This is a genomic window from Dyadobacter sp. 3J3, assembly GCF_009801115.1.
Taxonomy (GTDB): Bacteria; Bacteroidota; Bacteroidia; order Cytophagales; family Spirosomataceae; genus Dyadobacter.
This window is the reverse complement of sequence record NZ_VTOL01000002.1, coordinates 461,370-519,040: the sequence shown is the minus strand read 5'-3', so window position 1 is coordinate 519,040 and position 57,671 is coordinate 461,370. Positions and strand designations below refer to the sequence as shown.

Here is a 57,671-nt window from a genome sequence, read left to right as displayed (position 1 = left end):
GGTGGTTTGGTCTTATTTCATCAATACAAAAGTAATGCTAAACCTTGTCAATAAATTACTGAAAACAAACAGAAGATTGCGAAATTCAAACAATTTTTATTGGAAGACTTTAAATTCATCTGCATTGATTTTGTGATTGTTTACCTTTGCGGCATGGAATATTTTAAAAAGCTGCTTGATTTATTAAAAATAGAAAGAGAAGAAGATCGTCAGTCTTATCTTAAACTTACTGAATCAACTTCCGTTTCTGAACGCAGGGCAAACGGACTTGCATGGTATCCGATTGCAATCCGCGGACAGGAAATGAGCCGGGGAGATTATGTTACGGTTGAAGTGGAAAGGACCACGCATCAGGATATTTCCCATCAGTTGAGGTTTGGTATGCCTGCGGTTTTGTTTTCAAATCATGAACCAAAAAAGGATAGAGTTGAAGGGACGATAACGCACCAAAGTGGTAACCGTCTCAAAATCACCTTGCGAACGGACGAATTGCCGGATTGGTCGCGTGATGGAAAACTCGGTATTGATCTGCTTTTTGACGACAACAGTTATGACGAAATGCAAAATGCGCTTAAAACTGCATCTGCTGTCGACGAGAAAACGGATGAAGGGCGATTAGTGAAAATTCTTACCGGAGAAAAAGAGCCTACTTTTAAAACTGAAATTCCACCTTATATTTTTCCCAAATTAAATACATCGCAACAATTTGCGGTTAATAAAATTCTTGTTGCCAATGAACTTGCGGTGGTCCATGGGCCTCCGGGAACCGGTAAAACCACGACTTTGGTTGAAGCGATCAAAGCCTTAATTAAACAAGATAAGAAACAGATTCTCGTTGTTGCGCCCAGTAACACTGCGGTTGATTTGTTAAGTGAAAAACTTTCCGATCAGGGTTTGAATGTACTCCGTGTTGGAAATCCTGCACGCGTTTCAGAACGACTTATGTCTCTGACACTGGATAGCAAAATGTCTGCACACCCTGGAATGAAGGAAATGAAAACGCTTAAAAAACAAGCGAATGAGTATAAAAACATGGCTCATAAGTATAAACGTAGTTTTGGAAAAGCGGAGCGGGAGCAGCGGAAGGCACTTTTTGATGAAGCACACAGGATTATGAAAGATGTCGGGAAATCCGAGCAATATATTATTGATGACCTGGTTGCAAAAGCGCAGGTAATCACGGCTACGCTTGTTGGTTCAAATCATTACACGGTCCGTAATTTGAAATACAACACCGTTGTAATTGACGAAGCCGGACAAGCGCTTGAACCCGCATGCTGGGTCCCGATTTTAAAAGCGCAAAAAGTCATTTTGGCAGGAGATCATTGCCAACTTTCGCCAACTATTAAGTCAAATGAAGCAGCGAAAAAAGGTTTGGCAACTACGTTACTGGAAAAATGTGTAGCGATGCATCCGGAATCTGTGACGCTTTTGGAAGAACAATACCGGATGAATGAGCAAATTATGGGGTACTCTTCAAAAGTATTTTATGATGACAAACTGAAAGCCAATATTTCAGTTGCCCATCATGTATTATTTCCTGATGCAGTGCCACTTGAATTTATTGATACAGCTGGTTGTGGTTTTGATGAAAAACTGGAAGGAACAAGTTCAACAAACCCAGAAGAAGCAGCATTTGTATTCAAACATCTTGGGCAGTTGGTTGCGGAGCTTGCTGCTAAAACAGGAGCGAATGGAGCATTGTTGTACAGTAAAGAAACCTTTCCAAGTATTGCAATAATTTCTCCGTACAAACAACAAATTTATATTTTGAAAGACCAGTTGCTGCATAGTCCGGCGCTTCAAATATATGGTGATAAAATTTCTGTTAATACAATCGACAGTTTCCAGGGACAGGAGCGCGATGTTGTATATATCAGTATGACGCGAAGTAATCCGGAAGGTGAAATCGGATTTTTATCTGACATTCGAAGAATGAATGTGGCTATGACCCGTGCGAGAAAAAAGCTGGTAGTGATCGGGGACAGCGCGACATTATCTTCTTTGCCTTTTTATTCCGATTTTATCACCTATGCAGAAAAACTGGATGCTTATCATAGTGCCTGGGAATTTGCAGATTTATGATAAACTAATTCCTCGTTGGAAGAACTTAGTTGCTTTCTTAGTTTATCTCCCACAACACCCAGAAGATATGTTGCTAGTGAACCGGCCAGGAGACTGATTTCTTTGTTACTATCTTTTTGTTTTATTGCAATGCCGGTAAGGGCCGCAATGATTGTCGTCAGATAATATGGATCATTCAGTCTGTTTGAAATAACAACACCCAAACCGGTTGTTATGGGAAGTACACCAAGCGTCCATTTTTTTGCATCATCCGGTTTTTTCATGTAACCTGCTTCTTGTACAAGCGTGGTGGCACTAACGGCGGATGCGGCCGTAAGCCAGCCAGTGTATAGACTAATTGATTTTCTGATCACATTTTCAGGTCCGGTCACTTCCGTTTGTCCGATTTCCAGAGCCCGATGAAGTCCAATAGCGACTGGTAACATACTAATGGTGGTAATGGCAGCACCAATTCTGCTTTTTTTGTCAGATTTTGAAAAGAAATATCCAAAAACGCCTGTTAGTAGATAGCTTATTCTGAGCCAAGGTTGCGCTTTTTGATAGCGCTGATTTGAAATTTGCGACGGCAAAGTCTGATGTATTGCCAGAGCCAGTGTTCCAATATAAATCGTTGACCAAACAATTCCAAAAGTAGCGTTTGCCGGTGTAACAAGGTTTTTGTCTACTTTCTTCTGACGTTTTTCATCCAACGGAGTTTCGATTAGTTTTTTGCGTGGGCGGCTGAAAAAGTACGTGCCCACCATACCGCCAATTACGATTGCTGCTGTAATGTAACGTCCTGTTTTTAAATCTTTCATCTTGCGAAGTGTGTAAAATTATGGAACAATAATTATCCAGCCTTTTTAAGCCAGACTCGTTAAAAAATAAAATTATTATGCCAGAATTTTACCGAAGTGCAGACTAATGAATATAGGAAACCTGAGAAAGCCTTAATCCTGAATCGAATTCGTATAATCTTGGAACGCCGGTTGCCAGGTTAACATCTGCAATTTTGGTTTCGCTTATTTTTTCAAGATACATCATCAGCGCGCGAAGGCTATTTCCGTGTGCAACGATGATGATGTTTTTGTTGGCTCTCAGTTTTGGTTCAATTTCCTTGATATAATAAGGAACTACGCGGTCATAAGTATCTTTCAGACTTTCTCCGTTTGGCGGTACCACATCATAGCTTCTCCTCCATGTCAGAACCTGGGCCGGACCATATTTTTTGATCATTTCAAGTTTATCAAGTCCCTGTAAATCGCCGTAACTTCTTTCATTGAAAGCAGCCGTTTTCGTTACGGGAATCGTTGTTTTGCCAATCTCCGTAAGAATAATGTTAAGTGTATGACTGGCTCTCACCAATACCGACGTGTAGGCTTCGTCGAGGTCGTATTTTTTTATTAATCTTCCAGCATTTCTGGCTTCCATTTCACCGGTAGAAGTTAACTCTACATCAGTGCTGCCGGTAAATTTGTTTTGTAAATTCCATTCGGATTGGCCATGTCTTACGATTATTAAATTCGGCATACGTTACGATTAGGGTTGCAGAAATCATTTGTAAAGTCTTCACTTTAAAAGGTTTTCATGATAATGGAAAACGCTCTCTTGTAAATGTAACGCAAATGCCCGGCATACGGTGTCCTGATTTTATGGTTTACTTATTGTTTTGGAGGAAAATCAAAAATTACCAAAATGTCAGTTCGCCCGGAATATCCAGGCGAACTGACATTTTTATGCATCCGCTATTGTCATTACGACCCTACCATCAATTTTACCCGCTTTCATTTTGTCAAAAACTGAATTGATATCTTCTAGTTTTGCTGTGTGAACTGTCGCTTTTACTTTCCCATCAAGTGCAAATTCAACAGCTTCCTGAAGATCCTTTCTCGTACCAACAATGGAACCGCGAATGGTATATCGATTCAGAACAGTTTCAAAAATCGGCAGATCAAAACTTCCTGGCGGCAATCCGTTCAAAGCGATCGTTCCTTTTCTTCGTAACATAGAAATTCCCTGTTTGAACGCGATCGGGGAAACGGCTGTAACCAACACACCTTGCATACCACCAGTTTCCTTTTTTAGAATTTCACCTGGATCCTGTTCCATGGCATTTACAGTTATATCAGCCCCTAATTGTTTTGCTAAATCAAGTTTGTCTTTGCTTATATCAATTGCGGCCACATGCATTCCCATCGCTTTTGCATATTGCACAGCCAAATGTCCCAGACCACCAATTCCGGAGATCGCGACCCATTCACCCGCCTTGGTTTCTGTTTCTTTCAGACCTTTATAAACTGTCACACCTGCGCAAAGAATTGGGGCCATTTCAATCATGTTGGTATTGGATGGCAAGTGGGCTACATATCTGGCATCTGCGATAACATATTCGGCATAACTTCCATCGACACTGTAACCACCGTTTTGCTGGGTTTCGCATAGGGTTTCCCAGCCGGTTATACAAAATTCACAACAGCCACAAGCGCTGTAAAGCCAGGGAACACCTACAATATCTCCTTCTTTTACCTGATTGACATCCGGCCCGAGCGCTACCACGTATCCAATTCCTTCGTGTCCCGGAATAAGCGGCATCTTTGGTTTTACGGGCCAGTCGCCCTCTGTAGCATGTAAATCCGTGTGGCAAACACCGCTGGCAATTACTTTGACCAGAATTTGATTTCTTCCAGGTTCTTTCACCGGCATTTCTTCAATTTGAAGCGGTTTGCCAAACTCATGGACAACGGCGGCTTTCATTTTCTTTGGTAACATACGGAAGAATTTAAGGATTTCTTGATATCGAATTGTAAAGTTCGACTTCCCCACATCTCACTCTTATGACAGTCGTCATCCTTTAATATGACATATAACCTATCGATTCTGTACTCTATTTTAAGGCTGGAACAAAAGTTGTATAGATTGGGCCTAAAAGGATATTTCTGAAATGTGTGTTTTTAAGTTTGAAATCGATTTAGTTTATGGTCAAAGTATTTGCTGATAAGTCCGAACATCCTTTTGAATGGCTTGATGTAACCGATCCGAGTTCGGAAGAGTTGCATGAAATTGCCAGGAAATATAATTTGCATGAATCTTCTGTTAATGACTGTCTTCAGCCAGATCATCTTCCCAAATATGAAATTGTTGGCACTGAGGGTGATGTATTTATTATTTTGAGATTACATACCAGCGAAGTGGCAAATCAGGCAGATACTGTCAGGGAATTGACGGATAAAATTGCCATTTTTATGAAGGAAGAGCGCGTCATTACAATTCATAAAAAGCCATGGCCTGAGTCTGAAAAAATAAAAGAAGAATACATAAAATCGGATTACTGCAAATCGGCCCATCATATTCTCAACGAAATTATCAAAACCGGTCTTGCCACTTACGACAGCCACGCAGCACGGTTGAACAGGGAGATCGAATTTTTTGAGACGAATATGTTTTTGAAAAACAGAAAGCAGTCTCTTTTGGAAGGATTATATTATTTGAAAAGAAAAGTTGATGTGACTCGCCGCATCCTGATTTTGACTTATGAAATTGTAGATAAAATCGATAACCAGCCCGGTAATACTTATACCCGCGACACGCGCGATCTTTATGTCAAACTGCATAGTATTTATGATTCGCTTTTCGAAAACACGAATCATCTGATGAGTATTTATTTTTCCCTTTCTTCCCAACGCACCAATGAGATAATTCGCGTATTGACAATTTTTTCTGTCTTTTTTATGCCGCTTACTTTCATTGTTGGTATTTACGGTATGAACTTTGAGTTTATGCCGGAACTGAAAATGAGATTTGGATATCCTGGTGTGATGCTTTTGATGGGCGTCGTAACGGGTTGTATTTATTATTGGTTCAAAAAACGGGAATGGCTTTGAGAAAATAATACTGGATTAAAAATGTGGTACTTGTTTGAATGAATTTTCAATTTGTGATAATATTAGTAATTTGAAAGAAGCAGACAAACATTGTTAATTCCGGAAAGTTAAATCATATTTGATTTTTTACCGGGGAATGTTCCTGATGCTAAACCGCTAATTGATCCATATGTTTTTTCTATTAAAAAGGTCGAAAAAAATCATTTTATTTTGGGTGCTTTTTTTCTTCATCATTTCCCCTGTTTTTGCACAAAACAAAAAACCAAAATTTAAAGTAATCGCTTTTTATACGGGTAAAAATGATCAGGCGCATATCAGTTATATGCATGAGGCAAATAAGTTTTTCCCAAAAATCTCGGCTGAAAATAATTTCACCTATGACTCTACGACTGATTGGAGCAAACTAAATGCGGAATTTCTTGCGCACTATCAGGTCGTACTTTTTTTGGATACGCGTCCTGAAAAACCTGAACAACGTGCTGCTTTTCAGAAATATATGGAAAATGGCGGGGCCTGGATGGGTTTTCATTTTGCAGCCTTTGCTTTAACGCCTTCGGCGTTCAATCAGGACTGGGATTGGTATCATGAAAAGTTTTTGGGATCCGGCCAATATGCAAGCAATACCTGGAGACCGACTTTTGCTATTTTACGGGTTGAAAACAAAAATCATCCCGTCACAAAAAATCTTCCGGAAACAATTAAATCTTCTCCAAATGAATGGTACCGCTGGGAACATGATCTTCGAAAAAATCGGGATATCGAAATTCTGTTATCCATTGATTCGACCAGTTTTCCGTTGGGAACCGGACCGAAACCACATGAAATTTGGCGCAGTGGATATTATCCGGTGGTTTGGACCAATAAGAATTTTAAAATGCTTTACTTAAATATGGGGCATAACGATATTGATTATGAAAACAAAACCAATAAAACTTTGTCCTATACTTTTGCAAATAAAGCTCAAAATCAGCTGATTATTAATAGCCTTTTGTGGCTGGGCACTGGTAAAAAGTAATTTTGCTGACAGGTACAGAATTGCAACAAAATTGATGGTTTCATTTGTAGAAAATATAAGGGTATGAAACTATTACTCATAGAAGACGAAAAGGCGCTGGCGACTAGCATTCAGAATTATTTCCAGCGTGAAAATTTCATTTGCGAGTGGGCGGCTGATTATGAATCGGCGATAGAAAAAATAAATATATATAAATACGATTGCGTGCTGGTTGATATTATGCTCCCGGATGGAGATGGCTTGGATGCGGTCAAGGAATTGAAACGGAAAAATCCGGAAACCGGGATTATTATTATTTCGGCAAAAAATTCATTGGATGACAGAATTGAAGGTCTGAATTTGGGTTCTGATGATTATTTAACGAAACCCTTTCATCTTTCAGAGCTTAATGCAAGAGTGCAGGCAGTAATCCGCAGAAGGAGTTTCCAGGGAAATCAGCAGATCCGTTTTGGTAAAATTAACATTGAACCTCAGGAACATTTTGTCTCTGTGGACGGGCAGGAAATAATTTTGACCAGAAAAGAATACGATCTTCTAATTTATTTGATTGCTAATAAAAACCGCGTTCTAACCAAAGAATCTATCGCTGAACATTTGTGGGGAGATGATGCTGATTTGATGGATAACTTTGATTTTATCTACACGCATATAAAAAATCTCAGAAAAAAACTGATGGATAAAGGCTGTCCGGATTATTTGAGATCCATTTATGGCGTGGGTTATAAGTTTAGTGAGCAATGAGATTATTACTCCGGATACTTCGCTACCAACTGGTAACATCGATGATCGTTCTCTTTTTGGGAGCTGGACTTTTTTATGTTACAGTCAGGTATCTGATTGACAGGGAGGCTAATAAGGAATTGTTTCAAAGTCAGGTTAAGGTTCGTTGGCAGCTGAGGCATCTGGATACTTTGCCAGTTTATATTTTACAATTAGGAGATAGTTTACAGCTTCAGCCAGTACCGTATCCGGGAAGACCTTTTATGCGCGAGACTTCTATGCTAAATCTGGCAGAGAACGAGTATCAGCCTTATCGTCAACTGGTATTTTATGAAAGATCTTTGGGGCAATGGTATCGGATTACAATCAGCAAAATGCTTTTACAAAGGCAGCGATTGCTGGAAACGGTTGTAATGACGATTACATTTATTGTCGCCTTGCTGCTGATTTCTCTTTTGTTGTTAAATAGTTGGTTGTCAGAGCGTTTATGGAAACCATTTTATAAGACGCTAGGTAAACTGGATCACTATCAGATTCAGCAGCATGAAACTTTGGTGTTTAAGAAAGAGGAAACGCTGGAATTTGATCAGCTAAATCAAGCTGTGACGCAGCTCACGGAAAGGATTGCAGCAGCTTATCGAAATCTTAAAGAATTTACTGAAAACGCATCGCACGAAATACAAACACCTCTGGCTGTGATCCTTTCGAAAATTGAAGGATTGTTCCAGGATGAAACTTTAACGGAATCACAACTTGTTACATTGTCAAGTGTGAGTGAAGCGGCTAATCGGTTAGGACGTTTGAACCAGGCATTATTATTGCTGACAAAAATTGAGAACAGGCAATTTTTAGCAGGAACTGAACCAGTTAACCTGGTACCCATAATAAATGGTAAGTTGCAGGATCTGGAAGATTTGATTCTTAAAAGGAAAATAAATATTCAAACTGATCTGGAGCCGATAGGTTTGATAATACATCCGGCATTGGCAGAAATCCTGGTTAATAATTTATTAACAAATGCGATCCGCCATAACGTTGAAAACGGAAAGATTATTATTACCTTACGTGAAAGATTTTTTTCTGTTAAAAATACAGGTAAAACTTTAAATTTGAACCCGGAGCAGCTGTTTGAACGTTTTAGAAAAGAAAGTACATTATCTGCCTCGCTGGGACTTGGTCTAGCTCTTGTAAAAACCATTTGTGAGGTGAACGGGCAAAACTTAAAATATGATATAGACAACGAGTGGCATACATTGACTGTGAGTTGGTAATATAAAGATTTTTCATGGCTAATAAAAAGAGAAAGGGGGAGGTTTATGACCTTCCTTTTTTTATGTTTTAATCTGATTATGAATATTTTAATCAAATAAGTGGTAGGGTTTTTAAGTACGTAAAATATTTCGTAGGTTTTGGGATTATTTAATTTTAATGCGGGAAGTCATGAGTGAAAAACCAAAACAATTAAAGGAAAATGGAGTAGCTTACAGCCGGTCAGAATATGGCAAGAGGGAAATGAAGAACTTGAACCGGAGAATAGTACCTTCTAGTGACGGTGGGTTCCTTAATGATAAGGTGTCTCAAATGAATAATCAAAATGTTGAGGTTACCCAAGTCCGAAATGTCAACACAGGGCACTGGATAAAACGGAATGAAATAACAGGAGAATTTACTGCGGGTGAAAGTACCAAACCTTTTGTAGGGGTAAGTGTCCGAAGAAAATTCAGAGCGGCGGCTAATCCGTCAATTACCAGGGAAATGGCTGAACTTGCTGAAAAAGCTGTGCTGGCAGTTTTGAATCGCACTTCAAGAAAATAATTGTGACAGGAGGCGAGAGCGTAAACACTTCTCTTTTAACAGGAACGATAAAAGCACCGCTTTATGAAAAGAGTGTTTTTATCAATTGTCCTTTTGATTCAAAGTTCAGGGAAATTTTTCATGCGATAATATTTACAATCCACGCCTGCGATTTTACTCCCAGATGTGCTCTTGAATTTGATGGAGATCCGAACAGGCTCACTAAAATCACAAATTTGATTCGTGAATGTCAATTTGGAATTCACGACGTTTCTCTTCGGGACGGTCGGCTTAACATGCCTTTGGAGCTTGGTTTATTCATAGGTTGCCAGAAATACGGTACGGGAAAACAGAAACATAAAAGCTACCTTATTCTGGAAGGTTCGCCCTATTCGTCAAAGATTTACTTATCGGATTTGGCCGGGTTAGATCCCATGTCACATGATTTCCACACAGACTCGGTAATTGGTTGTGTCAGGGATTGGTTAACATCAAGATCCACATCACCTCACTTAATACCGCATCAGCCTTACTTTGTCCAGAAATATAGTCAGTTTTCAACCGAGCTTCCGGATATATGCAGATCAATAAAGTGGTCTCAGGAAAGACTTCTTTTTCCTGAGTTTTCCAGTCTTGCCTCATCTTTCATTTTTTCCAATTTTTAGATTCTTTTAAGTTTTCTTCAAACTTCAGAATCTCTTCAGTTTTCCCACAAGATTACAACAGGATCGTTTTGCAATTTTGAATTAACAAACGAGGCAAAGTAGCTGATAAGATTTTCAGCTGGTCTTAATTCTGGCACTTTTTATCGTCTGTAATCCATCATTCAACTTAATCATTCTGTATAGTCATGTTTCAAAAACAAAATATCAAAAAACTAGCTCCTGTTGCTTTGGCGTTTGCTTTTTTAGGAGGCACATCATTTGCGGCATACGAGCATTTTAGTAAGCCGGATACAATTTCGAACTGGGTAGAAAACAATATGCCTGTTGTAAAAGCTCGTTTGGATGAAAAAAATAATGGTGCAAATGTGGCCATGATTCCAGCAGATTTTTCCTATGCTTCACAAAAAGCAACTGCGTCAGTGGTCCATATCAAATCAACACTTAAACCAGAAAGAAATGTAAGTCAGCAAGTCCCTGATGAGCTGAGGGACTTTTTCGGAGGCCGTAGTCCGTTTGGACAGGAAGGTCCACAGGGAGAGGGAAGAGCCGAAAAAGCACAAGCATCGGGTTCAGGCGTTATCATAAATCCGGAAGGATATATCGTGACAAACAATCACGTGATCCAAGGTGCAGAATCTTTGGAAGTTACATTGGCTGACAAAAGAGTTTTCAAAGCAAAAGTTATTGGTTCTGATCCAAATACGGATATTGCCTTGATCCAGATTGATGCTAAAAACTTGCCAGCTCTTTCTTTTGGCAGTTCAGAAAATGTAAAAGTAGGGCAATGGGTGCTCGCGGTTGGTAATCCATTCAATCTGACTTCAACGGTGACAGCCGGTATTGTAAGTGCCAAAGGTCGTAGTATCAATATTTTAGGGGAAAACTCAAAAGCACCTGTTGAGTCATTTATTCAGACTGATGCAGCAGTAAATCCAGGAAATTCCGGTGGTGCACTTGTAGATTTAAATGGAAATTTGATCGGTATTAATACTGCAATTGCCAGCCAGACAGGACAATTCGCTGGTTATTCATTCGCAGTTCCTTCCAGTATAGCTCATAAAGTTGTAGAAGATATCTCTAAATTTGGTTCTGTACAACGTGGATATCTGGGCGTTGGAATCAGTGAAGTAGATGGTGCGAAAGTGAAATCCTATGATTTGAAAGTGAATGAAGGAGTTCGTGTTGAAAGTTTTTCTGAACAAAGTGCTGCTCGCGAAGCAGGTTTAAAAATCGGTGATATAATTACAAAAGTTGACGGACATTTAATTGAAAGTGTCCCTCAGTTACAAGAGTCAATTGCGCAGCATAAACCAAGTGATAAAGTGGTTGTAAATGTGAACCGCGCTGGTGTAGATAAAGAGCTGACAGTTACTCTAAAAAGTAACACAGGGACACTGGTTGCAGAAAAATCAGCTCAGACGCTAGATAATCTTGGAATTGAATTACAAGATCTTACCACTCAGCAGAAGAAAAACTGGGATGTTGAACAAGGTGTAATTGTGAGCCAGATTAATGCAGGAAAGGTTCGTCAGAATACGGATATGCAGGATGGTTTCGTTATTACTAAAATAGATAAAACACCTGTTGGAAATGTGCAGCAAGCGATGAAAGCATTAGAAAGTAAAAAGGGTGGAGTGATGATTGAAGGAGTATATCCTGGAAGTCAGGAAACACAGTATTATGCGATTGGTTTGTGAGGTTGGGTCGGGGCGGGCCTTGTGTCCGCCCAAACAAACGGCGTGGCTGCCCAAACAGATGAAAAGTTTATTTTTAATAAAAACCCAGTTTAAGTATTAAAAATTTAATCATCGTAAAAAATGAAAAAGAGCCTGATTCTATTAGGAGTGCTAAGTATTTTCAGCACAATGGTTTTTGCAAATAATTCAAAACCTAGAACAATGAGTGGCGTGACAGTGCATACGTATAACTGGATAGTACCGGACATGAAAAAAAATCAAAATCCGATGTACAGCAGTACTTATTCACGTCAAAGAATTCAACAAGCATTTGATGCAGCACTTAATGGAAAGGGGTTAGTCAGAGAAACCCAGCATCCTGATCTGTTGCTGCAATTTCATACCTACACGCAACGTGTTCGAAGAAATTATTATGGCGGGGGAGGATATCCTATGATGGGTTTTGGCAGGTTCGGATATGGAATGCCTTATTACGGAGGGTATGGATACGGAGGGGGATATGGAGGTTACGGGGGATATCCATCGTCAAGCAATAATACTGACGGGACATTGATATTGGATGTTGTTGATACAAAAACCGGAAATATCATTTGGCAAAAAGCAATTTCGGGTGATGTGACCAATCCAAATCATCTTGAAAAAAGAATCAATAAAGGAGTTAAAAAATTAATGAAAGATTTCCCGGTTCAGGGATAAGTTGTTGAATGAAATAAATAAAACAGGCATAAAAAAGATGCCTGTTTTATGCGTAAAAAAATAAATTATTTTTATGTTAATCTTGTTCTCTAACTACAATATTTCAACAGAATGTCATTGTAATTTTGAAATGTTAAAGGTTAAGAAACTATTCAAATTTAACACATCAGCTCATGAAATCGCATAGAAAAGGTAATTCCGATATTGTAACAAACGGGGTTAATACCTTTAAACCTCGTTTATCAACAACAGTCTTTGCAGCTGCCATTTTAGTAACTACATCGTTTACAGGTTATAGCCAAAATTATCAGAATAATTATGGCAATCAGCAAAACAGTAACCAGCAACAATATGCAAGTCCGCAGAAATATGATAACCAGCAACAGTCCTATAGCAACGGACAATCCGCTCAGAAACAACAAAGTCTTGAATCGATGGTTGCCCAATACAATGATGATGTCAGAAATGATATTTTGATTGCTACGCAGTATCCGGATATTTTAACAAAACTTGCACAGATCCGGGATAATACAACGCAGGCTTTTCAGTCTACCATTCAGAATTATCCTCAGAAAAAACAAAACTGGTTTTATGAGGTTTCCCGTTATCCGGATTTGATGCATCAGCTTGCTACTTTACCACGTAGACAGTCGAATGAACAGATTGAAGGAATGGTCGCAAATGTTCCTAATGCTTCGGCGGATTTAAAAGAAGCTGCATGGAAGCTTTATAACAATCATCACAGTGATCTGGTAACAGTGGATAATTTGAATCAACAAGCTATAAATTCTTTTGAAGATATGGTTAGCCCGCTAAACCGGGACGCCCAAAATGCATTCAGAAATTTGCAGGAAATGCCGGACGTGTTATCGATTTTGAATGATCATAGCGATCTTACAGCAAGTTTGGGACGCGAATTTAGAAATGACCCGGATGGAACTCGTCAGGATCTCGCTGATCTTCACAATAAACAAGAAGCGCAGAACAAACAGGATCTTGCTGATTATCAAAAAGATTTGTTGCAAGATCCACAAGCTCAACAAGAATATAATCAGGCTCAACAACAATATGCATCGGCAAATAATGGATATAGCTATCCTGCACCAACCGGTGATAAAGTTGTAAATGTTTATAACAATCCATATCCATACTGGTTTGGTTATCCTTCCTGGTACGGTTCGGCAATGTGGTACCCTGGCGCTTATGGCTTCGGTGGTGGTTTATATTACGGAATGGGTTTATACGGATTTCCTAGCTTTGGGTTTTCAAGTTGGTTCTTTGGTGGGGCTTACAGATATTACCCTCACTTATACCGTACTTACGGTAACTTTTATCGCAATAACTATTTGTCAAGAGGCCGTTTCATTTCCCCACGCAGCAACGGTTTCATAGGAGCAGCCGGAAGACATTATAGTCCAAATATGGGTAGTGCACGTTCAAATTGGTTGTCATCTCCAAATCGTGGTGGTGGATATAGCCAAGGCCGGACTTATTCGCAAGGATCCCGTTCATTGACACCAAGCCAAAGTTATGGCAACAGAAGCTACGGCGGAAACAGTTTTAGCAGACCATCCAATGGCGGAGGTTTTAGCAGAGGCGGTGGCGGATTCAGTGGTGGTGGTTTCCGCAGCGGCGGAGGCGGTGGTGGAATGAGAGGTGGCGGTGGCGGACGTCGTTAATAGTTGATGTGTTTATATAGTTTGAAAGCAGAATAGGCAGCCACCACGGCTGCCTATTTTTGTTATGTCGACGTAACTATACTTTCCTTCTTTTCATACGCCAGTTTTTCAAATCTTTGAAAATTGTTTCAGGATATAATGACAATCCGTAACTGTAATACATGCCACCGAAATGATGATCTATATTTCCACTTTTTATAGCATTACGGTAACCGGTTTGTACGTATAGGCCAGCCCAGGGTGTGAGTTTGTGCTCTGCATAAATACCAATCTGAAAAGGTTGAAAATACCGCTCTTTTCTACGCATCAAAATATCCTCAAAAAAGTCTTTATAATGTGAGGACTGTTTTCCGATACCAAATTCTACCGGAGCCAGCAAAGTCCATTTTTTTGTTTTTAACACTGGATACCAATAGGCAAGACTTAGAAACTGTACATCAGTCTGGGTAATTGAAGACATGTTGATTCTTGGCGACAGCATTTTATGCCAACGTAAAATGGATTTGGATGCATCATAACCCATCCAGTAGTATCCCAAAGTAATACGGTGTGATTTCTTTCCAAAGCTCAATCCCCCGCGTAAGCCCCAGATATTGACGTGTTTGTTTTTAATATAGGTATTGCGGGAGTCAAAGTTAAAAAGCAATCCTACCTTTGGAGTAGAGGAAGTATCAGTATCTATCTCCGCACGAAGTGTACATGATATCAAAACAAATAAAAAGCACAGACATACAGATTTAAATCCGAAAAGGTAACCAGCCTTGCACCTTTTAATTTTCATACTTGATACTTCCTCTATTTAATTATTTTAAAAGATTTTTTCTTTTTTCCCTGCTGCTATAAATATATTCATAAATAGTTGGCAGAATCAATAGTGATAATAGGGTGGCTGTGATCAGTCCCCCAATAACAACTATGGCCAATGGTTTTTGCGTTTCTGAGCCAATTCCTGTACTTAGCGCGGCGGGTAAAAGACCAAGTGACGCCATCAAAGCAGTCATAATTACGGGTCTCAATCGTGACCGTGCTCCGTCTTTTATCGCATCTACCAACGGCATTCCGGCTTGTAAGTTATGCCTAAACTTATTTACGAGGATTACACCATCCTGCGTTGCCACACCAAATAAAGCAATAAAACCAACGCCTGCCGAAATACTGAAATTGACGCCTGTTATTAGTAAAGCTGCAATTCCGCCTATTAACGCAAAAGGAACATTTAATAATACGAGCACAGAATCCAATGAATTACCGAATGATGCGAAAAGTATAAAAAATATCAATAAAATACTAATTGGAACGACAATCATTAATTGCTTTTCTGCACGTTCCTGATTTTCAAACTCTCCGTTCCATTTTATTTCGTAGCCTTTTTCCAGTTTGACATGATCCTTAACCTTTTGCCTCGCTTCATCCACAGCACTTCCAAGATCCCGGCCACGAACTGAAAATTTCACGGCAATAAAACGTGCGTTGTCTTCACGGTAAATAAACGCAGGGCCAGCCTGATTTTTTATAGCAGAAATTTCTTTAAGCGGAATTTTTCCACCATTTAATGTCGGTACCAATAAATTTCCAATTTGATCAAGCGAGGAGCGATAGGGAAGATCGTATCTTAAACGCAAATCAAATTTTCGTTCGCCTTCATAAACCTGGCTGACTGCTTTACCACCAATGGCCATTTCAATTACAGCATTGGCGTCTGCTGCATCCACTCCATACTGCGCCATTTTATCGGGATTCAAAGTAATCCGAAGTTCCGGCTGACCCAGATTCCGGAATATTCCCAGATCTTCAATTCCTGTCACAGTTTTAAGTTGAGCAAATACTTCATCGGATTTTTTATCAAGCAGATTTAAATCGTTTCCGGTAATTTTGACGGCAATAGAACCCTTAACACCCGAAACCGCTTCTTCGACGTTATCAGAAATAGGTTGAGAAAATCCAAAATCAATTCCTTTGTAAATAGCCAGTTTTGCCTGCATCTGGCCTATAAGTTCTTCTTTGGAAATATCCCGTTTCCATTCCTCTTTTGGAAATAAATCAACAAAAAATTCCTGGTTGAAAAAACCTGTCGCATCCGTTCCATCATTTGGTCTTCCTGTTTGAGAAATGACACCTCTTACTTCTGGAAATTGTTCAAAAATCTGACGAAATTTTCGGGTGTAATGGTAACTATCTTCCAGACTTACAGAAAGTGGCATACTCGCACGTACGTAAATGGAACCTTCATTCAAATGAGGAAGAAATTCTGAACCCACCCAACGGAAAGAAAATATAGCGATAGAAAGCGCTGCAACCGCTGTAATTACCGCTCTTTTAGGATGAAGCATCACGTGATTCAATAACGGGGAGTAATTTCTATTCAACCATTCAATAATCGGATTGTGACGTTCACGGACGTTTTTATTTAATAAAATGCTGCTCATCACCGGTACAAAAGTAAGCGCCAGTAAAAGTGCTCCTAAAAGCGCAAAACCCATGGTAAATGCCAGTGGACTGAAAAGCTTTCCTTCCACTTTCTGGAATGAAAAAATTGGGAGGAGTGCAGTAATAATAATCAGTTTGGAGACAAAAATGGATTTTCCCATTTCCACTGCCGTTTTAAGGATTTTTCCGAGTTTGGCGCGTTTGTTAAATTTCTCCATGCCTTCCGTTTCGGCCCAATGGGCCAGCATCACAAAGAGGCCTTCCACCATTACAACAGCCCCGTCAATAATAATCCCAAAATCGATTGCACCTATGGAAAGTAAGTTTGCACTCATTCCTTTTGCGCGCATCAAAATAAATGCGAACAACAGCGCCAATGGAATTACCAATGCTACGGTCACAGTTGTGCGCCAGTCAGCCAGGAAAATCAGAAGAATTACTGTAACCAGCGTAATGCCCATAGCCACATTTTCTCCGACAGTTCTTAATGTATGGCTATTCAGTTCGGTGCGGTCGTAGAATACTTTGATTTTTACGTCAGCAGGAAGAACGATACTATTCAGGTAATCAACTTTTGCTTTTAAGGCAGGTAAAACCTCGCCCGGATTTTCACCTTTTCTCATCAATACAATTCCCTCAACAGCATCGTCGTGACTATCCCGGCCAACAATCCCCAACTGCGGTAAAGCAGATTCATGAACGGTACCAATGTTGGTCATTCGCACCGGAACTCCGTTAAGATTTTTGACGATGATTTTTTCAATATCTGAAACACTGGTTACAATGCCGATTCCGCGAACTACAAATGCCTGCTGACCCTGACGCAGAACATCACCACCGACATTCACATTGGCTCTTTGCAAAGCGCTGTAAATATCAAGCGCAGTCAGATTGTATTTGGCGAGAAGGTTAGGATTTACACTGACCTCAAACGTTTTAATATGTCCGCCAAAACTTACCACATCGGCAATACCGGAAACTGCTTTCAAACTTTTTTCTACTACCCAGTCCTGAATCGTTTTTAATTCGGTATTTGTTTTCGTTTCCGATTCCAGCGTGTAGCGGTAAATTTCGCCGGTTGGTCCTGCGGGCGGTTGAATTTCTGCATCAACACCGTCTGGAAGATTTACGTTAGCCAGCTTTTGCGAAGCTTCCATTCGGGCATTGAATCCATCAATTCCATCTTCAAAAACAATTTTAATGAAGGATAAACCAAATAAATTAATCGATCGAAGCGCGGACTTATGGCTGATAGAATTCATCTCTGTTTCGATTGGAACGGAAATAAAACGTTCAACTTCTTCGGCACTTCGTCCCGGCCACTGCGTAATGATCACAACTTCCGTGTTGGTCACATCCGGATAAGCTTCAACCGGTGTGAAATAAAAACTCACCGCTCCGGCTACAACCACGAGCAGCGTTATGAAAAAGATAATCGCCTTATTTTTGAGCGAGAATCCGATTATACTTTTTATGAGCTTATCCATAGAATCAATTATTGGTTAATTCGCTGAATAACATTAATGCTCCTTCCGTAACTACTTTGTCTCCGTGCTGCAAAGCGCCTTTTACATACATGAATTTTGAAGTGTTTTTCAGAATTTCAACCGGGACCGTTTTGTATTCACCGGCTTTCACTTCTTTAATCACAAAATAACTATCCTTACTGAAAATGACGGAAATTGGATTTACTGCAAGTAATTTTTCCGGCTTTTCAATGTGTAATTTGACATTACAAAACATATCTGGTTTCAACAAGCCACCCGGATTTGGCAAAACAACTCTTGCCTGCAAAACTTTACTATCATTATCAATAACCTGACTGATGTTGGATATCGACCCGGTGAAAACTTTATCAGGATAGGCAAGGGTAGTAATATTAACCTGCGCACCTTGTTTTACAGCCTGAATATCCGGCTCGTAAATGTTAACCAAAACCCAAACGTCCGTCAAATCAGATATTGTAAATAGCGCATCCGAATTGTCTGAACGGATCTGCATATCTGCATTGACATTTTTTTCAACCACATAGCCATTTTCTGGTGCTTTAACTGTGAAAATCGGCTGTTTTCCTGAACCGGTTCCTCCATAAAGTTTTAATACCTGATTGGAACGCTCTAATTCGGAGCTGGCAATTTCCAGTTGTTTCCTGGCGTTTACGAGATCATTCTCAGATGAAAACTTGGTTTTATAAAGTTGTTCTACGTTATCTGCATTTCGTTTTGCAATATCAAAATTGGCTTTGGCGGTATTCTGATCTTTCAAGAAATCACTTATATCACCGCTTTGAAGTGTGGCCAAAACCTGTCCTTTTTTGACATAAGCCCCAAGATCAGCTTTTACTTCCAGCACATTTCCGCTAACGATTGGAAATACTTTATCCACTTTTTTCTGGTCAAAGGAAACCTGTCCTGTAAATTGAAGTTCCTCTTCAAAATTTCTTAATTGTACGGTATCAGTTCTGAATGTTGAGCCTGTATCTTTGGTTTCTGCTTCCTTCGGTTTTTCAGAACGGTTGCAGGATGCCAGCCATAAAAAAGCCAGTGGGACGAATCCTATAAATAATTTCATGAGGTGAGGTTTTAAAAGGTTTTTGTATTGGTGACAAAATTGAGTAGCTGCTGTGCCTGAAACAGATCATTTTGAAGATCAATCAGATTAACCTGTGCATCTCTGTACGCCCTGATTTTATCTATATAACTGACCAGATCAATGATCCTTTTTGCATAATCTTCGGTCGCATTTTTAGAAATTTCTTCTATGCTTTGCAGGTAAGCCTGCGAAACCCTCTGTTGCTGGATTAGTGCCTGCTGATATTGCTGTGACGCTGCGACAACATCCTGTTCTACCTGCAAATGCGTTAGGTCTGATGTAGTTTTTGATTGATCAATACCAACCTTCGCACTTTGAATATTGCCCTGATTTTTATTTCTGACCGGCAAATCAATAAGCGCCTGAATACCCACATAATGCGGAAATGCAGAACCAACGCGCTGGTAATCTGCTCCAATGGTCAGATTTGGAGTTGCCAGCGACCGCTGATAAGTGAGATTATTCTGATTGTATTGAATTTGTAACTGAGAAGCTTGTAAATCAGGCCTGTTGGCATAAGCAAGATCAAGAAGCTGCGTAAGAGCAGGTGTCACATTATTGGATGTTGGTGAAGTTGCAGGCACAATATACACCGTTCCGCTTTCGGACAATAAAACCCGCATGACCGATTCGTCCTGAGAGATTTGAACGTTTAAATTGGCAAGATCCCTCTCAAAATTCTTTTGTTCAAGTTCTAGTCGGGTCACTTCAAAAGGTGCAATAATCCCAAGTTTGAGCTGCGCCCGAAAAGCTTCCAGAAGATTTTCCAGACGCGTACGTTCTTCATTAAGCATTCGGAGTTTGGCTTGCTCATTGACAAGATTGCCAAAGGTTTGAGACAATGTGTAGCGTGCATTACGCATCACATCCTGAAAAGCAGACTGCTGTAAAGCAACATTGGACTGTGCCAGTTTAACTAGTTTGCTTCGACTGCCAGTCAAACTTAAAACCTGTTGAAGTTGCAAATTTATGACGCCTCCTGTTGGGTTAATCAAATCTTCCTGTTTACCATATGGTAAAAATTTGTGTGTGTACCCGTTGTAAAGATTTGTCTCGACAAAAAGGTTGGGATTGTACCACAATTTAGCTTGTTCAACACCGGCTTCCGCAATGTTAACATTGAATTTTTGGGCAATCAGCGCAAAGTTTTTTTGAACAAATTGTTCCTGCGCCTGTTCCAGTGTAAGCTTTAATGTATCCTGTCCGCGACTGGGAAGGATGGAAATCAGGTTTATACCTAATAATAGTAATGTATGCTTCATAGTAAGGTGAGATAGTTAATCTGAACCTAAAATAGAAAATTATTTAAAACTATAAGTTAACTTTATTTATTTGACCATCCGACAGAACAGCTTCTTTTATGAATCTCTTTCCAACAATTGTCAAACAAATAGGTTTTGATGTAGTTGTGATTTACTCTAATTTTCCCTGGGTTTAATAAAATCTATGACTGAGGTCCAATAGCCGGCTTTCTATCGATGTTAAATTAGAAAATACTGGAAGAATTTATTTATAAACTATATAGAATCATATTTAATTCATAAAGCCAGATTACCGTTTCTTCGCAGTTTGATTTTTAAAATTTGTCAAATGATGGAATTGAACTCATAATAAAATATTGTAAATATATCATGCTGGTAAAAATGCTTTATTAAACCGAGGTATTTTTCGTGCAATCTTTTAATTTTATTCCTATTTTGACTGATAAGCTAAAACAGTTAAATAATGCCGAAACTTAAATTGACATTAACTCCAAATGTTGCGCTAGGAATGTTGACTCAAATTCTATTAAATTTAATTAATTATGGTGTGAGCATTGTGGTCGGCTTAAAATATAAACTAAATTGTAAATAATATGAAAAAGTTAATTTTTGTAGCGTGCATTATGTTTTATGCCGCAACCAGTTTTGGCCAGGATATGAAGGAGACAGACGTGCCGTCGGTGGTGCTGAATACATTTAAACAGCAATATGCCAAAGCCGAAAAAGTGGAATGGAAGCAAAAAGCAGGAATGTACAAAGTGGAATTCAAAATCGTAAAAGATGATCACGAACTTTGGCTGGATAAAACCGGGAAAGTTGTAAAACATAAACAGGAAATTAAGGCAGATCAATTGCCAAAAGAAGTGACCGCTGCGATTACAAAAGATTACAAAGGTTATACCATACATGATCCGAAAAAAACTGATAATGCAGGTGTGGTAACGTATAAAGTTGAATTGAAAACCGCAGGATCGGAAATGCATTTAACTTTTGACAAAACAGGAAAAGTTATTAGTAAAAAGAAAGAAGATTAATTTAATGCAATCTTTTCTGTTTCAATGTTATAAGATGAAAAGGGATTGTGGTATTGTTCTTATGGTGTTTTAAGGATTTTTCAATGTTTTACCCCGTAAATGGAAATATTCAAAATTTTTTTTCGCAAAGTCCGTTTTCTATCTGTAAATGCCAAATGAATTCGAAATTCATCAGTAATTTGGAACGGGTTTTGTAGTTAGAAAGAATTTATCAAGCATCCAAAATTGATTAAAGTGACAATTTTTATTTCCAGCATATGAGGTATTCGGAAATTCTTGAAAATGTTCAGCATTATATCGGGCATTTTTTTGGTGCAAAAGAGGATACAACCCTTACATTCCACAACTTTGCTCATACGAGGGATGTGGTGATGCATGCTACAAAAATGGCCCGTCACTACGGACTTGACGATCAAGAAACGTTTATTCTTACAGCCGCATCCTGGTTTCATGATACGGGTTATTATACCGGCGAACCGTGTGGGCATGAGCAGCGAGGAGCAGATTTGGCAGGCAGTTTTCTTTTAAAAATGGGAGTTGAAGAATCGCTAATTCTGGAAGTGAAAAAATGTATTATGGCAACTGTAATGCCTCAGAAACCAGAAAATCTGTTGCAGCAGATCATGTGTGATGCGGATCTTTATCATTTCGGGACTGAACAATTTTCGGCCCGTGATATGCTTATGCATGAAGAAGTTGAAAGGAAAACAGGATGTAAAATTGATAGCAGTCATTGGAGAAAAGCCACAATTTGTCTTTTGGAATCACATTTCTTTAAAACAGATTACGGGCAAAAGCTGCTTGAATTTGGGAAAAAGAAAAATCTCGAAAGATTAAAACGAAAAGAATCGAGGGGCAGGATAGCAATTTCTCATCATCAAAACAGATGCGCTGAATAAGTGATTTATGTTATTTTCTTTTCAATCAATATAAAAATAGGGGAGAGCTGATTTCAGCTTTCCCCTATTTAATTTCAATGCGAAATTCTCTTATTTTTTGCTTTTGATAGGTAATGTAAACCAGTGGAATCCATCTCTTGCGATAAGTGCTTCCGCGATTTCAGGTCCCCATGAATCAGCTGAATAATTAGGAAAATTAAGACTTTTTCTTCCTTGCCAGGCATTCAAAATTGGCATGATCAGTTCCCAGGCTGTCTCTACCTGGTCACCGCGCATGAACAGTGTCTGGTCACCCAGCATAGTATCCAAAAGCAAAGTTTCGTAAGCTTCCGGTGCTTCTGTTGTGTACGTTCCCTTATAATCAAAAACCATATCAACGGCATTCAGGTACATATCCAACCCCGGACGTTTTGCCTGAACTTGTAAACGAATGCTCATTTCAGGCTGAATGCTGATAATGAGGCGGTTTTGCTGCCAGCTTTCGTTCGCCTCTTTTGGGAAAACCATGTGAGGAACGTCCTTAAACTGAATCGTAATAACAGAAGCAGACTGATGCAATCTTTTTCCGGTACGAACGTAAAAAGGAACACCCTGCCAGCGCCAGTTGTCAACATGAAACTTGATTGCTGCAAAAGTTTCAGTGTTTGATTCCTTGTCAACATTCGGTTCTTCGCGGTATCCAGGCACTTCCTTTCCTTTCATCCATCCGCTTCCATATTGTCCGCGAACAGCTGATAAACGCACATCTTCCGCTGTGAATTTCCGCATAGCTTTCAATACATCCACTTTCCTGTTACGGATTTCGTCTGCATCAAAACTTACCGGTGATTCCATGGCCACCAGACAAAGCAATTGCAGCAAGTGATTCTGGATCATATCACGCATAGCTCCTGAGCCATCGTAATAATCACCGCGTTCTTCAACGCCTAATTGTTCTGTCACAGAAATCTGTACGTGCTCAATATAATTCCGGTTCCAGATCGGTTCGAGAATCGCGTTTGCGAAACGGAAAGCCATGATATTCTGAACCGTTTGTTTTCCCAAATAATGGTCTATACGATAAATCTGCTTTTCATCAAAAATACCAGAAAGCAATTTGTTCAATGAAACCGCTGATTCAAGATCGTGGCCAAATGGTTTTTCAATTACAATTCTGGTTTTTTCAGGATCGTCGGCCAGTTTACTTTTAGAAATATTTTCAGCAATAATCGGGAAGAAATTTGGAGAAACAGCCAGGTAATAAATTACGTTCGCCTCGGTTCCCCATTCTTTATTATGTGCCGCAATTCTTGAACCAAATTCCTTATACGTTTCGTGATTGTTGATATCAGAAACCTGGTAATGAAGATGTTGGGAGAAATCTGCCCATTTATCATCTTTTACTTTTCCACTTCTTGAAAAAGAATTAATTCCTTCAAGCAATTTTCCTTTAAAATCTTCATCAGACAGCGGAGTACGGCCAGTCCCTATGATAGAGAATTGATCTGGTAACCAACCTTCCAGGTATAGATTATATAAAGCTGGGGCCAGTTTTCGTGAATTCAGGTCACCGGTACCGCCAAAAATAATAAAGATGGTCGGCTGTGATTTAATAGTTGAATACATGATGTCGTTGGTTTAACGGACTAATTTGAAATTTCCGGTTAGTTTTTTGGTACCCATTGTGTATGGAAAACACCTTCTTTTCCAATTAGTTCGTAGGTATGCGCGCCAAAGAAATCCCGCTGTGCCTGAATCAGGTTTGAAGGCATTCTCTTGCTGCGGAAAGCATCAAAATAACTCAGCGTAGCCGCAAAAGCGGGAACAGCAATGCCACTGGCTATCGCGGTGGAAATTACAGATCGTGCTCCGGAAGTTGTCTCATTGACCGTTTTTGCAACAGCGCTGTCAAGCAGCAAATGGGCTAATTCTTTATTTTCTTCGTAAGCATTGTAAATATCATTCAAAAAAGTAGAGCGGATGATACAACCACCGCGCCAGATTTTCGCAATTTCAGACAGATTCAGACCATAGTTATATTCCGCAGAAGCATTGGAAAGCATTTGCATTCCTTGTGCATACGTTACAATCATTGCAAAATAAAATGCCTCTTCCAGTTCGGCCAGAAATTTCTCCTGATCCACATCCAGTTTTTCAGTTTCAGAAGTGCTATATAAAGTTGCCGCTTGCTCACGAAGTGCTTTATATTTGGACAAATCACGCATTGCAACGGCTGTATCGATCGTCGGAATTGGTGATTGCAAATCCATTGCAGCTTGGGAAGTCCATTTTCCGGTTCCTTTTGCTCTGGCTTCGTCTTTTATATCATCCAGCAACAAATGATCCGTTCCGGGTGCTTTATATTTAAAGATGTCAGTTGTAATATCGATCAGAAAAGACTGCAATCTGCCTTCGTTCCATTTTACGAAAATGTTGCCAATCGCTTCATTATCCAACTTCAATCCCGTTTTAAGGATTTCGTAAGTTTCTGAAATCAATTGCATTAAACCGTATTCAATGCCATTGTGAACCATTTTCACAAAATGACCAGCTGAACCTTGTCCGATATACGTGACACAAGGTGCGCCATCAACTTTTGCTGCAATGGCTTCCAAAATTGGCTTCATTACATTGTAAGCGTCTTTGTCACCACCTGGCATCATACTTGGCCCACGACGCGCTCCTTCTTCTCCGCCTGAAACGCCCATACCGAAAAAGTGATAACCCTGATTTTCAAGATAGTCTACTCTGCGGTTTGTATCAATAAAATGAGAGTTTCCTCCGTCGATCAAAATATCTCCTTTATCAAGCAATGGAAGCAATTCTTCAATGACGCTGTCCACTATTTTTCCTGCCGGAACCAGCATCATAACGGCGCGTGGCGTGGTCAGGCTTGCTATGAATTCCTTGATATCACTGAATCCCTTTACTTTAATATCTTTCCCTTCTTCTTCAAGTAGGGCTCCCTTCGTTGCATCTTTATCATATCCTGCGCCGGCAAAGCCGTGGTCGCCGATATTAAGAAGTAGGTTACGGCCCATTGTACCAAGGCCAATCATACCAAAATTATATTTTTGCTGATCACTCATGATTGTGGAAATGTTTCTTTTTTAAGACCTTCAAGAATTGTTTTCGTGGATTCGAAACTAGTATGATGAAAGGCGCGTATTCCTAACTTCTGGGCCGTGGTGGTAAACATGACCCTGTCGTCGAAGTAGACGCATTGCTGTGGAGTTGCCTGGGCAATACCCATTGCAATATTAAAAATTCCAGGATCAGGTTTGCGGATTTTAACTTCGCAGGAAGAAATAAACGCATCAAAACACTGATGTAATTTAAATTTACGAACACGATAGTCGTTTAATTCTTTTCCTTCATTATTGATGGAGATAATACGGAAACCGCAGTCTTTTTTCCAATCTTTAAGCCATTGAAGCATCTCAGGCAATTCGACAGATTGCGCATAGATAAATGCTTTGAAATCTTCGCGGGCAAAATCGCGGGGATGATTGAAAATTACCGTGTCAAGATATTCGTCAAGGGCAATACTGCCAATTTCATATACATTGAAAATGAAATTATGCAGCACATTCACTTCGTCGTAATCCAACCCGAATTTTTCTGCTGCCATTTTGCGGGATTCGTGCCCCCAGCCATTGCTGAGGAGCACGCCACCGATATCAAAAAACAGTATTTTAAGATCAGTTCTTTCCATTGCTTACAATTTAGCTGAGTTTCGATTTTTCTTGTTCAATGGCTTCCAATAATTTTTGGAACGGCTTATTGAATTTATCAATTCCTTCTTCTTCCAGCTGTTTTGTAATGGCATCAATATCAATACCGGCAACTTTGATTTTTTCCATGATCTCAGTTGCGGTATCAAGGTCATCTTCAAGACGGCTTGCAGGATCGCCATGGTCGCGGTATGCTTCCAGTGTTTCCAATGGAATGGTATCAACAGTATCAGGACCAATAAGCGCTTCTACATATTTTGTATCCTTGAACGCAGGATTTTTGCTGCTTGTGCTAGCCCAAAGCAAACGCTGAGGAACAGCACCTAAATCAGCGAGTTTTTTCCAACGCTCTGTGCTGAATACTCTTTTGTAAATTTCGTATGCTTTTTTAGCGGAAGCAATGGCTACTTCACCTTTCAATTCACCAAGGCCTTTTTCATCCAAAAGAGGATCAACCAAAACATCGATACGGCTAAGGAAGAAACTTGCAACAGATGAAATATTTTTAACTGGCAATCCTTTGGCAGCTCTTTCTTCCAAACCAGAAATGTAAGCCTCCGTAACTGCTTCGTAACGGTCAAGTCCAAAAAGCAACGTTACATTGATATTCAATCCTTCACTGATTGTTTTTTTGATAGCTGCAAGACCTGGCTCAGTTCCTGGAATTTTGATCATTACATTCGCTTTATCAACTTTTTTCCAAAGTTCAAGCGCTTGTTTGATCGTTCCGTCTGTATCAAGGGCAAGGAATGGAGAAACTTCAAGACTAACATATCCGTCGGCACCAACTACTTCTTCGTCATAAACCGGTCTCAACAAATCGCAAGCCAGCTTAATATCTGCAACGGCAAGACCGAAGAAAATTTCTTCATTTGTTTTATCGCCTTTTGATAATTCACTGATATCTGCATCATAGTCAGAGCTGCTGCTAATGGCTTTTTCGAAAATTGCAGGATTGGAAGTAACACCCCTCACGCCATCTTCTTCAACCAGTTTTTTCAAATCACCTGAAAAAATAATCTTACGATCAATAAAATCCAGCCAGATGCTTTGACCGAAGTCGTGTATTTGTTTTACTTTATTAGTAGCCATAACCAACTTTTTTGTGAATTATTAAATTTACTGTTTAATTATAATCAAAAACAGCCAAATTTTGGCTGTTTTTGATGTTTTAGCCTATTTACCTAACAAAGCTTTCGCCTTATTAATTACATTATCAATCGTAAATCCGAAAACTTTATACAATTCTTCCGCAGGTGCCGATTCGCCAAAAGTATGCATGGCAATGATATCACCTTCGTCTGTAACGTATTTGTGCCAACCCAAAGGCGAGCCGGTTTCAACCGCGAGACGTTTTCTGATCGCCTTAGGGAAAACCTCTTCTTTGTACGCATCATCCTGTTTTTCAAATAATTCCCACGATGGCATACTCACTACACGCGCCGCAATTCCTTGTTCTTTAAGTTTTGCCTGCGCCGATATAATCAGTTCAACTTCGGAACCTGTTGCTATCAAAATCACTTCCGGAGTTGTGTCTGAATCAGAAAGGATGTATGCTCCTTTTTCTAACTGTGTAGCCTTGCCATATTTTGTCTGATCCAGAATTGTCAGTCCCTGACGAGTGAAAACGAGTACTACTGGTCCGTCTTTATGTTCCAGTGCAACTCTCCATGCCTCAGACGTTTCATTAGCATCCGCAGGGCGAATTACCGTAATATTTGGAATGGAACGCAGGGAAATTAATTGTTCAACCGGCTGGTGCGTCGTGCCATCTTCTCCAAGTCCGATACTATCATGCGTATAAACAAAAATCGGTCTGATCTTCATAATAGCAGCCAGACGGATTGGAGGGCGCATATATTCGGAGAACATAAGGAAAGTTGCACCGAAAGGAATAACACCTTTTGTCAAAGCCATTCCATTCAATGCTGAGCCCATTGCGTGCTCCCTGATGCCGAAATGGAAATTACGACCGTCTCTTTTTTCAGGGGTGAAAGAATCAAATTCTTTCAGATTAGTATCTGTTGACGGAGCCAAATCGGCTGCACCGCCAATAAAGTTTGGAAGACTTGCTGCGATAGCGTTCAACACTTTTCCGGAAGCCTGGCGGGTTGCCATTTTTTTGTCGGAAACTTCAAAAACCGGCAAATTATCTTTCCAGCCTTTTGGCAATTCTCCTGTTTTTGCCAATTCGTATTCAGCGGCAAGTTCGGGGAATTTCTCTTTGTATTCGCTGAAAAGGGTATCCCATTTCTTTTCCAGTTCAGTCCCTTTTTCACCAACTTCTTTGTAATAAGCAGCTACTTCGTCAGGAATTGCGAAGAATTGTGCAGGATCAAAACCGAAGAATTCTTTAACCAGTTTTACTTCATCTGGTCCAAGAGGCGACCCGTGGGAACCGGCAGTATTTACTTTATTAGGACTTCCGTAAGCAATTTGTGTACGGACTCTAATAAGTGACGGGCGATTTTTTTCTGCTTTTGCATTTCTGACTGCAATCACTAAGGCATCAACATCATTCCCGTCTTCAACAGATTGTACGTGCCAGTTATATGCTTCAAAACGTTTTCCTACATCTTCTGTAAAAGCAATATCGGTAGCTCCTTCAATAGAAATATGATTGTCATCATACAAATAGATCATATTTCCTAGTTCCAGGTGACCTGCCAGAGAAGCCGCTTCGGAAGTTACACCTTCCATCATATCACCATCACTGCAAATGGCGTAAACATTATAATCGAAAATTTCATAACCCGGTTTGTTGTAACGGGCAGCAAGATGTTTTTGCGCGATCGCAAATCCTACGCCGTTTGCAAAACCTTGTCCCAAGGGACCCGTGGTAACGTCAATTCCGGGAGCCAGTCCGTATTCAGGGTGGCCGGCGGTTTTACTATTAAGTTGTCTGAAATTTTTAAGATCGTCGAGCGAAAGATCGTAGCCCGTAAGATGTAAGTAGCTGTATTGTAGCATACAGCCGTGTCCTGCTGATAATATGAACCGGTCTCGATTTGCCCAGTCAGGGTTTTTGGGATTGTAATGCATGTAATGTGCCCATAATACGTGTGCCATTGGCGCTGCGCCCATCGGCATTCCAGGGTGACCTGAATTCGCTTTTTGTACTGCATCTACGGACAAAAGTCTAGCCGTATTAATGCCTAGCTGTTCAATTTCCTTTGTATCTGATCCCATTTTAAACTATTCTATTGGTTTGAATAAATTGATGAAATGGTTCTTGTCCGCTTATTGCCATAAGTGCTTCAATGTTCCGAATTCATCATTTTTTGGTTTATTTTTAGTTATGTTGTCAATAAAAAATCAATTTACCAGACTTGCTACGTAATTCCTATCATAAATTGCAAAGACTTTACAGGTAGCTCAGGAACGGGGTTGTTCTTCCTGTAATTCAGCTAAATAAGATTTTTTTCGATAACATTATATATTGATTAAAATCTGGCTTTAACATCAGATGGATGAAAAATAGTCAGTATTTAATTCTCAAAATTGATGTATTACCATGTTTACTCAAATAGCTGATTGGCGGAAAGTGATGTATAAATCCTCGAATCGCATAGATATTACATGTGGTTCCATTAGGTGAAGTTTACATTAATGGGATTTAATTTTTATGAAGCAATTAGAAAAATTCATAATTACTATTACTTAGTATGATTGAAAAAGAAATCTTATCGGAAGTGAACCAGTTGCCAAAAAATCTTCAGTTAGAGGTTCTTCACTTTATTTCTTTATTGAAAAAAGGATATATTGAAGATAATAGGGATAAAATTGTGCCTGACAGAATATTTGGAAGAGCGAAGGGAATATTTAGGATATCACATGATTTTGACGAACCCTTAGATGAATTTGAGGAATAATAGGTAATGAAATATTTAATTGACACACACACTTTTTTATGGTTTAACGCTGGATCTGAACAATTGAGTTCTAAGTCAAAAGATCTAATCGAAAATCCCAATAAAGCAATTTGTATTAGCCAGTTTATGGGAAATTTCAATTAAGACAGCTATGAAGAAACCTGAAATCTTCAGGCCTTATGAATTTCTTATACACGATATAATGGCGGCAGGTATGGAAATAATGCCTATTACCTTTGAACATACTGTCCAGCAAAACATTCTTCACTCACATCGCAGAGATCCTTTTGACCGAATTATTGTATCACAGGCGTTGGTTGAAAGAGCAAGGCTGATAAGCAAAGATGAAATTTTAGATCGTTATTTTTTGGAATACGATATTAATAGGGTTTGGTAATTTCGGGTTATGATTAACTTAAATAAAATAAAATCGCTAATTTACCCTCCGTCATCATAAAAAGCCATAATACAGAATCAGAATTTATGTCAAAAAAAGGCCCTGTAATTTCCATAGAAGATGATCCGGATGATCAGTTTTTGCTTAAAAGTGTATTGGAAGAAATGAATATCCCTAACCCGGTTTATTTTTTTGAAAACGGCCTCGAAGCGTTGAGTTTTTTGGAAGAAACCACGGAGCAGCCCTTTCTTATTTTATGTGATATCAACATGCCCGTCATGAACGGTATGGAGCTTCGGAAAAGAATCGATGAAAATACTTATTTAAAGAAAAAGGCAATTCCTTTTATTTTCCTAAGTACTTCCGGTAGTTTGCCTTTAATTGAAGAAGCTTATGAATCAACCATTCAGGGATTTTACAAAAAAGGAAATAGCTTTCAGGACTTTAAAAAACAAATAGAATTAATTGTAACTTACTGGGAAGCTTGCTTGCATCCAAATACAAAGTTTTAGCGCTATTTTTTTAAAATAGAAAAAAAGAAACCGCCAGGGTTAGCCAGCGGTTTCAGATTTTAATTCTTATTTTGAAAGTTCAGAGAATTCCTCGTCGCTTAATTCAATTTCTCCTGCTTTCAGGTTTTCATGCAAATGTTCTACCGATTTTGTTCCTGGAATAAGCAGGATATTAGGAGAACGTTTCAACAGCCAGGCCAGAGCAATTTGCGCAGTGGTTGCCTTATGATCAGCCGCAATTTTCTCTATCTTTTCCGCCAGCTTTTGTGGGCCTGACGCTAGGGGAAACCACGGAATAAATGCCTGCCCTTTTTTTGCAGTGTAATCTACAATTTCTTCCCATTGCCTGTTTCCAAGGTTATAAAGATTTTGAACGGAAACAATGGGTAATACCCTTTCGGCACGTTCAATTTGCTCAATATTAACTTCAGACAAACCTACATACTTTATTTTCCCTGCTTTTACTGCCTCGGCAACAGGTGCCAGTGTTTGCTCAACAGGTACGTTTGGATCAAAACGATGTAATTGCCAAAGATCAATCGTATCCACTTTTAATCTTTTTAAACTTCCCTCTATATTCTGGCGAATAAATTCCGGATCACCATTTGGAACCCATTGGTTTGGTCCAGGACGGTTAAATCCTCCTTTGGTAGCAATATTTAATCCTTCTTTATAGGGATACAAAGCATCTGATATCAGGCTTTCATTTAAATGAGGGCCGTAAGCATCAGCTGTATCAATAAAATTTACACCAGCAGCAACCGCTGCCTGTAAAACTTTGATAGCATTTTCCCTATCCGCAACTTCACCAAATACACCAAAACCAGACAATTGCATGGCTCCGTAACCTAAGCGATTAATTTCAATATCATTACCCAACTTAAAAGTCAGAGAAATTTTTGTGTTCGTTTCCATTCTAATCCTTATTTTATATCGTGATTAAAAGATTTGTAATCTTACATATTTAAGATTATCGGTTTCTGGGTTCTCTACCTATAATATAAACAATTAGTTCAATTTTTATTCCAGCACGCAAATGTTTTTCATTTGACTTTTTTAGAAAAATCGAGCTTTTTCAACCATTTCTAGACTTATTTTAGCGGTGAAAAATCCGTTGCTTTTAGATAAACAGATTCCTTATTTGCAAGAATGTCCCCATTAAGATTACTGGCGTCTCTGGCTGCTATCCATTCCGGATCATTCTGAAATTTTTCCCAGGATTCTTCCCGTGCTTCCGCACTTGGATATGAAAGCAGATAAACCAGTTTCTGTTCCTGATTCTCGACTGGGATCCAAAAGCCTTCGATTTTCATGCCGTGTTTTTCAAAGAGGTGGATGGTGTAGTTCTCAAAACGACTTAACAAGTCATCAAGCTTACCATCGAAGGCGGTATATGTTCTGAGTTCGAACAGACGGTTATTTAAATCCATAGTTTTGATTTAGCATTTAGATGTCATCCCTTAATTTAATCGATAATCCCGAAATTAATACTGCCAGAATATTGGATACAATATCTATTGTATTTACAAAATGGCAAAAAAAACTTAACGACAAAGTATCGTCAGGTTCATGAAGCATATTTCATCTACTTGATAATGGGACTGATACGATAACGATATTGTATCGTGTATAAAATTTCTCAAACTGTGTAAATTTCTTATTTACTAAATTTAATAAAGTGCTCTGTTTCACCAGAGCACCTTATTAAACATTATTTGATTTGTTTTACAAGAACTCTCACTCTATTGTCCAAATGAATTGTATCGCCAGACAACGCAACGTTTTCTCCCACTTTTAAAACTTTATAACCTGTTTGCATGCGTACCCTACTGATCACCGCATCAAAATCTTTCCCGTTTTTATCTTTCAAATACGCAGTATAACCGTCTTTTCCATATTCAATGTTTTGAACGGTCCCTTTTTGCGAAAAGATTTTACTTCCTGAACATGAATTCAAAAAGATAAGGCCAGATAATGTGAGGGCGGAGAAGCCTGTGATGATAAAAAACTTTTTACTTTTCATGTCAAATGTTTGATGAATAACTAACTTTCAAAGACTTAACGATTATCTGATTTATAATCTTCCTTCGTTAGCAAATAGCATATTTTGTGAACAGTAATTTGGGCTGTTTTAGTTACAAAACAGCAAATTTATTCAGGAAGAAATTTATTTAATTAACACGGCACAGGTTTTGAGAATACGTATAAGGTTTTCAAATTTTCAATTAAGCTGGAATTTTATGCGTGCAATATGGACAGGCGCCATCGGTTTTGGACTGGTCAACATACCGGTAAAGTTATTTAGTGCAACACAGCAAAGTGAACTGGATCTGGATATGCTGGACAAAAAAGATCACGCGAATATCAAGTTTCAGCGCGTAAATGCCAATACTGGAAAGGAAGTTGATTGGGAAAATATTGTAAAAGGGTACAAGGTCGACGACAATTATATAATCCTGGAAGATGAAGATTTTGAAAAAGCAAGCCCCGAACAAAGCAAAATTATAGAAATCGCGGAGTTTGTCGATGAATCTGAAATTGACAGTATTTATTACGAAACGCCTTATTATCTACAACCAGAAAAATCAGGTACACGCGCTTACGCCTTGCTTCGTGATGCTTTAAAAAAGACGGATAAAGTCGGTTTGGGAACCTACGTTCTAAGAAATAGGGAAAGTCTGGTGGTTATAAAACCTTTGGATGATATTCTTCTTTTGAATAAAATCCGTTTTCATGATGAAATCAGGGAAACGGATGACTTGGAAATTCCGGATATCAAAATAAAACCGGCAGAGTTAAAAATGGCCATTCATCTAATTGAACAACTGACCACTGATTTTGATATCACCCGTTTTAAAGATTCTTATACCGACAAATTACTTGAACTGATTAAAGCCAAGGCAAAGGGTAAAAAAAGTACCGCTGCACCAATGAAAATTGTCCATTCACGGAGCAATGATTTAATGGCTCAATTAAAAGCCAGCCTGGAATCAGGTAAGCAAAAAGCATCCTGACTTAGGAGTTTTTCCAACAGTTCAGTAACCGTCGAAGTACAAGAATTTCGCCGAGGTGATAGGAGGTGTGGTCAGCAATGAGAAGCGCCTCTCTGAAAATATTTTGACCGTCTCCATGTGGCAACGGAGAATATAGATCCGTTTCTTCATTTTTCAATAAATCAAAAAAGCGCTTTCTGTCGTCTTCTATTTGATCAAGAGTTTCCGCCCAATTTTTGTCATCAACCGAATCTGTTTGTGCTGGCCAGTATTCGTCTGGCCACCTCGGCGATTCATGATTGGGCGAAAGACAGAATTCCACAATATCCCATTGCGTGATACGTATATGTTCGACAAGCTGCCAAATGCTGTATGGTAAATTTTTAGGAATTACCGTTCTCAATTCGGTAGGTATATTGGCGATAGTTTCGTCCAGTGAGACATGTGCATTTCCTGTTTGTATTAATGTTATTAATTCAGAAACGATGATTTTTCTTGTGGAGGTTTGCATTGATCTGAGTTTTTAAATTTATTGGTTCTCTATTCGATCGTCAGGCAATTTTAAGGCCAGCAAATTTCCGGGAATTAATGGCCGATTGTTATTTGTGGAATTTAAAATACATTTTCACTTACAATATCCGCTATCAAATCATAATATCCTGTTGATTATTGCTTATTTTAGGGCATTCAATTTTTACTTTTTATTCCTGAGTTCTATGCATCCAACACGCCGGGATTTTATTAAAAGTGTCACAGCCGCCTCGGCGCTAATTGCCAGCGGAAGTGTTGCAAAACCTTTCAACATTATCCGCGATCTGAAAAAAATAAGCCCTAACGATAAGATACGTTTTGCCACGATCGGTATGGGAATTCAGGGGAATCAGGACACTAAAGCGGCCCTGAGAAGTACACCTTTGGCGGAATTTGTAGCGGCGGCGGATCTTTATGACGGGCGGCTGGCACATGTAAATGAAGCTTACGGGAAAGATATTTTTACAACCCGCGATTATCGTAAAATTCTTGAACGAAAGGATATCGACGCCGTTCTGATCGTCACTCCAGATCACTGGCATGACCACATCACAAAGGCCGCGTTCCAGGCAGGAAAGCATGTTTATTGTGAAAAGCCCATGGTCCAGCATATTGACGAAGGTGCTTCTGTTATTGAAGCCTGGAAAAAATCCGGTAAAACCATGCAAGTGGGAAGTCAGCGAATCAGTTCAGCGTCTTTCAGGGAAGCGAAAAGGTTATTTCTTGCAGGAGAAATTGGCGATATTAATTTTGTTGAATCCAATTATGACCGTTTTAATTCGCTGGGTGCATGGAATTACTCAATACCCGGAGATGCTTCTTTAACAACCCTGGATTGGGATACGTTTCTCGGAGATGCTCCAAAAGTACCTTTTGATGCGAAGCGTTTTTTCCGTTGGAGAAATTATAAAGATTATGGCACCGGTGTAGCCGGTGATTTATTTGTCCATTTGATAACTGGGGTTCATTTTGTTACCAATTCTCTAGGCCCGGAAAGGATTTATTCTTCTGGCGAACTGAGTTATTGGAATGATGGCCGCGATGTTCCGGATATGATGGTTTCAATACTTGACTACCCAAAAACAGATTTGCACGCCAAATTTCAAATGGTGTTACGTGTGAATTTTGCAAATGCGGGTGCGATCAACAACAACACCCGAATTGTGGGAACGGAAGGACAAATTGATTTCACGGATGACAATTTGATTTTGACCAAGAAAAAATTGGCCAAAGCTCCGGGATATGGAGGATATGACAGTTTTGGAACATTTTCGGCGAGCGAACAAAAAGATTTTGAAAAGAAATACGATGCACTATATCCGCCTGACACCAGAAAAGCGGATCCGGTTAAAGAAATAAGATTTGAGGCACCAAAAGATGACGATCCGCATGCACAGCATTTTCGCGACTTTTTTGAAAATGTAAACAAAGGAACTCTTGGAACGGTAGAAGATCCTGTCTTTGCTTTTCGTGCCGCTGCTCCTGTTTTGGCCTGTAATAAAAGTTACTTTGAAAAGAAAGTGGTAACCTGGGATCCTGTTGTGATGAAAGTTAAGAAAGGTTAAATATAACAATAATAAATACCTCATCAGAGATGATTCGTACAATAATAATAATTTACATATATGTAATTTTGTCAATGGATGTGGGAGGATTTTTTCTGATATTGGGAGAATATAATTAAAGTTTAAACTTAAAATAATAAGAAATGAAACCTGGAATCGGAATTTCTGAAGAAAACAGAAAAGTAGTATCGGATCAACTGGCCATATTATTGGCTGACGAGTTCATTTTATATACAAAAACATTAAATGCACATTGGAACCTTGTAGGTCCGGATTTTCACTCAGTGCATTTGTATTTTGAGGAACTGTATAAAGAATCAGCGGAAATTTTGGACAGCGTGGCGGAACGTATTCGTCAGCTAGGTCATTTTGCGCCTGCGAAGCTAAAAAACTATCTGCAAATTACGCACCTTACCGAGCAGTATGAAGGCGGTAACGACAGTTTAAGTTTGATTAAATATCTGCTATCTGATCACGAAAGCATCATTGAATTCATTCGTGGCAATGTGGACGCATTTGCAGATGAACACAAGGATGCTGGTACCAGCGACTATGTAACACAGGTAATGGAGCAGCACGAAAAAATTGCATGGATGCTGAGAGCCCACATTCAGTAATTTTTAGTATTTCATACAAAGGGCACCTGAAGTAATTCGGGTGTCTTTTTTATAATAATTATTCGTAATGAGCAAATTCAAATTAAAAGGTAACGAAGAAGAAGAGATCGAGATTTTACAAGAGCAAATAAAAGAAATTGTACCAGATGCTGATTTTAGATTCAGTCTGATCATACTGGAATCAGGAGAGAAACATTTTGTACTTGGTTCAAAAGTTGAAATTTACCAGGAATTGGGAATTGAAATATAAATTTGAAGATTTGTCTAATGCAGTAAGTTGCTATTTATTTAAAATTGGTTACTTATTATTTGGATTAAAACAATCTTTTAATAATTATAGCATGTTATCTAATGGCAAAAAATGTGAGTAGTAAGCGCCGTGTTAAAATATTAGTTACTGTTGTAGCAAATTGCTGATGAATTTTTCCAAGACCACAACATGATTGTATTTTTCATCCTGAGACGCATACAATAGAGTAACTTTTTTATGCTTTTTGACCTTATCTACTAATTCATGAACTGCTGACATACAGTGTCTTAACTCAAAAGTGTAATCTTGTCTGAACTCTTCCCATTTTTCCGGGTCATGATCAAACCACTTTCTCAAATCCGTGGAAGGTGCCACACCTTTGAGCCATTCGTCGACTTTTGCTTCTTCTCTCTTTAATCCACGTGGCCATAAGCGGTCAACCAGTATCCTGAAACCATCCGATTCATCTTTTGGCTCGAAGATTCTTTTTATTTGTACGGTATTCATAGTTAGGGTTATGCGTTTCTTAGACTAAATAAAAACTAGCTGACGCTAAAAATAGTTTCCTTAATACAAAATCTTATTGAATATTATATTATCTGTCTGATTTTTAGATTATTAAAATTGTATCCATGGTTCTGATACAGGTAACAAACTTGGAATATTGACCGCGATATTATTAATATTGAGCTCCAATTTTGTTATCAGTATTATTACTTTTTAACCTTCCTGGAAATCAACTTTACAGGTGCAAATATGCTTTATGACGCTTAGGAGGGAGTAATTGACTTTTAAGTAGATTTTCGATTTCAAGTGGTAAAACAACAAATTTTCTCAATTAATTCTTTTCAATTCAGTTATATTGCTAATGAGGCGTTGTTCCAGAAGATTTGATATACGTCGGCTGATTTCTTGTTCGCTTGATGAAAATTGATCAAACTCGTCATCCGTAAAGTGTCCAATAATTATTCCTTTCAAAAGTTGCTGAAACTTCTGGTCCTGCTTCAAAGACCGTGTAATGTATGAACGCTGATCTGCTTCGCTCAATTTATAGAATACGTCTTTCCGTTGATGAATATATTGTTTAAAAACACGAACCAGCAGTCCATCTTGAAGCTTCAAGATGGGCCTTAGTGTCAAATTTTGAAAATTTTCTGCGAGTACTGACGCTGGTGCAGTCTTAATCACGGGGCGTAATGAAAGTAACAGGGTGGTTTTGTCAGGCATTGGTTTGTTAATTATATCGGTGACTAATGATTTCGAATTAGTATGCATCTTGACAAAAAACCAGGCGGATTCCAATATTTTTTGGAATCCGCCTGATCATATTTTTTCAAAAACTATTTTTTCTTACCAAAAATATAAGTAATTCCACCACTTGTAGTAAATGACTGCGAACTGTTTTTTACTTCGTATTTTTCGTTACCAGGTTTTAATGGGTCCATAAGCACCGAGTTTGCAGAACCAATGATTACATGATAAGCGAGCTCAACTGTAAAACTTAATCTTTTACCCATTGGGAGTACAAGCCCAACCTTTGGAGCCACCCCGGGACGCAAAACAGTTTTGTTAATTTCAATATTATAACCTTCAATTTTCAGGATATTCAAACCAGCCTCAATACCGGCATATGGGCGAATTCCTTCGGTTTTAAAATAGTATTCTGCAAGTAAGTTGATAGGTATCGTTGTTGCTTTTCCTCTAATGCTTTTGGTTGATAAATCACGTTGTAATTCCTCCATTAAATATTTGCCTGACAATCCGATGGCAACGTTCGGTTTAACAAAATAACGATACTGCAAGCCACCACCGTAGGATCCTTTTGATATGTAACTTTGATTAGTAAATCCATAAGTACCCTGCACAGTAAGGGTGGATTGGGCAAATGTTTTGTTAGAAAAAAGAAAACTGATTAACGTTAAGGTAAGGACGACTAATAACTTTTTCATAAATGTTTAAATTTTATTTACTCGGGATTGTTTAAGATCCTGTACGCATAAAGGTACTGTTTTGTGGAAAATTAGAGCTTTTTGTTCGCTTAAATTTTACTTTTTTGAGACTTGTGTTTTTTATAATGTTATTCTAATCTATTAAAACGCAGACTTTTATTCTTAATTTATTGAAATGCAAAGGTTTATATGTTACAGCTTCATGATCCTGAAAACTTTCTTTTGTCGTTGTGAAGTTACTTCAATCAGGTATAATCCTGATGAAAACTGAGGCGCGTATAAGTCGACCGGACATTTTTGTTCGCTACCCGTGGCAATTATATTGGTTTTAAAAATAACATTACCGTGAATATCAAAAGTTTTGATTTGTACAGTGGTTGCCGGATCAGCTTTAAAAATAACGTTCACGATGCCTGTTGAAGGATTTGGATAGGTACGCCAATCTGTTTTTGTATCAAATTGCACCGACTGTATTCTTGAATACTGGAAACTGCCGTCAAGGTCAACCATTTTTAAACGATAATAATTTGTTGTATTCTGGTCGGGAGACTTGTCTGTAAAACTGTATTCTTCCTGAACGTTAGAGTTTCCTGCGGCCAGTACTTTTCCAATTTTTTTAAACTGATTCAGGTTAAATGCATCCGCCCCCTGAACACGTTCTATTTCAAAATAACCAGTGTTGGTTTCGGAAGTAGTAATCCAGGTGGCCATCACCTCATCCAAGTTATCAGTTCCCGTTTTTTTTGCGACGGTAAAACTCAGAAGTTCTACCGGAAGTGCTCCGTTTTGAAGCCCTCCGCCTGCATTAAACCAGAATTCTGAGAAATCTTTTACTTGGATTTCAGCATAATAACCTTTGTCAAAAGGTACTTTTACCACATTGGCAGAAGAAAAATAAGACCAGCTTCCGCCCGCATTATTACTGATCATACCATCTTCATTATTAATATTCGTATCTGTATATTTTGAAATCCCAAGGTCGTAAGCGGAGGCTGGTTTTGAACAACTGGCACAACCTGACGCGCCAATTAGTTTTTCTGACTCTGAATCCAGAAAGTAAATACGCACGGTAGCATTAGCTGCAAGCGAACGATTGGCAGGCTTAATAGTCACATTCCTGTCCATATAATATTGTACCTGGTTGTTGCGAACAGTTGTGGGATTTATAAATGCCTGCACCCCGGTAGTTCCCAAACTCTGGTTGTTGGGATTTATGGAAGCAACAAGCTGGCCATTTTGAACGAAATCAATCCATCCGGTACTATTGGCTGGATTCTGCGTTACCGAGGAGGAGGTAGTTGTGCCAGCGTAAATACCATTTTTGTTATCATAAATGTGAATGTCGTCAATAGCTATTCCCTCTCTTGTAGTTCCGGGATCAGCTCTTAAAGCAAACCGCAGGCGGATATTATTTGCAGTTGGCAATGTTATGGTACCTACATGCCACCGGGTATAATCCTGAACACTCCAACCCTGGGTATCGTAGGTGATTTTGTTATACCAATTTGTCCCTTGCCCCTTATTCCCCAGTCGGATCCAGGTATTGCCATCATCTGAATATTCAAGATAAGCGAAATCACAATCCTCATTCGGGCAGTATTCAATGTCGAGCGCTAGACTGAAACTTACCGTTGGATTGGTCATACCTGTTAAATCAAAACATGGAGAATACAGGTAGGAAATTTCTCCGTTATTATAATTTCCTGACAAATTGGTTTTCCAGGCTTTTGTTCCGCTGGCAGCTTTATTTATTTTATTGGAAACAGGCGTTCCATAAGCCCATGAACTTGAAGTTCCTGCGCTGTGCCAATTACCATTGCTACTCTCGAAATTTTCGAGATAAGGAAATACCGTAATCTGAGGATTGTTATACGTGTCTAGTTCAATGGTGTTGTTCTCTGCGTAAGAATCCGATGCAAGGCTAGTCCATACTTTGGTATGGTAAACACCAAAGGCAGACATATTCTGGGTCGCCGAAAATGTGAAATTTAATGTTGTTCGGGCACCAATAGATGGGATTATTTCTTGTATTTCCGAGCCGTTATTTACTTTACAGTTAACAGGAATATTGGTAATTGCATGATCCGAACTGTTTCTCACCGATACCGTAATAAGCTGATTATTACTCAATCCACAACTTGCCTGGGCAATACTGTTGAGGCTTATCATTTGAATATCATCAGTGACAATACTTAATTGAATATCGTCAAAAGAATAACCGGCACCGCTCAGAGGATCGGCCGTGATTATGTCGCCATGCTGTCCCCAGCGAATTTGAGTGCTGGTTGAAAGCGTCTGTCCATTTTCCAGAAGTTTGTTAGTAACTTCAATGCTGGATGACAATTTATAATATCCGTCAATCGGATTTTGGTTTGCATAAAGATTATAAACCGGAATCCAAGGATCGTTGTAACTGCCTCTTATCCAGACATTATTGTCAGGATGATTCTTTTGTCCATGATTTTTATATCTGAAATTAAGTCGGATATCCTGTGACAAATTGTAGTTCGCAAGATTAAATGTACCGTCAAGAAAATTGGTATTACCATTGGGATAAAACCTGTCCGTGTCCAGTGTAAATGCTTTTGTTCCCGAGTAAGCCATACCTGTATTGACAAAAGTCCGTATCCGTCCAGCATTCGTTGAATTTGTAAAATCATAACGACTTGCATTTTGAAGTCCTGTTTTATCCGTAACAATTTCCTGGACTGCTGCTGATTCAATATTATCCAGAAATGGAAGTGTAATCGGGGCGTTGTTTAGCTGATCAAATGTGCCGGAAATTGTATTATTTCTTGTAACAGTGTCAGTCTGCGCATTGGCATATACTGCAATGGTATAAGACCCCTGTGCAGCAAGATTGACTTGATCAGCAAAAGTATAATCCACGGACGACTGCGCCGGAATAGATAAGGAAGCAGATACTGAGGCCACTGAATTGCCATTCAAAGAATAACCAACAGAAACCGGACCTGAAAAGGGCTGATCATCAAGATTTTTTATCCTTATCGTAACATTATTCTGACCTGGTAATGCCTTTGGCGTTAACAGCCTTCCCGAGGAAACAGGATTGACAATTGTTTCCAGGAAAAGATCATGATCGGAAATTGTCCCGGAACAATTCCCGGAATCTGGTTTTCTTGAAAGCGCGATGGATCGTATGCCCGGACTTGTATTAACCCGCGCCCGGACTGCAAACCAGTACGTAGAATCTCTGCTCAATCCGTTGAGGACAAAGCTGGTATTAGCGGTAACTCCGGCTGAAACCATTTCGTCACCTTTTAAAATCATAACCTCATAATCACCTGCACCAGTAACGGGGGGCCATTCCATAGCTATGTAACCCTCGCATTGAACCGGCGAAAGACTTAAAACAGGGCGACCGGTAATGGTAAATGCTTCGCTGATACTTTCTGTTCCTGTGGCGTTCTGTATTACTTTTACCTTTGCTTTATCTGTTGAAACGTCCGGGAAAACCCATTTTAGCTGACGGCCGTTTGCAGTCAGGTTTCCCGTAATCGTATTCCATTGCGCACCGTCGTTGGTAGAATATTGTACTGAAAAATCATTCGATGAATTACCAAATGAATCCCAGCTGACATATATTGAATCCGTAGCCCGGTAACGTTCTTTACCAATAGGATTTGTTATAGTGGTTGAAACCGGAATAATATCATATACCACGAAATATTCCTGAGTGCCATTCTGATTGACGGCGGTTCCCTTCACATTGATATGATAAGTTCCTGCAATGGGCGAATCAATCACAACCTGCTCAATGTTATTAATATGATCAGCACCGGTGGTTGCCGGATTATTGACATTGGAGGGAGTAGGATCAAGCAATTTTGGGAAAATAGTTGCTGCGGAAGGATTTATTACTGTGAGATCAAGATCGTTTACAAGATTTTTTGCTGATAATGTGGAAGGTGCCGGGTCGTTCCAATATAACATTACTTTAACTTTTGCCGTATTTGCCGGAATCTCAATCGGGTAAGTTTGCGGAGTGGCCGAGGTTGCAATGGAAGCCGATTTGTAACTTTCACTTTCAATCATTTTGACAGAACGTAAAAGATTCATCCAGCCAAACCCATATTTATAATCCGGGCCGTCATTTCCCTGATCCGTCCCGCCATTACAAAGAATGGCTTTCATTAATCCATTTTTGGGATTTTGCTGGCTGTGAAGTTCCTTATATCGCTGATAAAGCAATGCAAGGCCACCGGACACTGCGGGTGAAGCCATGCTTGTTCCTGATGAACGGGCATAAAGATTTTCGGGATATGACGAAACTACATCCGTACCCTGAGCACTTATTTCAGGTTTAATTCTTCCATCTTTTGAAGGTCCTCTGCTTGAACTTGGAGCAATAATGCCCTCCATCGTAGTATTGCCAACGCTGATAATATTTTTTGCTGTCTGGTATCCCCCAATTACATTGCCAAAACCAGAGGGATACGGGCTACAGGCAATTGAGCCGCTGTTACCTGCCGCAAAAACATGTTGCAGGTATGGCATTTCAAAAGCCTGCTGGTCAAGAATATAGGACTGGAAACTATATGCTCCCAAAGAAGAACAGGCTGCTACGTCATTGCCGTAGGAATTGTTGGTAATGACCATTCCAAAATCCTGTACATAGGAAGGGGCATAAGCCAGAATGTTGGAAAAATATTGCGAAACGATTTTGGCTTTCGGAGCATAGCCTGTATATTTTTCGTTCACTATTCCGGCACCTCCGAAAGTGCCCATTACATGGATTCCATGTTCCCCGGAATCTATCGCAGCCCGGTTAATAATGCGATTATTAAAATCAACATGACGTAAAGGATTGGATTCATCCCCAACACCCACTACAACGCCTTCACCATGCAGGTTCCGTCCTAATGGTAAGGAAGAATGAAGTACATTAGCTCTGCCATTGGCGGTGCTGTTGATGTTATTAGGCTTGTCAGGTTCAGGAACAGGTTCAACGTACTGAACGTAATTTTTAAGAGCGAGCTCATTTAAGCGGTTTTCAGGAACCCTTATTTCAAGGATCTGATATGCCTGATAAACATGGGAGATTATCTCAAATTGATCTGCTTTTAATTGTTCCTTTATCTCGTCCAAAGAGAAAGATTTTGGAAAATTAATCCAGACATCTACATGCCCTTTTACTTTTCTGGTTTGTTCAGGAAAAGGTTTTTTTAATAATAATGGGTGCAATTTTTGGCTGGCTGTCAGATAAACCACTGAACGGGCTTTTGATCTTTTTATGGAAATGTCAGAAAACGGACCTTTAATTATAGCTGTGTAAGCATTATTTGGAATATATTCCAGAAGTTCAATTCCTTCTGCTTTTAACTTTTCGCGTTCAGCCTGACCGGGAATTTCCTCAAACTGTATTATAACCAAGGTTTTCGTATCTGGTAACAACCTGCTGTTGATCGCTCCAATTTGGCCGTTTCCTACATTTTTTTCAGGTGTGAAAGAGCCGTTTTTTAATTCAATCTGATAGCTCTTTTGATTTTGTGACAAACCCAAAAGAGGAATAACTGACAGTAAAATGATTTTTAAGAGTAGCGTTGATTTCATACAGGTGAAGTGTAGTGGGATAAAAATCTAATTTCTATAATTTAATTCATTTTTCAATGTACAATTCGGTCTGGGAATTGAAGATTTATTCGACAAAATGGGGACGTTGTGGCCATTTCGGGAAATTATAGAATTCCTTAAATACATTGATTTTAAAGAATTTGCAGGTTTGGCATGATACTGGTTGGTTACAAATAATTGTGTAAAGGCACAGATAATTGATTCTCATTAAAAACACAGATTATGAAAAAGCTAATAATGTCGGCAGTAGCCTTAACTCTTATCTCTTTCGCCTCTGTTCAGGCTACTCCAATAACGGAACCTAATCACGCTGCAACAGTAACCCAGGAAAAAGTTTCGGTTAAACCGGAAGATTTGCCTGCTGCTGTAAAAGCAACTATTAATAGTGACGCATTTGCAGGGTGGAAAGTCACTACTGCTTATTTAGTCACCAATGATGATAAAACCCAATATTATGACTTATCCGTTAAAAAAGGTAGTGAAAATGCCAGAGTTAAGCTGGATAAGAATGGTAAGAATGTAGAATAGATTGCCTTACTTTACTCAACGTGAATAGTACCGGAGCTTAGGCTTCGGTTTTTTTTGTTTTATACCAATAATAGTAAAAAGAGATAATGGCAAATCAATATAAAAATCGTCTGATTGATAATATATGAGTAGAGTCTTCTGAAAAAGATATTTTACTTAAAAAAGCCTGACCAATTGAAACGCTCAGATAATCCGTATATGTCTAAATTTTTTCTTTCTACATTTTTCTTTTTATTTTCAATAACACTTTCAGTAAACATCGCAATCGGCCAAAATGCCTCATCCGGATATCCGGATGATAAATTGACCCTATCAAGCGGAAAAGAATTATTTAATACCAATTGTGCTTCCTGCCATGCAATTGACCACGACGAAATTGGTCCCAGACTCGGCGGAATTACGCATTTGCTGCCGGAAAAAGCGTTATCAGAATTTATTCAAAATCCAGGAAAAGTAATAGACTCAGGAGAGCCAAGAGCCGTAAACCTTCGAAAAAGATATAAAATGGTCATGCCATCTTATGACTTTTTAAAACCTGCTGAAATAAATTCGATTTTGGCTTATATAGACAATGAGACAAAACTCAATCCGATTGAACCACTTGTTGTCAAAACTGATAACACAGTTTCTCTGCCCAGTGAAAGGTTCGGTACGCCGGTCAAAAAATCCGGAATTAGTATTGAGCTTGAAGATTTTGTTCAGATTCCTGCATCTTCTGACAAACCCCCGTTTACCAGAATTGCTAATATGCGGCCACATCCATCGGGCGATGGGACGCTTTATGTGAGTGATCAGCGTGGAATTATTTACAAAATTGAAAATAGAAAAGCAGAAGTATTTCTGGATATCAGGACGAAAGTTGACAAATATGTAAATACGCCGGGGCTGGGTACAGGATTGGGTAGTTTTGCTTTTCATCCTGATTATTTGAATAATGGCTTGATCTACATTACCCACACGGAGGAATTTACTGGTAAAAAAGCAGACTACGAATTCCCGGATTCCATAAAAGTGGCTTTACAATGGGTAGTTTCTGAATGGAAAATAAATGATGTAAAAAGTAAGACATTTGAAGGGGCAAGAAGGGAATTACTTCGTATTAACGTACCAGGCGTGGTACACGGCACCCAGGATATAGGTTTTGTTCCTGGCATCGGCAAAAATGATCCTGATTATGGACTGTTGTTTATAGGGACGGGTGACGGTGGCTCAACGATTGGAAAACATCCTGAAATTACCCATAATCTGAAATCTCTTTTAGGGACGATAATACGTATAAATCCACTTGGAAATAATAGTCGCAACGGTCATTATGGTATTCCGGCCGATAATCCATTTGTTCACAATCCCGATCCCGAAACATATAAGGAAATTTATGCTTTTGGATTCCGAAACCCGCACCGGATTTCATGGGATCTCACGCACGGAAAAATTATGTTTAGTGCCGAGGTAGGGGAGTCCAATTTTGAGGAGGTAAATGTGGTTGTAAAAGGGGGGGATTATGGTTGGAATACGCGGGAAGGAAGTTTCGGAATTTCGCCATCAGATCTTAAAAATGTTTTTGAAATCAATAAAACTGAAAAGGATAATTACATCAAACCTTTTGCTGCTTATGATCATCAGGATGGAAATGCGATCAGCGGAGGATATGTATACGAGGGCAATCTGGCAGCATTAAAAAACAAATACATCTTTGGAGATATTGTAAATGGCAGGATTTTCTTCATCAATATCAACAAACAACTGTCGGATTCCACAGTGTATGAAATCAGTATTACAAAAAATTTAAAACCTACGGATTTAAAGCAAATGTCAGGATCAAAAAGGGTCGATCTCAGAATTGAATATAATCCATTCACCAGGGAAATGTTTGTGATGACCAAAAGTGATGGGAAAATCAGGAGGATTAAGACAGCCACAACGGGGTTGGTAAATAAATAATCCGGCTTTATTAATTTTGATAAATGGCAAAACGCCCGTCGAAAAAAGTAAGGTGATAATGGGGCAGCATTCTGGTGCCGGCTTTTGGGTAGAATTTTTCCGGTCGGTATTTATAATCCATAAGAATAAAATCAGCCTTGTTCGCATATGCCCATTTATCCATGTTGTTGGGTGAAGATTCCGATTTGGACATGATGGCCTGAATTTTAAAATTCTCATGACTCAATAGATGCGGATAACGCTCAATTTCGTTGAAAAAAAAAGTGAGTGGGACAAAGCCACGTTTGTGGTCTGGAATATTTTTTTGTAACCTTTGATAAGAAATCGGCAAGTACTCAAGTGTTAAATTTAGGTAAATGATCTGGACAGCCCCATAAATTCCGATAATAAAATATATCCCTAGAATTACTTTTAAAGCTTTCGTTTGAAACGGTTTTAATCTGTACAATTCATAAGTCAAAACCAGCATAAAAGGTAAAAACAGCGTAAGATATACGCCTGAGTTTTTTTTGGTAATCAGCCAGAAAACTGTGACAAGTACGATAGAATAAATACGCAATGGAATGGGTAATTGTTTCAGAAACTGCCGCTGGTTCCAAAACATGAAGGCTAGCAATAAAGAAAGTGCAACTTGTTCAGGTGAATGGAAGAACATAACTGGATATGTGACCATAACCAGAAGTTTGGAACCCAATCCAAAGGCGTTTTGAGTTGCAGGATCATTAATGAACTGGTAATGCCAGATTTCAAAACCGTTTTCTGCCTGAATAATGTCAACAAAATAAAGAAGACTCACTAATCCTCCGGCGATTGAAAACGCAAAGGCATTTTTATATTGTTTGAGATAAAAAAGCATTCCTGCTCCGGCAACTAAATAAATAACACCGTTGAGATGCGTTAGAACGGCCATTCCTGCCAGAATTCCAGCCGCAATACTTTTCCAATAATGAGGTTTGCTTTTTGATATTAAAATGAAAGAGCCAAATCCCAGAGCAGCCAGCATGATTTCCGGCCGGTTTTCAAAACTCATTTTAATCAAAATACGATTTGAAAAAACAAGTATCAATACAGCCAGTAAGTACCAGGAAATACTTTTTTGTTCTTCCCGGTTGACGTAAAATATAATTTCGGCAATTAGAATTGCAAAAAATATTACACTTACAAATTGCAAAACCGGGAGTTCGTAACCAAATAGATGAATCATTCCCGCTCCAAATATCAGAAAGAGTTTATGGCTTACAAGAAGTTGTTTTTCCCAACCTAACAGGCCCTTAAAAAATTCTGAGCGGATGATCCCTTCTTTGTGCAGCCAATAGGATTGTTCTGCAAACCATGCATCATCTCCAGATGCATACCTGTGATAATAGGAAAGTATTGTTAAAGCAATAAAAAAAATCAGTAGTGCAGATAACTGCTGCTTGGATATTTTTAGCAAGGACGTTAGGGCTGAAATTGTAGGTGTTTATGCAGTTATTGCATAAACACCTTTCAAAGAAAGTGCAAAAATATCATATTAGCAATATTACAGAATCCTAAAAAATAGTGTCTTAATGAAAAATTAAAGTGGAATTATTAGAACACTTATCTGTCTTTTTAGCCAAATTTATTCTGACTGTCATACGCCAGCCCAAGTCCAACACTTGAAAGTTTGTTTTCATCGGCCAGTTCAGCATTTGGAAACAGCTTTTTAAATTCAGTTTGTATTAATGGCACTTCGGTGGAGCCTCCTGTTAATATCACCAGATCAATGTCTTCTTTTTGTACCCCTGCATCACGTAGACATTGCAGCGCAGACTCGGAAATTTTATCGATTTTTTGGATAATTGCCTCATCAAACTGCGTTCGGGTAACTCTTGTTGTAAGCCCTTCTTCCAGAAAATCAAAAGGTGCATCATATTCAGCCTGAGAAGTCAGCGCAATTTTCGTTTCTTCCGTTGTGGCGAGCAAAGTATGGCCGGTTTCCTGTTCAAGTACTTGCAGCAATCTTTTATAGCGTGTTTTGTCATGGGCTTCAAAAAGGATTTGCTTGGTTTGAAAAATGATTTTTGTTGTATACAGGAAATTTACCTTGCTCCATTCTGAAAGATCGAAATAATGATAAAGAGGAACCTCAAGGTTTTTTGTCCCGTAAGTACTTCTATAGCCAAGTTCGGGCATGATTGCAGCCAAACTCAGATCCTTATCAAAATCATTACCGCCAACACGGATACCGGTATTTGCCAGAATATCAGAGGATCGGTCGGCTTTGTTGATATATTGGTTGGATAACCTGATCACTGTAAAATCAGATGTTCCACCACCCAGATCCACTACAATGGCAAGTTTTTCGCCTTTAATATTAATTTCGTGAGCAAAAGCAGCGGCGATAGGTTCAAACTGAAAATCAACATTACGAAATCCTAATTGTTTGGCAATCAGCTTTAATTCAGCTTCTGCTCGGCTATCGGCTGCGTGATCATTATCTACAAAATGAACGGGGCGGCCCATGACCACATTTTCAATTTCCAATCCTGCTTCTTCATCGGCTTTGTCTTTAAGGTTTTTTAGAAAAGAAGCAATGATCTCGTTAAAACGCATTAGTTCTCCGTTGACCATCGTGCCCTGCCGCATGACAGGTGTTCCCAGAACGCGTTTCAAACTTCTCATAAAACGCCCGGGATTTCTTTCCAGAAACATGTTTACTGCCGCCCTTCCATAAAACGGAACATTGCCTTTGCGAAGGAAGAACATGGCACTCGGCGTGGTTGTACTGGAACCTTCTACGGCTACGAGGTTTACGTTGCCTTGGTTTGCTATTGCTATACTTGAATTGGAAGTTCCAAAATCGATACCGCAGGAAATACTGGTCATTATTAATCTCTGAAAATTTGGGGGCGCAATTTCAGATTATTTACGATAATTTGCAATTTATGGAGGCGGTAATCTGTCAGTGTATTTGTTCAGGGGGCTATAAATATTTCGATTTGCCGGGAATTTTTTTATCATTAGGATTATCTGATTAATAAAATTAACATTTAAGGGTAGGTAATCCAGAATGAAGTCTTCCATTAAAAGTGAAAACCTGAACAGGAACTTAGTTGTAAAATTGAATACATGAAAAAATCAGAAGATAACCGCCGCGAATTTATACGCAATACGATGAGTACAGCAGCCGGGCTTGTCATGATGTCAGCGCTTCCTGGTGAGGCGAAGAATGTTTTAGCCGGTACCAAACAATCGGAAGAAGAAGTGAAAAATGAAGAGATTACAATAGAACCAGGTCGTATTAAATTCGCCGTTATCGGTATGAATCATGGTCATATTTATTCTCAGGTAGAAGCTGTAACAAGGGGCGGAGGGCAACTGGTTGCCTTCTATGCCAAAGAAGCTGATCTTGCTGCTGCTTTTGCCAAACGTTTTCCGGAAGCGAAACTGGTTGCGAACGAGAAGGAAATTTTGGATGATAAATCTATACAGCTTGTTTTAAGTTCGGCTATTCCAGATGAGCGTGCACCAATTGGTATCCGCGTTATGAAGTCAGGAAAAGATTATATGGCGGACAAGCCAGGCATTACTTCGCTTGAACAATTGGCCCAGGTACGTAAAGTACAAAAGGAAACTGGTAGAATTTATTCTATTATGTTTAGCGAAAGGCTGGAAAACCGTGCGACCGTGAAAGCGGGAGAGCTTGTAAAGGCTGGTGCTATCGGAAAAGTAATTCAAACAATTGGTTTGGGGCCTCATAGAACATCGCTAAGTACACGTCCCGACTGGTTTTTTGATGCCAAACGTTACGGTGGTGTCATTTGTGATATCGCTTCACATCAGTTTGACCAGTTTCTGTTTTTTACAGGATCAAATAAGGCGGAAATTGTAGCTTCGCAGGTAGGCAACGTAAATCATCCTCAATATCCTAAATTTGAAGATTTTGGAGATTGCATGATCCGGGGAAATGGTGGAACAGGATATATCCGGGTCGACTGGTTCACACCGGACGGGCTTAAAAGTTGGGGTGATGGTAGGTTAACAATTTTGGGAACGGAAGGTTATATTGAAATTAGAAAGAATGTAGATATTGCCGGACGCGATGGCGGAAACCATTTATTTCTGGTTAATCAAAAAGAAACGCAATATATGGATTGTAGTAAAGTAACTTTGCCATATGGAAAACAACTTGTGGATGATGTACTCAACAGGACAGAAACTGCTATGTCGCAGGAGCATTGTTTCTTGGCAACAGAGTTGTCACTGAAAGCACAAAAACAAGCTCAAATGATAAAATTAACGGTATAAGGTAAAATGATAAAACTAAAAAGCTGAACATGCCAATTAGGACTGGCGCGTTCAGCTTTTTAGTTTGCTTTTTATGATGTTTTCACTTCTTGCTGCCGTGATATCAAGTTTCCTTTATTGTCTTCTTACGGTAACTTAAAAATGGCTGCCAGCTGAAACTGATTGTCATTTACACCAAATTCCTGTTCTTGATCCGTTCAGTTAGATGTAAAAGGCTGCGTTTTAAAGTCAGACTAAAACTTATTCCTTGCTGTAAACTCCAAGAATTACATATTGAGATCCGTTGTAATCATATTCATTCATCAGTCTTTCAATTACTTTTTCGGCATGGCGTTCGGAAAGGAATTCTTTGTACCACTTTCCTACTTCATTTTGAACATCGATCGGTTTGGGTAATATTCCTTTTTCAGGGTCAAGAATAAAAATACTGAATGTTTTTTCCATATAGCAACGATCGTGAAGAGATAATTTTCTCAAATTTAATACAAAAGAAAACTTAATTTACAGATTAGTTCTTTTCAAATTTTCGCTATTTCTTGTACTTTCAGATGCCTTTGCAATGGTTTCAATAATCTGATTCAAATTGTCTGACGCTTCCTTTTCTGTTGGAAAAGTGCCCTCATGAAAAAATAAGATATTGTTTTCTCTGTCGGGATGTTCGCCCAGCAGTACAATTTCGCCAATATAGCCCAAGTCGCTCTTACTAATTCTGGTAATGAATGATTCAGGACGGTCTGCTATAATCCTCAGGTCATCGTATGTTATGCGAAAAATATCAAAATAATTCATAGGCTCTATAAATAAAGTATTGAACAGAAAACTCTGATCTTTAGACTGGGCCTCAAGTTAGTTAAGCTTCCTGGTTTTTTATAAGTTGAGGTTTTAAACTTTCCCAAAATTCCTTTTGAACCTCAAAGGCTTCCTCCTGCGATATATAATCGATGTAATTTTCTTCCCTGCCCTGATTTTTTGCACGAATAACAGGATCAACCCATCCATCCAGTTCATAACTTTCAACTTTGTAAGACCATTCACAACCATCCGGGCTCACATTTGCAAATACGATAATTTTCAATTTTTCGCCCAAAGGGCGGTGTAGAATTTTTTCAGTGCTAATTTCCATCTCAGGATTGTTTTTAAGTAATAGATTTCCTTTAAGTGACAAGCGTTTTTACTATAAAAGTAATGCCATCACAAATGGAGACACACATAATAGAGAATAAGTTTTAATGGCGGAAATCTGTTTTAGGTGTCACTTATATAATTCTGTTTTTTTGCTAGAATTAAATATTTTTAATAAGTAATTCGTCTAACAGCAAAAAAAAATTTTATATTTGTGTGCAATGCCAAATCGCACCATCCTGATACAATAAATTTATATTAAAAATATGGCCAAGAAAATTGAACAATACACAGATAGTATTTTTATTGTCTCATTATTGACCATGGTTATGCTTGTAGCAATATTATTTAAAAGACCTGTCAACCAAAAAGTACAGGAGGGTAGAAGTTTTTCGAGTGTAGAGTATAATTCTTCGCAATCAGGAATTTCAAAAAGTAGTAAACTCTAATTATCTTAGCCCAACTTCGGGTTTTTCAGTATTGTGAGTTCATCACTCAATATTAATAATGTTACACATTTTCTTCAGGGATAAATACTTATTTAAAACTTCACAGAAAATTGGTGAAAATGATTAACAAACTGATAATCAACATGCCAATGGTAACGATTAGCAATCTCTTTGACAATGGAAAGCCCTAATCCGCTGCTTGGCGTGTTGGTAGAAGAATTTATAAATCTTTTGAACAAGGTTTCTTTGTTTAAAGAGGAGTTTCCAGTATTGCTGATTGTCAGCTTTTTATTTGTTAACTGAATTTTTATCATTCCATTCTCCTGGTTATGGCGAATTGCATTGAGAAGTAAGTTGACCAGCATAATTTCCACAAGGCTTTTGTTTGCATTAACGACGCAATGCTCACAAATTTCCATCTCGACAGTATTGTTTTTTGCGATCAAATGCTCTTCCAGAAAATCCAGGTTTTGGTTTACGAGCTCGGTCAGGTTTACGAGTTCTCCCTCGGAGAATTGATGATTTTCAATTTTTGCCAACAGCAACAAGTTTTTATTAATTCGGGAAACTCTTGAAAGAGGGATATTTAAAGAAGCAATAAGCTCAGACTGGCTTTCGGTAAGTGACTCATTTTGCATAAGCAAATCGATTTTCGATTTCAATACCGCAAGGGGTGTTTGCAATTCATGCGAGGCATTTTCTGTAAATTCTTTTTGTTGGCGGAAGACGGAAATATTCTTTGCAATTAACAGATATAAAGCCTGATTTAGCTGCTCAAACTCTTGAATATCAGATTTTTCCAAATCGATATTATTCTGACTGTTCAAATCAAATGCTTCTAATCTTTCTAAGGTCGATTGAAATGGCTTCCAGATTTGAGTAGCAATTCTTCTGTTTAAAATTACAAAACCGGCCAGAAGTATTATAAAAAAGAACATGGTTACCGCTGCTATTGCAAAAACAGTTTCATGTGCTTCTTCAACATTGATTTCAATAGTGAGATGATAAATATCTTCGTTTACCCTTATATAGGTCGACAATCCCCTGAACCGTTCCAGATCTTCCTCATTTGCACTTTGCTTTTGTCGCATGATCGAATAAATACTATCCGGACGACTTTCTTTAAGTACAGATTTTTCTATTGTCGTACCGGGTTGTGTTTTATTCCATAATGCAATCGTTTGCGCCCATTCGTCTTTGTCAAGACTTAGTTTGTTCAGCCCGGACTCAATTCTGCTCTTCACAATCTCGTTATATTCATCCAGTTCATTGCGCCAGATATAATCGACGATAAAATAATAAACTGGGATACTGCAAGCTAAAACCAACAAAGCGTAAAGCGTGAAGACTTTAAGAGGCCTATTTAAAAGTTTATTCATGCTTCCCATTTATAGCCCGTTCCATAGATCGTTTTGAGGTAATTCCGGTATCCCGCATCCACCAGTTTCTTTTTCATGTTTTTGATATGAGCATATACAAAGTCATGATTGTCGAGCATATCTGCAATATCTCCGGATAAATGTTCAGCCAACGCACTTTTGGAAATTACACGGTTTTTATTTCCAATAAAAAGCAATAGCAAATCAAATTCTTTTTTTGTCAGAATCACTGGCTCGTTATTAACCAGAATTGTTTTGGCCAGTAAGTCAATTTGAAGTTCATGCAGTTTTATAATATTTGAATTTCCGAATTGCTTTCTTCTGATTACAGAATATATTCGAGCTGCAAGTTCTGATAAATGGAAAGGTTTTGCCAGATAGTCATCGGCCCCGATTTGCAGTCCCGCAATTTTATCCTGTAAAGAATCCTTGGCAGAAATTATGATCACGCCTTCCTGTTTATCCTGCTTTTTCAGCTGTTCCAGAATTTTTAATCCATCTCCACCGGGTAACATCAGGTCCAGCAGTATGCAATCGTAGTGATATACCTCAATTTTTTCCAAAGCCTGTTGAAAGGTTTCAGCAAATTCGCATAAATAATTTTCATCCGATAAATAAGCGGAAATATTATGAGCAAGCTCCTTTTCGTCTTCTATTATAAGGATTTTCATGGTGCTAATTTACATATAGAATTTCGAATTAATTTGGGAGATCATTTGATCACATATCATGGCATAATATTTGAAGTAATAGGGTTACACAAGATGAAATTGAATTAATAAACCACGACATCCTTACCAAAAAAATAATGGAAAATAACCTCATCACAAACGAGCCGGATTCTAATCCGAGGATTACAGAAATGGCTACGCTTTCTCATGTTTTGGAAAAATTACGTTTGAAAAAACTTGATAATGAATTCAGATGGACAGAGGATGGTTTTACGGCCGGAAAAGGAAAAAGCTATAATCCAGAAGATCTGACCATTATTAAAACGTATCGTTTTGAAGGTGAATCTGATCCTGCTGATTCGTCTATTCTCTATATTATAGAGGCTAATGATGGTTTGACAGGTTACAGTCTGGATATTTATGGAGTATACAGCGATCATTCCGGGGAGGAAGGTTATGATAATTTTATCAGAAAAATTCCGGTTTCAGATCGTGATGAGCAATTAATCTTTGAAGTGTAAATAAAATTAATAGCCATAAAAATAAAATAAAACTGAGATCAGACTCCTGAACTCAGATAGTTGAAAAGTAAGAACGGGAAAGTTTATATGTTACCATAAGGTGCGTATAAGTTTTCCCGTTTGTTATGTTATTATAAAATTAATTGTATTACGGCTCAGGATTTTTCAAGCTGTGATATTAATGATTAATTTCGGCCCGAATCCTAAACTTAATCTTCAAAATCTGGTATGAAGTCAATATACATTGCTGTTTTATTAGTGCTTTTTAGCTTTCAAAACTTTTCAGTTTCTGCACAATCAAAATTAAAAAAAACTGTTTTTGTTATCGTTGACGGCATTTCTGCGGATGCATTGGAAAGTATTCCGAGACCAAATCTTGATGCAATTTCGAAAGCAGGCGGCTACACACATGCACACGTGGGCGGAGATAAAAATACTTATTCGCAAACGCCCACCATTTCCGCGGTAGGGTATAATAGTTTGCTCACGGGTACCTGGGTGAACAAGCATAATGTTTGGGATAATGATATTAAAGATCCGAATTATAATTATTGGACTGTTTTCAGATTTTTCAAGGAGCAGTTTCCAAATAAACGCAGCGCAGTTTTTTCTTCCTGGCTCGACAACAGAACCAAACTTGTTGGCGATGGTTTGCCGCAAACTAATCAATTGAGAACGGATTTTCCTTTCGATGGATTTGAGCTTGATACCATTCATTTTCCACACGATAAGTTAAAGGCTTATATGCACCAGATTGATGAAAAGGTGGTAGACGAAGCTGCAATTACTATAAAAAATAATGCGCCGGATTTATCCTGGGTTTATCTTGAATATACGGATGATATGGGACATCGTTATGGGGACAGTGACCAGTTTCATGACGCGATAAAAATGATGGATAATCAAATGGGGCGCTTGTGGGAAGCAGTTAAATATCGGGAGAAAAACTTTAAAGAAGACTGGCTGATCGTGATTACAACGGATCATGGACGTGACCCTAAAACTGGTAAAGGCCATGGCGGTCAGTCGGACCGTGAGCGAAGCACCTGGATTGTTACCAACGCGGGTGACTTGAACGCTAACTTTAATTCGAATCCGGGTATTGTAGATATTATGCCAACGATTGCCCGGCATATGGATGTAAATTTTCCAAAAGAACAAGCTTTTGAAATTGACGGTGTCTCACTCACAGGAAAAATTTCTATCCTGGATCCGGTTACGAAAAAGGAAGCTGGCAAAATTAATATCTCCTGGAAGGCAGCCGATAAAGAAGGAACAGTAAAAGTGTGGTTAACAACGACCAATCATTTTGAAAAAGGAGAAAGAGATCTCTATTTTTTAATGGATGAAGTGCCTGCTGCCGGTGAAAAAGCGGATCTGGATATATCTAAAATACCTTCAAAATTTTATAAAATCGTTTTGGAAGGAAAATACAATACGGTGAACCGCTGGGTTGTGGAATAAAAATTATTTAATTTTACCGAACAATCGGTAAAATTAAATAATTATGCCAGTCACGAAAGTTTTTCCGGAAGATGTGGACCGAAAGTTGACCGAGGTTTTTACCCGCTTCGGTTATGACGGCGCTTCTATGGAGTTATTGTCGCAGGCCACAGGATTAAAGAAAGCTAGTCTTTACCACCGTTTTCCAGGTGGGAAAAAAGATATGGCTGCCCATGTTTTAAAAAACCTGGAAATCTGGTTTTTGGAAAATTTCCAATCTGTAATTGAACAGGAAAATTTACCTGTCCAGGAACGACTTGAAAAAGCGTTGCTGCCTATCAATATTTTATTTGAAGATGGTGCCAGAAATTGTCCGCTGCGCATGTTATCTGCCTGCTCAGAAACACCGTATTTTCAGGAATATATTGCAAGCTGTTTTGCTATTTTAAATAATGGTTTTACCAAAATTGCATTTCAAAATGGTATGGTGGAGAGCCTTGCAAATGAAAAAGCAATGGAAGCCATCATCAATATTCAAGGATCACTGGTACTGTCAAGGGCAATGAGTGACAATAGTATTTTTAAAACCAGCATGGCTCGTATTCCTCAACTTCTTGGATTCAAATAAAATAAATATGTAGAAAAATTTTTATTTTACCGATCGTTCGGTAAATTTGTTTTTTATTTCATGAGGGATATTTTAAGAGGTATTAGTGGAAACAAATTTTAATTTCGCCTTGTGAAATTGTGAAACTAATCAGGAAGCTAATATTTTAACCAATCTAGGTCAAAAATGAAGATTAATAAAGAATTAAACCGGGTGGTCATTACAGGCCTTGGGGCTTTAACACCAATCGGAAACAACGTTGATGATTTTTGGAAATCATTGATAAACGGTGTTAGTGGTTCAGCGAATATTACGAAAT

The 57,671-nt window shown here is 38.8% G+C and carries 53 protein-coding genes (1 of these 53 only partly in view); 26 read left to right on the top strand and 27 right to left on the bottom strand.

Annotated features, from left to right (window positions below; all coding sequences use genetic code 11):
* Positions 1–153 precede the first annotated feature (153 nt).
* Positions 154–2,085 (top strand): AAA domain-containing protein, encoded by a 1,932-nt coding sequence (locus tag FZF08_RS06060; RefSeq protein WP_159467736.1) that lies wholly within the window; start codon positions 154–156, stop codon positions 2,083–2,085.
* Here the strand turns inward: FZF08_RS06060 and FZF08_RS06055 are convergent.
* The 3 genes from FZF08_RS06055 to adhP all read right to left on the bottom strand — a co-directional run bounded on the left by FZF08_RS06055 (position 2,055) and on the right by adhP (position 4,833).
* Complete coding sequence (locus FZF08_RS06055) at positions 2,055–2,882, bottom strand: tryptophan-rich sensory protein (protein ID WP_159467735.1); 828 nt, start codon at positions 2,880–2,882, stop codon at positions 2,055–2,057. The genes FZF08_RS06060 and FZF08_RS06055 overlap by 31 nt on opposite strands.
* 103 nt (positions 2,883–2,985) lie before the next feature.
* On the bottom strand, positions 2,986–3,594 hold the full coding sequence (locus FZF08_RS06050; RefSeq protein WP_159467734.1) for a 2,3-diphosphoglycerate-dependent phosphoglycerate mutase: 609 nt from the start codon (positions 3,592–3,594) through the stop codon (positions 2,986–2,988).
* 204 nt (positions 3,595–3,798) lie between these two features.
* Positions 3,799–4,833 carry an alcohol dehydrogenase AdhP gene (gene adhP / locus FZF08_RS06045; RefSeq protein ID WP_159467733.1) on the bottom strand — a complete coding sequence of 345 codons (1,035 nt, stop codon included), beginning with the start codon at positions 4,831–4,833 and terminating at the stop codon, positions 3,799–3,801.
* A gap of 206 nt (positions 4,834–5,039) precedes the next feature.
* On the opposite strand from adhP, the gene FZF08_RS06040 reads away from it, so the two are divergent.
* From FZF08_RS06040 to FZF08_RS31525, 9 genes are all read left to right on the top strand, one after another.
* Complete coding sequence (locus FZF08_RS06040) at positions 5,040–5,945, top strand: CorA family divalent cation transporter (RefSeq protein WP_159467732.1); 906 nt, start codon at positions 5,040–5,042, stop codon at positions 5,943–5,945.
* Positions 5,946–6,114: 169 nt separating this feature from the next.
* Positions 6,115–6,960, top strand: a complete 846-nt coding sequence (locus FZF08_RS06035) for a ThuA domain-containing protein (protein WP_159467731.1) — start codon at positions 6,115–6,117, stop codon at positions 6,958–6,960.
* A 63-nt stretch (positions 6,961–7,023) separates the two neighbouring features.
* The gene (locus FZF08_RS06030; RefSeq protein WP_159467730.1) at positions 7,024–7,701 is read left to right on the top strand and encodes a response regulator transcription factor; all 678 of its coding nucleotides are present in this window, start codon (positions 7,024–7,026) and stop codon (positions 7,699–7,701) included.
* Positions 7,698–8,951 carry a HAMP domain-containing sensor histidine kinase gene (locus FZF08_RS06025; protein WP_159467729.1) on the top strand — a complete coding sequence of 418 codons (1,254 nt, stop codon included), beginning with the start codon at positions 7,698–7,700 and terminating at the stop codon, positions 8,949–8,951. The genes FZF08_RS06030 and FZF08_RS06025 overlap by 4 nt, the downstream gene beginning before the upstream one ends.
* 169 nt (positions 8,952–9,120) lie before the next feature.
* Complete coding sequence (locus FZF08_RS06020) at positions 9,121–9,495, top strand: hypothetical protein (RefSeq protein ID WP_159467728.1); 375 nt, start codon at positions 9,121–9,123, stop codon at positions 9,493–9,495.
* 2 nt (positions 9,496–9,497) lie between these two features.
* Positions 9,498–10,139, top strand: coding sequence for a hypothetical protein (locus tag FZF08_RS06015; RefSeq protein ID WP_159467727.1), 642 nt, complete (start codon positions 9,498–9,500; stop codon positions 10,137–10,139).
* Between the two features lie 185 nt (positions 10,140–10,324).
* Positions 10,325–11,836 carry a Do family serine endopeptidase gene (locus FZF08_RS06010; protein ID WP_159467726.1) on the top strand — a complete coding sequence of 504 codons (1,512 nt, stop codon included), beginning with the start codon at positions 10,325–10,327 and terminating at the stop codon, positions 11,834–11,836.
* A 120-nt stretch (positions 11,837–11,956) separates the two neighbouring features.
* Positions 11,957–12,532 (top strand): DUF4136 domain-containing protein, encoded by a 576-nt coding sequence (locus FZF08_RS06005; protein ID WP_159467725.1) that lies wholly within the window; start codon positions 11,957–11,959, stop codon positions 12,530–12,532.
* Between the two features lie 173 nt (positions 12,533–12,705).
* Positions 12,706–14,211 carry a hypothetical protein gene (locus tag FZF08_RS31525; protein ID WP_200837036.1) on the top strand — a complete coding sequence of 502 codons (1,506 nt, stop codon included), beginning with the start codon at positions 12,706–12,708 and terminating at the stop codon, positions 14,209–14,211.
* A 76-nt stretch (positions 14,212–14,287) separates the two neighbouring features.
* Here the strand turns inward: FZF08_RS31525 and FZF08_RS05995 are convergent, their stop codons facing one another.
* The 4 genes from FZF08_RS05995 to FZF08_RS05980 are packed head-to-tail and all read right to left on the bottom strand — an operon-like array spanning position 14,288 to position 20,492.
* The gene (locus FZF08_RS05995; protein WP_159467724.1) at positions 14,288–14,992 is read right to left on the bottom strand and encodes a hypothetical protein; all 705 of its coding nucleotides are present in this window, start codon (positions 14,990–14,992) and stop codon (positions 14,288–14,290) included.
* A 22-nt stretch (positions 14,993–15,014) separates the two neighbouring features.
* Positions 15,015–18,125 (bottom strand): efflux RND transporter permease subunit, encoded by a 3,111-nt coding sequence (locus FZF08_RS05990; protein ID WP_159467723.1) that lies wholly within the window; start codon positions 18,123–18,125, stop codon positions 15,015–15,017.
* A gap of 4 nt (positions 18,126–18,129) precedes the next feature.
* On the bottom strand, positions 18,130–19,209 hold the full coding sequence (locus tag FZF08_RS05985; RefSeq protein WP_159467722.1) for an efflux RND transporter periplasmic adaptor subunit: 1,080 nt from the start codon (positions 19,207–19,209) through the stop codon (positions 18,130–18,132).
* Between the two features lie 11 nt (positions 19,210–19,220).
* Positions 19,221–20,492, bottom strand: coding sequence for a TolC family protein (locus tag FZF08_RS05980; protein ID WP_159467721.1), 1,272 nt, complete (start codon positions 20,490–20,492; stop codon positions 19,221–19,223).
* Between the two features lie 593 nt (positions 20,493–21,085).
* Here FZF08_RS05980 and FZF08_RS05975 point away from each other — a divergent pair.
* Entirely contained in the window at positions 21,086–21,526 is a 441-nt protein-coding gene (locus tag FZF08_RS05975) for a PepSY-like domain-containing protein (RefSeq protein WP_159467720.1), read from the top strand.
* Between the two features lie 257 nt (positions 21,527–21,783).
* Positions 21,784–22,425, top strand: coding sequence for an HD domain-containing protein (locus FZF08_RS05970; RefSeq protein ID WP_159467719.1), 642 nt, complete (start codon positions 21,784–21,786; stop codon positions 22,423–22,425).
* Positions 22,426–22,515: 90 nt separating this feature from the next.
* Here the strand turns inward: FZF08_RS05970 and zwf are convergent, their stop codons facing one another.
* From zwf to tkt, 5 genes are all read right to left on the bottom strand, one after another.
* A complete protein-coding gene (gene zwf, locus FZF08_RS05965; RefSeq protein ID WP_159467718.1) occupies positions 22,516–24,030 on the bottom strand; it encodes a glucose-6-phosphate dehydrogenase in 1,515 nt (504 codons plus the stop codon).
* A 38-nt stretch (positions 24,031–24,068) separates the two neighbouring features.
* On the bottom strand, positions 24,069–25,493 hold the full coding sequence (gene gndA / locus FZF08_RS05960; protein ID WP_159467717.1) for an NADP-dependent phosphogluconate dehydrogenase: 1,425 nt from the start codon (positions 25,491–25,493) through the stop codon (positions 24,069–24,071).
* A complete protein-coding gene (locus FZF08_RS05955; protein ID WP_159467716.1) occupies positions 25,490–26,119 on the bottom strand; it encodes an HAD family hydrolase in 630 nt (209 codons plus the stop codon). Before FZF08_RS05955 ends, gndA begins: the two co-directional genes overlap by 4 nt.
* A 10-nt stretch (positions 26,120–26,129) precedes the next feature.
* Positions 26,130–27,230: a transaldolase gene (tal, locus tag FZF08_RS05950; protein WP_159467715.1), complete on the bottom strand. Its 1,101-nt coding sequence runs from the start codon at positions 27,228–27,230 to the stop codon at positions 26,130–26,132.
* 84 nt (positions 27,231–27,314) lie between these two features.
* Positions 27,315–29,327 carry a transketolase gene (gene tkt, locus FZF08_RS05945; RefSeq protein ID WP_159467714.1) on the bottom strand — a complete coding sequence of 671 codons (2,013 nt, stop codon included), beginning with the start codon at positions 29,325–29,327 and terminating at the stop codon, positions 27,315–27,317.
* Positions 29,328–29,803: 476 nt separating this feature from the next.
* Here tkt and FZF08_RS05940 point away from each other — a divergent pair, with 476 nt between their 5' ends.
* From FZF08_RS05940 to FZF08_RS05930, 3 genes are all read left to right on the top strand, one after another.
* Positions 29,804–30,010, top strand: a complete 207-nt coding sequence (locus FZF08_RS05940; protein WP_159467713.1) for a DUF2281 domain-containing protein — start codon at positions 29,804–29,806, stop codon at positions 30,008–30,010.
* 94 nt (positions 30,011–30,104) lie between these two features.
* Positions 30,105–30,407, top strand: coding sequence for a type II toxin-antitoxin system VapC family toxin (locus FZF08_RS05935; RefSeq protein WP_409012651.1), 303 nt, complete (start codon positions 30,105–30,107; stop codon positions 30,405–30,407).
* A gap of 86 nt (positions 30,408–30,493) precedes the next feature.
* On the top strand, positions 30,494–30,919 hold the full coding sequence (locus FZF08_RS05930; protein WP_159467711.1) for a response regulator: 426 nt from the start codon (positions 30,494–30,496) through the stop codon (positions 30,917–30,919).
* 66 nt (positions 30,920–30,985) lie between these two features.
* On the opposite strand, the gene FZF08_RS05925 is transcribed toward FZF08_RS05930, so the two are convergent.
* The 3 genes from FZF08_RS05925 to FZF08_RS05915 form a co-directional block, all read right to left on the bottom strand.
* On the bottom strand, positions 30,986–31,834 hold the full coding sequence (locus tag FZF08_RS05925; protein ID WP_200837035.1) for an aldo/keto reductase: 849 nt from the start codon (positions 31,832–31,834) through the stop codon (positions 30,986–30,988).
* A gap of 176 nt (positions 31,835–32,010) precedes the next feature.
* Positions 32,011–32,349, bottom strand: coding sequence for an NIPSNAP family protein (locus FZF08_RS05920; protein ID WP_159467710.1), 339 nt, complete (start codon positions 32,347–32,349; stop codon positions 32,011–32,013).
* 281 nt (positions 32,350–32,630) lie between these two features.
* Positions 32,631–32,942, bottom strand: a complete 312-nt coding sequence (locus FZF08_RS05915; RefSeq protein ID WP_159467709.1) for a hypothetical protein — start codon at positions 32,940–32,942, stop codon at positions 32,631–32,633.
* 217 nt (positions 32,943–33,159) lie between these two features.
* Between FZF08_RS05915 and FZF08_RS05910 the strand changes: the two genes are divergently transcribed.
* Positions 33,160–33,933, top strand: coding sequence for a Ku protein (locus FZF08_RS05910; protein ID WP_159467708.1), 774 nt, complete (start codon positions 33,160–33,162; stop codon positions 33,931–33,933).
* A 1-nt stretch (position 33,934) separates the two neighbouring features.
* Here the strand turns inward: FZF08_RS05910 and FZF08_RS05905 are convergent, their stop codons facing one another.
* The gene (locus tag FZF08_RS05905) at positions 33,935–34,423 is read right to left on the bottom strand and encodes a DinB family protein (protein ID WP_159467707.1); all 489 of its coding nucleotides are present in this window, start codon (positions 34,421–34,423) and stop codon (positions 33,935–33,937) included.
* Between the two features lie 205 nt (positions 34,424–34,628).
* Here FZF08_RS05905 and FZF08_RS05900 point away from each other — a divergent pair, with 205 nt between their 5' ends.
* The 3 genes from FZF08_RS05900 (at position 34,629) to FZF08_RS05890 (ending at position 36,875) form a co-directional block, all read left to right on the top strand.
* Positions 34,629–36,008, top strand: coding sequence for a Gfo/Idh/MocA family protein (locus FZF08_RS05900; RefSeq protein WP_159467706.1), 1,380 nt, complete (start codon positions 34,629–34,631; stop codon positions 36,006–36,008).
* A 143-nt stretch (positions 36,009–36,151) separates the two neighbouring features.
* Positions 36,152–36,625 (top strand): Dps family protein, encoded by a 474-nt coding sequence (locus FZF08_RS05895; protein ID WP_159467705.1) that lies wholly within the window; start codon positions 36,152–36,154, stop codon positions 36,623–36,625.
* Between the two features lie 67 nt (positions 36,626–36,692).
* Entirely contained in the window at positions 36,693–36,875 is a 183-nt protein-coding gene (locus tag FZF08_RS05890; RefSeq protein WP_159467704.1) for a hypothetical protein, read from the top strand.
* Positions 36,876–37,019: 144 nt separating this feature from the next.
* Here FZF08_RS05890 and FZF08_RS05885 read toward each other — a convergent pair whose 3' ends face one another.
* From FZF08_RS05885 to FZF08_RS05870, 4 genes are all read right to left on the bottom strand, one after another.
* Positions 37,020–37,382, bottom strand: a complete 363-nt coding sequence (locus FZF08_RS05885; protein ID WP_159467703.1) for a DUF488 domain-containing protein — start codon at positions 37,380–37,382, stop codon at positions 37,020–37,022.
* Between the two features lie 327 nt (positions 37,383–37,709).
* Positions 37,710–38,102, bottom strand: coding sequence for a glyoxalase (locus FZF08_RS05880; protein ID WP_159467702.1), 393 nt, complete (start codon positions 38,100–38,102; stop codon positions 37,710–37,712).
* 113 nt (positions 38,103–38,215) lie between these two features.
* A complete protein-coding gene (locus FZF08_RS05875) occupies positions 38,216–38,824 on the bottom strand; it encodes an outer membrane beta-barrel protein (RefSeq protein WP_159467701.1) in 609 nt (202 codons plus the stop codon).
* Positions 38,825–39,016: 192 nt separating this feature from the next.
* A complete protein-coding gene (locus FZF08_RS05870; RefSeq protein ID WP_159467700.1) occupies positions 39,017–44,398 on the bottom strand; it encodes a S8 family serine peptidase in 5,382 nt (1,793 codons plus the stop codon).
* Positions 44,399–44,641: 243 nt separating this feature from the next.
* Here FZF08_RS05870 and FZF08_RS05865 point away from each other — a divergent pair, with 243 nt between their 5' ends.
* Positions 44,642–44,947, top strand: coding sequence for a hypothetical protein (locus tag FZF08_RS05865; RefSeq protein WP_159467699.1), 306 nt, complete (start codon positions 44,642–44,644; stop codon positions 44,945–44,947).
* Positions 44,948–45,145: 198 nt separating this feature from the next.
* On the top strand, positions 45,146–46,888 hold the full coding sequence (locus tag FZF08_RS05860) for a PQQ-dependent sugar dehydrogenase (protein WP_159467698.1): 1,743 nt from the start codon (positions 45,146–45,148) through the stop codon (positions 46,886–46,888).
* Positions 46,889–46,898: 10 nt separating this feature from the next.
* Here the strand turns inward: FZF08_RS05860 and FZF08_RS05855 are convergent, their stop codons facing one another.
* Both FZF08_RS05855 and FZF08_RS05850 read right to left on the bottom strand, forming a co-directional pair.
* Positions 46,899–48,323, bottom strand: coding sequence for a hypothetical protein (locus tag FZF08_RS05855; protein WP_159467697.1), 1,425 nt, complete (start codon positions 48,321–48,323; stop codon positions 46,899–46,901).
* Positions 48,324–48,481: 158 nt separating this feature from the next.
* Positions 48,482–49,738 (bottom strand): Hsp70 family protein, encoded by a 1,257-nt coding sequence (locus FZF08_RS05850; protein WP_159467696.1) that lies wholly within the window; start codon positions 49,736–49,738, stop codon positions 48,482–48,484.
* 243 nt (positions 49,739–49,981) lie between these two features.
* Here FZF08_RS05850 and FZF08_RS05845 point away from each other — a divergent pair, with 243 nt between their 5' ends.
* Entirely contained in the window at positions 49,982–51,160 is a 1,179-nt protein-coding gene (locus FZF08_RS05845; protein WP_159467695.1) for a Gfo/Idh/MocA family protein, read from the top strand.
* Between the two features lie 240 nt (positions 51,161–51,400).
* Here the strand turns inward: FZF08_RS05845 and FZF08_RS05840 are convergent, their stop codons facing one another.
* From FZF08_RS05840 to FZF08_RS05820, 5 genes are all read right to left on the bottom strand, one after another.
* Positions 51,401–51,604: a hypothetical protein gene (locus tag FZF08_RS05840; RefSeq protein ID WP_137342015.1), complete on the bottom strand. Its 204-nt coding sequence runs from the start codon at positions 51,602–51,604 to the stop codon at positions 51,401–51,403.
* Positions 51,605–51,661: 57 nt separating this feature from the next.
* The gene (locus FZF08_RS05835) at positions 51,662–51,949 is read right to left on the bottom strand and encodes a hypothetical protein (RefSeq protein WP_159467694.1); all 288 of its coding nucleotides are present in this window, start codon (positions 51,947–51,949) and stop codon (positions 51,662–51,664) included.
* 61 nt (positions 51,950–52,010) lie between these two features.
* On the bottom strand, positions 52,011–52,283 hold the full coding sequence (locus FZF08_RS05830) for a hypothetical protein (protein WP_159467693.1): 273 nt from the start codon (positions 52,281–52,283) through the stop codon (positions 52,011–52,013).
* A gap of 540 nt (positions 52,284–52,823) precedes the next feature.
* Positions 52,824–54,110, bottom strand: a complete 1,287-nt coding sequence (locus FZF08_RS05825; RefSeq protein WP_159467692.1) for a HAMP domain-containing sensor histidine kinase — start codon at positions 54,108–54,110, stop codon at positions 52,824–52,826.
* A complete protein-coding gene (locus tag FZF08_RS05820; protein WP_159467691.1) occupies positions 54,107–54,781 on the bottom strand; it encodes a response regulator transcription factor in 675 nt (224 codons plus the stop codon). Before FZF08_RS05820 ends, FZF08_RS05825 begins: the two co-directional genes overlap by 4 nt.
* Before the next feature lie 137 nt (positions 54,782–54,918).
* Between FZF08_RS05820 and FZF08_RS05815 the strand changes: the two genes are divergently transcribed.
* The 4 genes from FZF08_RS05815 to fabF form a co-directional block, all read left to right on the top strand.
* Positions 54,919–55,302: a hypothetical protein gene (locus tag FZF08_RS05815; protein WP_159467690.1), complete on the top strand. Its 384-nt coding sequence runs from the start codon at positions 54,919–54,921 to the stop codon at positions 55,300–55,302.
* 228 nt (positions 55,303–55,530) lie between these two features.
* A complete protein-coding gene (locus tag FZF08_RS05810) occupies positions 55,531–56,766 on the top strand; it encodes an alkaline phosphatase family protein (protein ID WP_159467689.1) in 1,236 nt (411 codons plus the stop codon).
* A 43-nt stretch (positions 56,767–56,809) separates the two neighbouring features.
* Positions 56,810–57,373, top strand: coding sequence for a TetR/AcrR family transcriptional regulator (locus FZF08_RS05805; RefSeq protein WP_159467688.1), 564 nt, complete (start codon positions 56,810–56,812; stop codon positions 57,371–57,373).
* Positions 57,374–57,538: 165 nt separating this feature from the next.
* Positions 57,539–57,671, top strand: partial view of a beta-ketoacyl-ACP synthase II gene (gene fabF / locus FZF08_RS05800; RefSeq protein ID WP_159467687.1) — the 5' end (the start) only. It continues 1,130 nt past the right edge of the window; 133 of the gene's 1,263 nt are visible here — the first part of the coding sequence; the start codon lies at positions 57,539–57,541; its stop codon lies beyond the right edge, outside the window.

What these genes read in the sequence shown, in the direction of transcription:
- FZF08_RS05820 (WP_159467691.1), bottom strand. Translation starts at nt 54,781, where the DNA reads ATGAAAATCCTTATAATAGAAGACGAAAAGGAGCTTGCTCATAATATT.
- FZF08_RS06050 (WP_159467734.1), bottom strand. Translation starts at nt 3,594, where the DNA reads ATGCCGAATTTAATAATCGTAAGACATGGCCAATCCGAATGGAATTTA.
- FZF08_RS06035 (WP_159467731.1), top strand. Translation starts at nt 6,115, where the DNA reads ATGTTTTTTCTATTAAAAAGGTCGAAAAAAATCATTTTATTTTGGGTG.
- FZF08_RS06025 (WP_159467729.1), top strand. Translation starts at nt 7,698, where the DNA reads ATGAGATTATTACTCCGGATACTTCGCTACCAACTGGTAACATCGATG.
- FZF08_RS05865 (WP_159467699.1), top strand. Translation starts at nt 44,642, where the DNA reads ATGAAAAAGCTAATAATGTCGGCAGTAGCCTTAACTCTTATCTCTTTC.
- FZF08_RS05850 (WP_159467696.1), bottom strand. Translation starts at nt 49,738, where the DNA reads ATGACCAGTATTTCCTGCGGTATCGATTTTGGAACTTCCAATTCAAGT.
- FZF08_RS05995 (WP_159467724.1), bottom strand. Translation starts at nt 14,992, where the DNA reads ATGAAAATTAAAAGGTGCAAGGCTGGTTACCTTTTCGGATTTAAATCT.
- tkt (WP_159467714.1), bottom strand. Translation starts at nt 29,327, where the DNA reads ATGGGATCAGATACAAAGGAAATTGAACAGCTAGGCATTAATACGGCT.
- FZF08_RS06060 (WP_159467736.1), top strand. Translation starts at nt 154, where the DNA reads ATGGAATATTTTAAAAAGCTGCTTGATTTATTAAAAATAGAAAGAGAA.
- FZF08_RS06005 (WP_159467725.1), top strand. Translation starts at nt 11,957, where the DNA reads ATGAAAAAGAGCCTGATTCTATTAGGAGTGCTAAGTATTTTCAGCACA.
- FZF08_RS06010 (WP_159467726.1), top strand. Translation starts at nt 10,325, where the DNA reads ATGTTTCAAAAACAAAATATCAAAAAACTAGCTCCTGTTGCTTTGGCG.
- FZF08_RS05925 (WP_200837035.1), bottom strand. Translation starts at nt 31,834, where the DNA reads ATGGAAACGAACACAAAAATTTCTCTGACTTTTAAGTTGGGTAATGAT.
- FZF08_RS05810 (WP_159467689.1), top strand. Translation starts at nt 55,531, where the DNA reads ATGAAGTCAATATACATTGCTGTTTTATTAGTGCTTTTTAGCTTTCAA.
- FZF08_RS05955 (WP_159467716.1), bottom strand. Translation starts at nt 26,119, where the DNA reads ATGGAAAGAACTGATCTTAAAATACTGTTTTTTGATATCGGTGGCGTG.
- FZF08_RS05835 (WP_159467694.1), bottom strand. Translation starts at nt 51,949, where the DNA reads ATGAATTATTTTGATATTTTTCGCATAACATACGATGACCTGAGGATT.
- FZF08_RS05985 (WP_159467722.1), bottom strand. Translation starts at nt 19,209, where the DNA reads ATGAAATTATTTATAGGATTCGTCCCACTGGCTTTTTTATGGCTGGCA.
- FZF08_RS05845 (WP_159467695.1), top strand. Translation starts at nt 49,982, where the DNA reads ATGAAAAAATCAGAAGATAACCGCCGCGAATTTATACGCAATACGATG.
- FZF08_RS05930 (WP_159467711.1), top strand. Translation starts at nt 30,494, where the DNA reads ATGTCAAAAAAAGGCCCTGTAATTTCCATAGAAGATGATCCGGATGAT.
- FZF08_RS05880 (WP_159467702.1), bottom strand. Translation starts at nt 38,102, where the DNA reads ATGCCTGACAAAACCACCCTGTTACTTTCATTACGCCCCGTGATTAAG.
- FZF08_RS06040 (WP_159467732.1), top strand. Translation starts at nt 5,040, where the DNA reads ATGGTCAAAGTATTTGCTGATAAGTCCGAACATCCTTTTGAATGGCTT.
- FZF08_RS05900 (WP_159467706.1), top strand. Translation starts at nt 34,629, where the DNA reads ATGCATCCAACACGCCGGGATTTTATTAAAAGTGTCACAGCCGCCTCG.
- FZF08_RS05990 (WP_159467723.1), bottom strand. Translation starts at nt 18,125, where the DNA reads ATGGATAAGCTCATAAAAAGTATAATCGGATTCTCGCTCAAAAATAAG.
- FZF08_RS06030 (WP_159467730.1), top strand. Translation starts at nt 7,024, where the DNA reads ATGAAACTATTACTCATAGAAGACGAAAAGGCGCTGGCGACTAGCATT.
- FZF08_RS31525 (WP_200837036.1), top strand. Translation starts at nt 12,706, where the DNA reads ATGAAATCGCATAGAAAAGGTAATTCCGATATTGTAACAAACGGGGTT.
- FZF08_RS05975 (WP_159467720.1), top strand. Translation starts at nt 21,086, where the DNA reads ATGAAAAAGTTAATTTTTGTAGCGTGCATTATGTTTTATGCCGCAACC.
- FZF08_RS05885 (WP_159467703.1), bottom strand. Translation starts at nt 37,382, where the DNA reads ATGAATACCGTACAAATAAAAAGAATCTTCGAGCCAAAAGATGAATCG.
- FZF08_RS05870 (WP_159467700.1), bottom strand. Translation starts at nt 44,398, where the DNA reads ATGAAATCAACGCTACTCTTAAAAATCATTTTACTGTCAGTTATTCCT.
- FZF08_RS05905 (WP_159467707.1), bottom strand. Translation starts at nt 34,423, where the DNA reads ATGCAAACCTCCACAAGAAAAATCATCGTTTCTGAATTAATAACATTA.
- FZF08_RS05980 (WP_159467721.1), bottom strand. Translation starts at nt 20,492, where the DNA reads ATGAAGCATACATTACTATTATTAGGTATAAACCTGATTTCCATCCTT.
- FZF08_RS06055 (WP_159467735.1), bottom strand. Translation starts at nt 2,882, where the DNA reads ATGAAAGATTTAAAAACAGGACGTTACATTACAGCAGCAATCGTAATT.
- FZF08_RS05890 (WP_159467704.1), top strand. Translation starts at nt 36,693, where the DNA reads ATGAGCAAATTCAAATTAAAAGGTAACGAAGAAGAAGAGATCGAGATT.
- gndA (WP_159467717.1), bottom strand. Translation starts at nt 25,493, where the DNA reads ATGAGTGATCAGCAAAAATATAATTTTGGTATGATTGGCCTTGGTACA.
- FZF08_RS05840 (WP_137342015.1), bottom strand. Translation starts at nt 51,604, where the DNA reads ATGGAAAAAACATTCAGTATTTTTATTCTTGACCCTGAAAAAGGAATA.
- FZF08_RS05970 (WP_159467719.1), top strand. Translation starts at nt 21,784, where the DNA reads ATGAGGTATTCGGAAATTCTTGAAAATGTTCAGCATTATATCGGGCAT.
- FZF08_RS05920 (WP_159467710.1), bottom strand. Translation starts at nt 32,349, where the DNA reads ATGGATTTAAATAACCGTCTGTTCGAACTCAGAACATATACCGCCTTC.
- FZF08_RS05940 (WP_159467713.1), top strand. Translation starts at nt 29,804, where the DNA reads ATGATTGAAAAAGAAATCTTATCGGAAGTGAACCAGTTGCCAAAAAAT.
- FZF08_RS06020 (WP_159467728.1), top strand. Translation starts at nt 9,121, where the DNA reads ATGAGTGAAAAACCAAAACAATTAAAGGAAAATGGAGTAGCTTACAGC.
- FZF08_RS05895 (WP_159467705.1), top strand. Translation starts at nt 36,152, where the DNA reads ATGAAACCTGGAATCGGAATTTCTGAAGAAAACAGAAAAGTAGTATCG.
- adhP (WP_159467733.1), bottom strand. Translation starts at nt 4,833, where the DNA reads ATGTTACCAAAGAAAATGAAAGCCGCCGTTGTCCATGAGTTTGGCAAA.
- zwf (WP_159467718.1), bottom strand. Translation starts at nt 24,030, where the DNA reads ATGTATTCAACTATTAAATCACAGCCGACCATCTTTATTATTTTTGGC.
- FZF08_RS05860 (WP_159467698.1), top strand. Translation starts at nt 45,146, where the DNA reads ATGTCTAAATTTTTTCTTTCTACATTTTTCTTTTTATTTTCAATAACA.
- FZF08_RS05910 (WP_159467708.1), top strand. Translation starts at nt 33,160, where the DNA reads ATGCGTGCAATATGGACAGGCGCCATCGGTTTTGGACTGGTCAACATA.
- FZF08_RS05825 (WP_159467692.1), bottom strand. Translation starts at nt 54,110, where the DNA reads ATGAATAAACTTTTAAATAGGCCTCTTAAAGTCTTCACGCTTTACGCT.
- FZF08_RS05915 (WP_159467709.1), bottom strand. Translation starts at nt 32,942, where the DNA reads ATGAAAAGTAAAAAGTTTTTTATCATCACAGGCTTCTCCGCCCTCACA.
- FZF08_RS05805 (WP_159467688.1), top strand. Translation starts at nt 56,810, where the DNA reads ATGCCAGTCACGAAAGTTTTTCCGGAAGATGTGGACCGAAAGTTGACC.
- tal (WP_159467715.1), bottom strand. Translation starts at nt 27,230, where the DNA reads ATGGCTACTAATAAAGTAAAACAAATACACGACTTCGGTCAAAGCATC.
- FZF08_RS05875 (WP_159467701.1), bottom strand. Translation starts at nt 38,824, where the DNA reads ATGAAAAAGTTATTAGTCGTCCTTACCTTAACGTTAATCAGTTTTCTT.
- FZF08_RS05830 (WP_159467693.1), bottom strand. Translation starts at nt 52,283, where the DNA reads ATGGAAATTAGCACTGAAAAAATTCTACACCGCCCTTTGGGCGAAAAA.
- FZF08_RS05815 (WP_159467690.1), top strand. Translation starts at nt 54,919, where the DNA reads ATGGAAAATAACCTCATCACAAACGAGCCGGATTCTAATCCGAGGATT.